Annotated in this window: 48 protein-coding genes and 1 tRNA gene (1 of these 49 cut by a window edge); 14 read left to right on the plus strand and 35 right to left on the minus strand. The window is 38.7% G+C overall.

Annotated elements, in window-relative coordinates:
* Positions 1-90: 90 nt before the first annotated feature.
* The 18 genes from F909_RS13670 to F909_RS13580 all read right to left on the minus strand — a co-directional run bounded on the left by F909_RS13670 (position 91) and on the right by F909_RS13580 (position 26,042).
* Positions 91-2,241, minus strand: a complete 2,151-nt coding sequence (locus F909_RS13670) for a DEAD/DEAH box helicase family protein (protein ID WP_005147503.1) — start codon at positions 2,239-2,241, stop codon at positions 91-93.
* Between the two features lie 13 nt (positions 2,242-2,254).
* Positions 2,255-4,159, minus strand: coding sequence for a site-specific DNA-methyltransferase (locus F909_RS13665; RefSeq protein ID WP_005147504.1), 1,905 nt, complete (start codon positions 4,157-4,159; stop codon positions 2,255-2,257).
* Between the two features lie 24 nt (positions 4,160-4,183).
* On the minus strand, positions 4,184-6,898 hold the full coding sequence (locus tag F909_RS13660; RefSeq protein WP_005147506.1) for an ATP-binding domain-containing protein: 2,715 nt from the start codon (positions 6,896-6,898) through the stop codon (positions 4,184-4,186).
* A gap of 10 nt (positions 6,899-6,908) precedes the next feature.
* A complete protein-coding gene (locus F909_RS13655; protein WP_005147508.1) occupies positions 6,909-7,595 on the minus strand; it encodes a DUF4391 domain-containing protein in 687 nt (228 codons plus the stop codon).
* 2 nt (positions 7,596-7,597) lie between these two features.
* Complete coding sequence (locus tag F909_RS13650; RefSeq protein WP_005147511.1) at positions 7,598-10,873, minus strand: helicase-related protein; 3,276 nt, start codon at positions 10,871-10,873, stop codon at positions 7,598-7,600.
* A gap of 94 nt (positions 10,874-10,967) precedes the next feature.
* Complete coding sequence (locus F909_RS13645; RefSeq protein ID WP_005147512.1) at positions 10,968-11,996, minus strand: competence protein CoiA family protein; 1,029 nt, start codon at positions 11,994-11,996, stop codon at positions 10,968-10,970.
* 179 nt (positions 11,997-12,175) lie between these two features.
* Positions 12,176-14,005 (minus strand): GmrSD restriction endonuclease domain-containing protein, encoded by a 1,830-nt coding sequence (locus tag F909_RS13640; protein ID WP_005147513.1) that lies wholly within the window; start codon positions 14,003-14,005, stop codon positions 12,176-12,178.
* 93 nt (positions 14,006-14,098) lie between these two features.
* Entirely contained in the window at positions 14,099-14,335 is a 237-nt protein-coding gene (locus F909_RS13635; protein WP_005147514.1) for a helix-turn-helix transcriptional regulator, read from the minus strand.
* 96 nt (positions 14,336-14,431) lie between these two features.
* Positions 14,432-15,334 (minus strand): recombination directionality factor, encoded by a 903-nt coding sequence (locus F909_RS13630; protein WP_005147520.1) that lies wholly within the window; start codon positions 15,332-15,334, stop codon positions 14,432-14,434.
* 149 nt (positions 15,335-15,483) lie between these two features.
* Complete coding sequence (locus F909_RS13625) at positions 15,484-16,611, minus strand: YqaJ viral recombinase family nuclease (RefSeq protein ID WP_005147524.1); 1,128 nt, start codon at positions 16,609-16,611, stop codon at positions 15,484-15,486.
* 175 nt (positions 16,612-16,786) lie between these two features.
* Positions 16,787-17,842, minus strand: a complete 1,056-nt coding sequence (locus tag F909_RS13620) for a DUF932 domain-containing protein (RefSeq protein WP_005147525.1) — start codon at positions 17,840-17,842, stop codon at positions 16,787-16,789.
* Positions 17,843-17,896: 54 nt separating this feature from the next.
* Positions 17,897-18,196 (minus strand): hypothetical protein, encoded by a 300-nt coding sequence (locus F909_RS13615; RefSeq protein ID WP_005147527.1) that lies wholly within the window; start codon positions 18,194-18,196, stop codon positions 17,897-17,899.
* A gap of 101 nt (positions 18,197-18,297) precedes the next feature.
* Entirely contained in the window at positions 18,298-18,675 is a 378-nt protein-coding gene (locus F909_RS13610; RefSeq protein WP_005147529.1) for a hypothetical protein, read from the minus strand.
* Positions 18,676-18,840: 165 nt separating this feature from the next.
* Positions 18,841-20,007, minus strand: a complete 1,167-nt coding sequence (locus F909_RS13605) for a hypothetical protein (RefSeq protein WP_005147530.1) — start codon at positions 20,005-20,007, stop codon at positions 18,841-18,843.
* A gap of 654 nt (positions 20,008-20,661) precedes the next feature.
* Positions 20,662-21,582: a hypothetical protein gene (locus F909_RS13600; protein WP_005147538.1), complete on the minus strand. Its 921-nt coding sequence runs from the start codon at positions 21,580-21,582 to the stop codon at positions 20,662-20,664.
* Between the two features lie 75 nt (positions 21,583-21,657).
* On the minus strand, positions 21,658-22,602 hold the full coding sequence (locus tag F909_RS13595; RefSeq protein ID WP_005147540.1) for a YagK/YfjJ domain-containing protein: 945 nt from the start codon (positions 22,600-22,602) through the stop codon (positions 21,658-21,660).
* Positions 22,603-22,743: 141 nt separating this feature from the next.
* A protein-coding gene (locus F909_RS13590; protein WP_085940844.1) for an IS3-like element ISAba22 family transposase occupies positions 22,744-23,909 on the minus strand; the annotation gives its coding sequence in 2 pieces (ribosomal slippage) (positions 22,744-23,651 and positions 23,651-23,909; 1,167 coding nt in all).
* Between the two features lie 207 nt (positions 23,910-24,116).
* Positions 24,117-26,042, minus strand: a complete 1,926-nt coding sequence (locus F909_RS13580; protein WP_005147542.1) for a hypothetical protein — start codon at positions 26,040-26,042, stop codon at positions 24,117-24,119.
* Between the two features lie 177 nt (positions 26,043-26,219).
* Here F909_RS13580 and F909_RS13575 point away from each other — a divergent pair, with 177 nt between their 5' ends.
* Entirely contained in the window at positions 26,220-26,906 is a 687-nt protein-coding gene (locus tag F909_RS13575; RefSeq protein ID WP_157407579.1) for a hypothetical protein, read from the plus strand.
* Between the two features lie 22 nt (positions 26,907-26,928).
* Positions 26,929-28,094 (plus strand): IS3-like element ISAba22 family transposase gene (locus F909_RS13565; RefSeq protein WP_085940844.1). Its coding sequence is split into 2 segments (ribosomal slippage): positions 26,929-27,187 and positions 27,187-28,094, totalling 1,167 coding nucleotides; the frame shifts between segments, so codons are not numbered across the junction.
* A gap of 239 nt (positions 28,095-28,333) precedes the next feature.
* Here the strand turns inward: F909_RS13565 and F909_RS13560 are convergent.
* A complete protein-coding gene (locus tag F909_RS13560) occupies positions 28,334-29,065 on the minus strand; it encodes a Fic family protein (RefSeq protein WP_005147546.1) in 732 nt (243 codons plus the stop codon).
* A gap of 206 nt (positions 29,066-29,271) precedes the next feature.
* Here F909_RS13560 and F909_RS13555 point away from each other — a divergent pair, with 206 nt between their 5' ends.
* Positions 29,272-29,577, plus strand: coding sequence for a hypothetical protein (locus F909_RS13555; RefSeq protein WP_001126068.1), 306 nt, complete (start codon positions 29,272-29,274; stop codon positions 29,575-29,577).
* Positions 29,574-30,824 carry a type II toxin-antitoxin system HipA family toxin gene (locus tag F909_RS13550; RefSeq protein WP_005147548.1) on the plus strand — a complete coding sequence of 417 codons (1,251 nt, stop codon included), beginning with the start codon at positions 29,574-29,576 and terminating at the stop codon, positions 30,822-30,824. The genes F909_RS13555 and F909_RS13550 overlap by 4 nt, the downstream gene beginning before the upstream one ends.
* Before the next feature lie 379 nt (positions 30,825-31,203).
* Here the strand turns inward: F909_RS13550 and F909_RS13545 are convergent, their stop codons facing one another.
* Entirely contained in the window at positions 31,204-32,004 is an 801-nt protein-coding gene (locus F909_RS13545) for an SDR family NAD(P)-dependent oxidoreductase (RefSeq protein ID WP_005147550.1), read from the minus strand.
* A gap of 145 nt (positions 32,005-32,149) precedes the next feature.
* Here F909_RS13545 and F909_RS13540 point away from each other — a divergent pair, with 145 nt between their 5' ends.
* Together F909_RS13540 and F909_RS13535 are read left to right on the plus strand one after the other, a co-directional pair.
* Positions 32,150-32,476: a gamma-glutamylcyclotransferase family protein gene (locus F909_RS13540; RefSeq protein ID WP_005147552.1), complete on the plus strand. Its 327-nt coding sequence runs from the start codon at positions 32,150-32,152 to the stop codon at positions 32,474-32,476.
* 100 nt (positions 32,477-32,576) lie between these two features.
* A tRNA-Thr gene (locus tag F909_RS13535) sits at positions 32,577-32,652 on the plus strand.
* Positions 32,653-32,661: 9 nt separating this feature from the next.
* Here the strand turns inward: F909_RS13535 and F909_RS13530 are convergent.
* From F909_RS13530 to F909_RS13515, 4 genes are all read right to left on the minus strand, one after another.
* Positions 32,662-33,084: a GFA family protein gene (locus F909_RS13530; protein WP_005147555.1), complete on the minus strand. Its 423-nt coding sequence runs from the start codon at positions 33,082-33,084 to the stop codon at positions 32,662-32,664.
* 7 nt (positions 33,085-33,091) lie between these two features.
* Positions 33,092-33,919 carry an SAM-dependent methyltransferase gene (locus F909_RS13525; RefSeq protein ID WP_005147556.1) on the minus strand — a complete coding sequence of 276 codons (828 nt, stop codon included), beginning with the start codon at positions 33,917-33,919 and terminating at the stop codon, positions 33,092-33,094.
* Positions 33,920-33,921: 2 nt separating this feature from the next.
* Complete coding sequence (locus F909_RS13520) at positions 33,922-35,220, minus strand: FAD-dependent oxidoreductase (RefSeq protein WP_005147557.1); 1,299 nt, start codon at positions 35,218-35,220, stop codon at positions 33,922-33,924.
* A gap of 432 nt (positions 35,221-35,652) precedes the next feature.
* Positions 35,653-36,519 carry a pirin family protein gene (locus F909_RS13515; protein WP_005147558.1) on the minus strand — a complete coding sequence of 289 codons (867 nt, stop codon included), beginning with the start codon at positions 36,517-36,519 and terminating at the stop codon, positions 35,653-35,655.
* Positions 36,520-36,804: 285 nt separating this feature from the next.
* Here F909_RS13515 and ycaC point away from each other — a divergent pair, with 285 nt between their 5' ends.
* Together ycaC and F909_RS13505 are read left to right on the plus strand one after the other, a co-directional pair.
* Positions 36,805-37,431: an isochorismate family cysteine hydrolase YcaC gene (ycaC, locus tag F909_RS13510; protein WP_005147560.1), complete on the plus strand. Its 627-nt coding sequence runs from the start codon at positions 36,805-36,807 to the stop codon at positions 37,429-37,431.
* Between the two features lie 50 nt (positions 37,432-37,481).
* Positions 37,482-38,429, plus strand: a complete 948-nt coding sequence (locus tag F909_RS13505) for a LysR substrate-binding domain-containing protein (RefSeq protein ID WP_416202065.1) — start codon at positions 37,482-37,484, stop codon at positions 38,427-38,429.
* A gap of 10 nt (positions 38,430-38,439) precedes the next feature.
* On the opposite strand, the gene F909_RS13500 is transcribed toward F909_RS13505, so the two are convergent.
* On the minus strand, positions 38,440-39,360 hold the full coding sequence (locus F909_RS13500) for a LysR substrate-binding domain-containing protein (RefSeq protein ID WP_005147572.1): 921 nt from the start codon (positions 39,358-39,360) through the stop codon (positions 38,440-38,442).
* Positions 39,361-39,495: 135 nt separating this feature from the next.
* Between F909_RS13500 and F909_RS13495 the strand changes: the two genes are divergently transcribed.
* Positions 39,496-40,173, plus strand: a complete 678-nt coding sequence (locus F909_RS13495) for a hydrolase (protein ID WP_005147577.1) — start codon at positions 39,496-39,498, stop codon at positions 40,171-40,173.
* A gap of 66 nt (positions 40,174-40,239) precedes the next feature.
* Here the strand turns inward: F909_RS13495 and ssb are convergent, their stop codons facing one another.
* The 3 genes from ssb to F909_RS13480 form a co-directional block, all read right to left on the minus strand.
* Complete coding sequence (ssb, locus tag F909_RS13490) at positions 40,240-40,821, minus strand: single-stranded DNA-binding protein (RefSeq protein WP_005147579.1); 582 nt, start codon at positions 40,819-40,821, stop codon at positions 40,240-40,242.
* A 51-nt stretch (positions 40,822-40,872) separates the two neighbouring features.
* Entirely contained in the window at positions 40,873-42,234 is a 1,362-nt protein-coding gene (locus F909_RS13485) for an MFS transporter (RefSeq protein WP_005147581.1), read from the minus strand.
* 157 nt (positions 42,235-42,391) lie between these two features.
* The gene (locus tag F909_RS13480) at positions 42,392-43,438 is read right to left on the minus strand and encodes a DUF475 domain-containing protein (RefSeq protein WP_416202066.1); all 1,047 of its coding nucleotides are present in this window, start codon (positions 43,436-43,438) and stop codon (positions 42,392-42,394) included.
* A 208-nt stretch (positions 43,439-43,646) separates the two neighbouring features.
* Here F909_RS13480 and tenA point away from each other — a divergent pair, with 208 nt between their 5' ends.
* Positions 43,647-44,321 (plus strand): thiaminase II, encoded by a 675-nt coding sequence (gene tenA, locus F909_RS13475; protein ID WP_005147584.1) that lies wholly within the window; start codon positions 43,647-43,649, stop codon positions 44,319-44,321.
* 150 nt (positions 44,322-44,471) lie between these two features.
* Here the strand turns inward: tenA and F909_RS13470 are convergent, their stop codons facing one another.
* The 3 genes from F909_RS13470 to F909_RS13460 form a co-directional block, all read right to left on the minus strand.
* Positions 44,472-44,825: a DUF1304 domain-containing protein gene (locus tag F909_RS13470; protein WP_005147586.1), complete on the minus strand. Its 354-nt coding sequence runs from the start codon at positions 44,823-44,825 to the stop codon at positions 44,472-44,474.
* 69 nt (positions 44,826-44,894) lie between these two features.
* Positions 44,895-45,872 (minus strand): zinc-binding dehydrogenase, encoded by a 978-nt coding sequence (locus tag F909_RS13465; protein ID WP_005147588.1) that lies wholly within the window; start codon positions 45,870-45,872, stop codon positions 44,895-44,897.
* A gap of 3 nt (positions 45,873-45,875) precedes the next feature.
* Positions 45,876-46,478 (minus strand): TetR/AcrR family transcriptional regulator, encoded by a 603-nt coding sequence (locus tag F909_RS13460; RefSeq protein WP_005147589.1) that lies wholly within the window; start codon positions 46,476-46,478, stop codon positions 45,876-45,878.
* A 244-nt stretch (positions 46,479-46,722) separates the two neighbouring features.
* Between F909_RS13460 and uvrA the strand changes: the two genes are divergently transcribed.
* Positions 46,723-49,554 carry an excinuclease ABC subunit UvrA gene (gene uvrA, locus F909_RS13455; RefSeq protein WP_005147591.1) on the plus strand — a complete coding sequence of 944 codons (2,832 nt, stop codon included), beginning with the start codon at positions 46,723-46,725 and terminating at the stop codon, positions 49,552-49,554.
* 103 nt (positions 49,555-49,657) lie between these two features.
* Here the strand turns inward: uvrA and F909_RS13450 are convergent, their stop codons facing one another.
* Positions 49,658-50,035, minus strand: coding sequence for a hypothetical protein (locus tag F909_RS13450; RefSeq protein ID WP_005147594.1), 378 nt, complete (start codon positions 50,033-50,035; stop codon positions 49,658-49,660).
* Positions 50,036-50,147: 112 nt separating this feature from the next.
* On the opposite strand from F909_RS13450, the gene F909_RS13445 reads away from it, so the two are divergent.
* Positions 50,148-51,059, plus strand: a complete 912-nt coding sequence (locus F909_RS13445; RefSeq protein WP_005147595.1) for a LysR family transcriptional regulator — start codon at positions 50,148-50,150, stop codon at positions 51,057-51,059.
* Positions 51,060-51,149: 90 nt separating this feature from the next.
* Here F909_RS13445 and F909_RS13440 read toward each other — a convergent pair whose 3' ends face one another.
* Positions 51,150-52,871, minus strand: a complete 1,722-nt coding sequence (locus tag F909_RS13440) for a GGDEF domain-containing protein (RefSeq protein WP_005147596.1) — start codon at positions 52,869-52,871, stop codon at positions 51,150-51,152.
* A 533-nt stretch (positions 52,872-53,404) separates the two neighbouring features.
* Positions 53,405-54,241 (minus strand): OXA-286 family carbapenem-hydrolyzing class D beta-lactamase OXA-293, encoded by an 837-nt coding sequence (locus tag F909_RS13435; protein WP_032877719.1) that lies wholly within the window; start codon positions 54,239-54,241, stop codon positions 53,405-53,407.
* Between the two features lie 728 nt (positions 54,242-54,969).
* Between F909_RS13435 and omp33-36 the strand changes: the two genes are divergently transcribed.
* Complete coding sequence (gene omp33-36 / locus F909_RS13430) at positions 54,970-55,869, plus strand: porin Omp33-36 (RefSeq protein WP_265596698.1); 900 nt, start codon at positions 54,970-54,972, stop codon at positions 55,867-55,869.
* A gap of 121 nt (positions 55,870-55,990) precedes the next feature.
* Here the strand turns inward: omp33-36 and F909_RS13425 are convergent, their stop codons facing one another.
* Positions 55,991-56,641 (minus strand): response regulator, encoded by a 651-nt coding sequence (locus F909_RS13425; RefSeq protein ID WP_004657203.1) that lies wholly within the window; start codon positions 56,639-56,641, stop codon positions 55,991-55,993.
* Between the two features lie 349 nt (positions 56,642-56,990).
* Between F909_RS13425 and msuE the strand changes: the two genes are divergently transcribed.
* A protein-coding gene (msuE, locus tag F909_RS13420; protein WP_005147600.1) for an FMN reductase crosses the window boundary here: on the plus strand, positions 56,991-57,671 show its 5' portion. It continues 60 nt past the right edge of the window; the window shows 681 of its 741 coding nt (coding positions 1-681); it begins with the start codon at positions 56,991-56,993; its stop codon lies off the right edge, out of view.

The following is a 57,671-nucleotide window of genomic DNA, read 5'->3' on the forward strand; positions in this document are numbered from 1 at the left end:
GGTGTAAGTCTTGTGTTTCTTGCTCATGGTAAACTCCTGATGAGTGTGTTTAGTTTACCAAGTTAAAACCTCCTGTTTTTTCAGCACACATCATTGCAACTCATCAGGGAGTGCAACCAGTTCACCATTAGCTTTGTCTTGATGATATTTAGGTGCAATATGATCATTATCATCGATATAGTCATTTCGTGTCAGATACTTATGAATCTGCTTTGCCATGACTTTCGTCACTTCAAGTTTTGAGCCATCGACAAGTGTAAATACCTTGCCTTCAAAGTACTCCGGCGTTGCTTGTGTTGGACGACTCGCCAACGTATTTACAATCTCTGTCTGTAATTTAGCAACAAAGTCTTTGTAACTTTCATTGGTTACAACAGTCAGATTATTTAAACGATGAACTTCACCTAATGCACCGAAATAGTTGGCATCCATGCGTTCGCCATTTTTATTCACCGCTAAGCGCAGACCACGTCCCACTTCTTGGCGACGTGAAATCGTATTATCTGAATGCTTCAGTGTACAAATTACAAAAACGTTTGGATTGTCCCAACCTTCACGTAAAGCAGAATGCGAAAAAATAAAACGTGTTGGTTCTTCAAATGACAATAAGCGCTCTTTATCTTTTAAAATGAGATCATAAGCATCTATATCATCCGCTTGTTGCACGGATACGCCCAATTCTTCATCTTTTACTTTCTTTAAAGCTGGATCAATTAACTTTTTCGATTTCTTATCAATCGAGAAATAACCATTATGAGTTTTATCCACATCAATAGATTTTAAGTATTCTTGATATGGATCATTTTCTATATTGAGATCCAAAAACTCATTTAAAACAAATTGATATTGTTCTTTAAAGATTTGAGTGTATTCACCATCAATAGGATTATTATCTTCATCATACTGACGGTATTTAGCCACTTCATCGATAAAGAAAAGACTCAGAACTTTAATACCTTGATTATAAAGCTGACGTTCTTTTTGAAGATGTGCACGAATCGTTTCACGAATTTGAATCGTGCGCATGACTTGTTCATCAACATGTCCAACGGCTTCACCTACATGGATTTTTTTCCCATTTTCAAAAGTAACAGAGTTATCCCGTGCATCAATATCGGTGACAACGTAACGGTCATGGTATTGCTCAGCCTGTCCAGAGATACTGTAAAGATTATCACCTTTTTTGATCTGTCGAATTAAACGCATAAATCCATTTTTTTCTGCAATCTCTAATTCAAGACGTGCAACTGGTGCAGATTTTGAGACGAGAATATCCTGTAAATACAAATATCCATACGTACCAGATAAACCTTGGACTTGGATACCTTTAACCGTAATTTTCTTTACTAGTTTTTGATTATAGGCATCTAAAGCATCTAAACGATACACCAAGTTATAGTCACGTTTATGCGTCGCAGAATAACGTAAAATAAATAATGGCTTGAAGTTTGCTAAAGATTGTAAGGTTTTTTCCGCCCCCATCTTTTGCGGTTCATCCAAAATTAGAATTGGACGGTTACGGCTAATGACATCAATCGGTCGGCGAGATTGAAATTCATCAAGCTCATCATAAATACGTCGATTATCTTTGCCAGTGGCATTAAAAGCTTGAACATTAATGACCATGACATTAATGCCCGCATTTGAGCTAAAACTTTCTAAATGATGTAGGGCTTTAGAATCATAGATAAAGAAGCGGGCTTTTTTGCCGTATTGTTCCTGAAAATGATCTGCCATCATATCAAGGCTTTTATAGACACCTTCACGAATCGCGACACTTGGCACCACAATAATAAATTTCGACCAACCGTATCTTGCATTGAGTTCAAACATGGTACGGATATAGCAATAGGTTTTACCTGTACCAGTTTCCATTTCAATATTTAAATTCAGTGGACTGTCAGTGAGGTTTTTACCTTTAGCATCATCAACCACCAAATTGGGTGATGGTTCTAAAATATTCGTCATTTGTACATTTTGAATATTTTTAAGCACCGCATTTAAGTCAATAATTTTGGCATTTTCGAAACCTACATCGGCAACAACTTTTTTAGTCTTACCACGCTGTAAATCTAATGTGTCTTCAAGCATATCGGCTTGCGCCGATGGTTTAGTAGATTTTGCTATGCCTTGGTCGATCATATAACGATGACCTTCCAGCTTAGGTTGTCCAACAAAACAATCCACAACAGCTTTAACAGCATCTTTCTGATAATCAAGTGTTTTAAAATGGATTTTCATCTATTCAATCCTCTTAAATAAACTTAACTTCAGTTTCAGGCGATAGCTGCTTAAAGCGTTCTTTGATATTGGTTTTGTCGTGATCGAGTTGAATTGCACGTTCTGCTGATACGACCCGCAATGGCTTGTCTTGGGCAATTTCGTCCACCATCTTAAAGTTAAGTTCGTCAAAACATGCCACAAGGCTATTACCTGCCACATAGAAAACTTCTTTGCCTTGAATAGTTTTACGCTCAATTGGTAATGAGAGTTCAAGCCCCCAATCCAACATGACTTGGAACAATAAGTCTTCAGAAGTACGATCTTCTTTGATATGGTCGGCTAAATCTAAAATATCGACTTGCTTATAAGCATCAGGTGTGTAATACACATCTTTCATATTCGTGGAATCAATTTTGAGAACTCGGAAGCCAATATCTAAATTTTCGATGCCTTCTGCCCCTTTATTTTCCTCAATAATTTTTGTACCCGCACGACGGATGCGTTCTTTTGAAATATCGCTAACAAATTCATAATTTAATTTTAAAGCAGTCGCATTTGACTTAAAATCATTACCAATTTTATTAATCAGCTCTTTTAGCTGAATGACGATAAATTTTCTATAATTTCCATCTAAAATATTTTGTTCAAATATTGCATGAGCGGTCGTTCCACTACCTCCAAAAAAATCCAAGACAATATCATTTTTTTTAGTAGAAAGTGATATTATTCGACTCAATAATTTAATTGGTTTTGGATTATCAAATAATACGTTACCATCAAAAAGTTCTTTTAGTTCTTGGCTTCCCTCTTGATTATGCCCTACGCTTTTATTATCCCACCAAGTCCACGGTCTTACTCCATCCGATTCACTTAAGAATTTCTTTAGTCTTGGTCGATTTTCTCCATCCCTACCAAACCAAATTCTATTATCAGCAACTAAATCTAAAAAAGTTTTCTGAGCCATGGCCCAACAACGTCCTGATGGAGGAGTCATCTTTAATCCACTTGGCGTTGTGATTTCATAAAATTGTGATTTAGGTGCACGACCAGTTTGACCTGTTATATCTACAGAAGCCCAATCTCCCCGAGGATCATTATCAGGATTTGTATAGCCTTTTAATCTCTCAGAATCAAAAGGTAGGCTATTAAAATATACTAATTCCGAATTTTTTCCATATATCATGATATAGTCATGCGCTGCACTAATATTCATTCTTGCATCAGGTGAGGTTTTCTTTTGCCATATGATTTTAGCAATGAAATTTTTCTCCCCAAAAATTTCATTACACATATTACCTAAATTATTAATTTCAGAATCATCTAAGCTGATAAATATTACACCATCGTCAGTCAATAAATTTCTAGCTAATTTTAATCGGCTATACATCATACTCAGCCAATCGGAATGGAAACGACCATTACTATCAGTATTCGCAATTAAACGGTTACCTTCTTCATCAACTTGGTTTGATTTTTCAAAAAATACTTCAGTACTTTCAGCAAAGTCATCTTCGTAAATAAAATCATTACCCGTGTTATAGGGTGGGTCAATGTAAATCATTTTGACCTTACCCAAATAATTTTCTTGCAGTAGCTTTAATGCTTCTAAATTATCACCCTCGATAAATAGGTTTTCTGTGCTATCAAAATTAACACTTTCCTCACGGCATGGACGCAAAGTTTTAGCAATTGGTGCATTGGCAGTCAGAATAGATTCTTTCTTTCCAACCCAATCAAGACGATAGCGTTCTTGCTCACCTTCAACCAAAACCTGTGAAAGTTCCTGTTTCAGCAAATCAAAATCAATGGCTTTTTTCAGCTCGCCATTTTCGATTTGTGCTTCTGTCACACAATTCGGGAATAAGGCAGCAATCTTTTCTATGTTGCTATCAACAAGGTTTAGGCTGTGCATTTTTAGTTGGTCTTGGTTTGGCATTTATACAATCTCAATCATTTAATCTTAAAAATCTAAATTTTCCATATCCCAGTTTTTACCGAAATATGGACGTAATTGTTCGAGTGCTGTCGGCAATTCATCGGTACAGGTCACTCCTAAATAATTGGCTGCTCGCGTTGCACCGACATATATGAACTTCTGATATAAATCAGGATGCTGTTGTAGCAGTTGATCTACTCCAACAAAGAAAACCGCTTCAAATTCTAAGCCCTTAATATACTCAATGCTACAAACACGTACATCCGTTGCATTGCCTACACTTTGACCTTGCAAACATGCAATGGCTTTTAAATTAAACTCATCTAAATATTCTGTGAGTTTTTTCGACATAGGTTGTACATCAGCTTCATCTTTTACCAAGACGACAATAGAAGGTAAAAGTTGCTCTTCTGCATGATTTGTATTGACTAGACGTTCAATTTCACTAATACGCAGGGTAATCCAGTGAGCAATATCATCTAAGTCTTCATGATATTCTGCTATAACAGGGGCTAAACCTGCAAAATCCGTAAACTTTGGTAATTCAGAACGTGCAGCCAAATCACTTTCATCCATTAAGTCCAAAATTGCATGTGTAAATTCATTTAATTTAGGGCTCTGACGATAAATGATATTAATACGTTCAATTTCTAACTTTTCAGAAATCCATTCAATGAGTTCTAAATCCTTGATCCCGTGTGAAGTTAAACGCTGATTAAAGTCACCACAAGCAAAAAAAGAATTGAGTAATGGATTAGTCATAGCTTGCATACATGCCAATTGTAATGCAGAAAAGTCAGTGGCTTCATCTACCATGATTTGATCTTTTAACAGAGTATCTCTTAAACTCTTTAACTCTTGGAATGCAATTTCATCAATATTTCTAATGATATAAGACTCGGTGAGTAAGTCTTTAATATTGCGAAGTATCACCAACAAAATTAAATCCAGCTCTGATTGTGAAATTTTCTTTGCATCAAACTTCTGAACTGAAAAAAAATGTTGATAATGTTCTTCTTTTCTAAACTTTTTAAATAGACTTGTTGGCTTTTTATATAAACGTTTCCAGCAATTTAGGTTATGACGTAAACCATTTTGCAAAGCAATACCACGCCCTAATTGGCTGAGTCTTTCATCAGAAGGTAATTTACCCTCTAACCACTCAAGCAACTTCGCATCTTTACTGTTTTTTTTCAGTGTTTTCTTTAGGTAACAATTACGCGCAAGCTTTTTTATAAACTTTAGATATTCAGCTAAAGCTTTGGCTTGTTGAGTATGATTGACTGATGCATCAATCTCATCATCGTCATAATCAGCTTCATCATCCTCATCTTCTTCCACATTCTTTAAGCTTTCTAAAAAGCGTGCAAGTTCTTCAAGAATATTTTCATGTTTATTAATCAGTAGGTTTTTTTCTTCCTGAATAATTTTTTCACTGATTTTTTTCTCACCTTCAATCATTTTTTTAATTTGATTTTCAAGCTCAAAAAGCTGTCTATATTTGCTCTTGACTGAATTCTCACTCGTAATAATCACACTAATTTTTTCAATAAGTTTTTCATCATTAAGACCTGAGGCCTGTTTTAAGATTTTTAGACCATTGTTTAGCTCTATATTTAAAGACAATTCAATAAAATTTTGGAAACTTGAATAGAAACGACGTGGATCATCTATATATTCTTGTTTAACAAATTCTTCATTTTGCACTAAAGCCAACCCTGAAGTATTGATGGGACTTTTGAGAATGCCTAAAGTTTTACGTGCAATATTACGAGCGCAATCAGACCAAGTAATTAAATTATCTTTAATTGCAATACCTTCATAATTAAAGGCTTTTAATAAATATTCTTTTAAAAGGTCTGAAGGGGTAAACATTAGCCAATCATTAAACCCTTTTCCATCTTTACCTAAATTTTTCAATAATTGTAATTCTGATTCTTGAAATGAACCTTCCGAAACATCTAACTTTTGCCCTAACCGCTTAATTAAAGTTGTCGTTTTTCCTGTACCTGGTGGGCCTAAAATAATGCGTTGTGAATTGATAGGCAAACGAAAAATATTATCTTGATATTCATCTAACGCAGCTTGGCTACGCAATGACATCCCTGAGCGTATGTTGCGGGTTAGTGTTTTTAATTTGCCTGATAAAGTTTGCTCATGTTCATGTAATTGTTTGAGATAAGCTTCAACATCAATCCCTTTATCTTCAAGACTCTCTAACAATTGTCGAAAAGAGTCTAAATTTACTTTTTCATCCTCTGTTAGAACTTCTACTTCTAAACAATCCCATATCTCTTCAATCATACGAGGCGTGAATTTAATTTTTCGAACTACATAGTACTCTTGTTTACCAAACTCAATGTCTGATCCACAATTTAAAGCTGCTAAACGACCTAGTGGCGCACGATAGCTAATAAAATCAATTTTTTTCTCACGCCAATCATTTAAGCCCGTAGGTGGTGCAACCTTTGAAATATACACACTGCGACAATAATTGTGATCTACATCTTCTAAGTCCACACGCATGAACACTGGTTCTTTAAATAGCTCAAGACTATCTTTTTGTACAAAATTTGAGGCATTTTCTAATATTAGAAATGCATTGTCAGTAAATGAATTTGCAGTAATCACTGAACCAGAAAAACCGGATTGCTCTAATATATCTTTTGCTTTCAGTGAGATATCAGAAACAATATCCAATGTCTGCCGAGCAATTATATTAATTTCCTGATTTGACATGTTATCCCTCTTATTTCAATAAGCTTTTTATCTGTTGCAACTGAATGTTTAGCTCAGCTATTTTCTGATTAATTTCAACCTTACGATTAAACTGTTTTTCATTTCTCAACTTGGATTTCAACTGATGAAACTGTTTTAACAAGCTTTCAAGTTGTTCGGCTTTCTGTAATTTAAGTTCAAGAGAAATAGATTCCCGATCTTGGTGCTGTTCTCCACTTGCTGCTAGTGGTAATAACTGTTCGATGAAATGTTCATATAGATCAGCCAATTTTAGGTAAAGAGGTAATTCAGCACGTTTATGATCTTCTAACCACTCAGAAGCATAATATTGACCTATCACAGCTTTGCTTTTATCTGCTTGATTCAACCGTTTATACGTTGCAACGAATTTAACTTTATCCTGATAAACCACTTCAAAAACAATAGGCGTTAAAATGAGTTTGTCGATAAAAGATAGAATTGAAATATCTAAATTTTCCACACGACTTTTCACTCGAAAAATTTGAATTTCTTTCAAGTCATCTTGATCTTCAAGGTGAATCGTAGAAGCTGACAGTTTATAAGCCCAACGAATACTCTCGACTTGATTCACAAAGAGTTGCTCAATTTTACCGTTAGCTTTACCTTGTTCGTAGAACTTGTTTTTCGGAATTATGCGGTCAACTTTGGCTTGTTGTGGAAATTGATATAGCTTCATGACTAAGTATCTTCAATCACAATAAAGCTAATTAGTTCAAAATCATTTAAGCCTGAAACAACATCAACCAATGCCGAAGTTGTCAAACCCGAAAACAGACTATCAATATCCTTTTCAACTTTTATATTTTGAATGCTATGGATCACGGTATCCAACAATGCTGAATATTGACTCATATCTCGTCCATCGTTGGTTTCTTGATTAAATTTTTCATAAGCTTCTGGTATTGGATCAACTTTTCCACGACATGCTTTCCTAGCGATATCCAATAAATATTTGGCTTGAGTGTAGTCATAAACCACTTCACCGCTTTTATTAATATAAATCAAATAGTACGGATATAAGCGATTACTTTGACTCGTATGCGACTCAGGATGTCGTGCTCTTAAAGTAAAAATGACTCCTGTATTTAAGCCTAGTTCAGGTTGTGCAGGCACAACAGTATGAAGACCATTTGGCAATCGTTTCAACTCGGGATGTTGTTCCAAATAGCCAAGCAAATCCATACGAAAGTCATTTAGACCTAAATCCGTAATTGATACACCTGTATTCGCATCTTCCAAATCCAGTACTTCATTTTGTAATTTTTGTAGTTGTTCTTTGCGATATGCCATATCGTTGGCTTGAGCACTCAGAACATTATCATCCCCTGTACTCGTCATATCGACAATGACCATCCGATTTTCAACACGTTCTCGTAGGTTGATATATTCATCTAAACTAATATCAGGCCAGTAATTCACAAGCTGAATCACATCATTGGATGAGCCAATACGATCCACTCGACCAAACCGCTGAATGATGCGGACAGGATTCCAGTGAATATCGAAATTAATCAAATAATCACAATCTTGTAAGTTTTGTCCTTCAGAAATACAGTCTGTGGCAATTAAAATATCAATTTCTCGTGCTTCATTTGGGAATATATCTTGTTTTTGTTTTGATTTTGGCGAAAACAACGTCAGTAAACCTTGCATATCGTAGGCTTTACGGCTGCCTAACATTGTTTTAATGGTTGAATTGTTTTTTGAGCCAGTAATACAAGCACTGTGTAATTGATGCTGTTCATGTAAATAGGGTGCTAGATGTTCATAAATATAATGTGCAGTATCTGCAAACGCAGTAAAAATGATCACTTTGCAGTTTGAAGGGTTAATTGGCTGTTGGACCTTCTCAATCACTTGCTGTTTTAAATGTTGTAGTTTCACATCGTGGGCTGCATCGATTACTTTAATTGAACGTAATAAACCGAGAATCAGTTGATGATCACCTTCAAGATCAACTTTCCAAGTCATGAGATCCAAATCACCTAGATGAATTTTGAGTTTTTTCCCAATTAAATCTTCACTACTTAGTCCCTCATCATTTTCATCTTCATCATATCCAAAATCAGTTGAAATACTGATTTCATCCGAAGATTGCCGTGTTTCAAAATCAGCAATTTGTGATAGGACTTTCTCAATATTATTTTTTAGTACAGTTAGTGTTAAACGAAAGGCATGGACAGAACTTTCAAGCCGTTTCAGCAAATTCACCGTCATTAAGGCTTGTAGACTTTTTTCCCGATCCTTTTGCTTAAATTTTTTCCCATCCCCTACTTGAGTATCAAATAGCTCTTCATATTTTTTTAACGCGCTTGGAAAAATGTAACTCACTGGCGCATAGACAGACATCTTAATTAATGACAGATCGGCATATATTTCATTCAGAGATACAGTATTGTGCTCAGTCGACAACGCACAGTGAAATGAAATTGGCTTTAATCGTTGGGGGAATTGCCCAATATCTTTAGTATCGTAAAAAGTTTGAATATGCTTTCTAGAACGGGCAATCGTGACACTATCTAACAACTTAAAGAAATCAAAATCCAATAAGTTTAAAATTGCTTGTGTATTACGTTGCTTCGGATCAAGTTTTGCCCATGTATTAAAACTTGCTTGCGCACGACTAAAAATTGTTGAAATATCCCTCTCGGTATCCAACTTTTGTTCAAGCAATGAAGCATTACCCTCATATGCCAATGCCAACTGATTTTTTAAATCATTAAAACGATTATTGACTGGAGTTGCGGAAAGCATCAAAACCTTAGTTTTTACACCTTGACGAATAATTTTATTCATCAATTTATCGTAACGAGTTTCTTTATCTTTATAAGTATCTCGGTTTCTAAAATTATGTGACTCATCAATTACAACAAGATCATAATTTCCCCAATTGATCTTTGCTAAATCAATCCCGAGTGTTTCACCGCTACTACGTGATAAATCAGTATGATAAAGAACATCATAGTTAAAACGATCTTTAGCAAAAATATTGGTGACTAAGTTCGCATTATAATTGGTCCAGTTAGCGCTTAATTTTTTTGGGCAAAGTACCAAAACACTTTTATTTCTTAGTTCATAATACTTAATCACAGCCAATGCAGTAAAAGTTTTACCCAATCCAACACTGTCTGCCAAGATACAGCCATTATAGCTTTCAAGCTTATTAATGATCCCTACTGCTGCATCTTTCTGAAAATTGAACAACCTATTCCATATCAAAGTATCTTGATAACCCGTTAGATCATTTGGCATCACATCTTCATTTAAATCTTCCAAAAAATCCTTGAAGATGTTGTAAAGCATTAAGAAATAAATACGTTCAGGAGGATTCTCTTGATAGACCGATTCGATATGCTGAATAATTTCACTGGTGACATCATCAACTTTTGAAGCGTCATTCCAAATTTGGTTAAATAATTGAATGTAAGTTTGTACTGTAGCAGTCTCATCAAAGCAATTTACGATATTCGAGATCGCATTACCCTTCTCAAAACCAAGTCCCATTGGAGTAAATCCTTGGATAGGCATGTATGTTAGGGAATGTTCAGGTTTTTGGATGTTGATAAATTCCTGCATTGGCGCATTGCTGTTATTGGATTTAAATTTAGCTTTGCGTCGTATCCAATCTGCACATTCTTTGGCAATCGCCTTTTGTGATAATTTATTCCTTAAATGAATTTCAAATTCTGTTCCGTACAAACTACTTTCACGATCTTGCTGAGGGATCACAAACTCACGTTTTTCTTTTTTAAGTTTGTCTGTAACGTTATCCGCAACAAAGGTTGGCGAAGTAAAAATGAATTGTAATTCTTCAATTTTTTCAAGTTCTTTCTTCAATGCAGCAAAGGCATAAATTGAAAAATAAGACGCCGCTATCTTTAGACGTGATTTGCTGTTGAGATTTTCCTCAATCTCATTACCTAATGTGTTATTAATGTTATCAATCAGTTTCATAGAGAAGGAATAATAAATATATCATTCACTATAATAACTGAAATATTTCTTCTTTCACGAAATCTATCTTACGCACGCCAAATTCTTATTTATCTTATAAATTCAATAGCCTTTCAGGTCTATACCAATCACATTCAGCCGCCTGATTCGACCCACATTTAAACTTTTTGGCTTTGCAAAAAATAGGCTGATTATTTGCGTAATCCCAATTATTCCCACTATATTTGCATAAAAAACAATTCTTTATAGGCACTCTGTTCTGAACAGCCAACGTTAGCTGGTCTAAAAATATATCACCGTGAGCATAGCCCACATATACGGTAGAGTTCACGAACTCTAAATCTGTTTCAATAATATTACTATAGATAATTTTATCCTTGTACTTCGCAAGCTTTGCTTCAATATCTGACAAATAGGAGAGCTCTAAAAAGGACTTACCTGAGTCCCAAACATAGAAACCAAAAAATTGCTTACGTAAACATTTGCACTCAGAATCCGTAATTGAGGCACTCCCCTGATTAAAGCCCAAAAACAATGCACCATGAGGTTCTAAATTTGCTTGATATATTTGATCTATATCTTCCTCAGAATCAATTCTTATTTCTATAATACGTTTTCCTGAGCTTTGTTTTTTCTCACTCAAAAAGTGTGTTACAGCAATTTCAATATAAATATTGTCTTCTGGAAAATTTGCTCTAGAAAGTAACAAATCTGGAATGAAATTTTCTTCTCTCTTCTCAACTTCAATAATTGAGAAATATTCAGTCAGATCAAACTTCTTTTCAATAAATCCAAGATCACAATTCTTACGAATACTTCTTCTGAATTTATTGCATTTCTTAGAAACATGAAAGGTAATATAAAAGGGTTCATTTTCTTCTAAGCATTTTTGGTAGACCTCAAAAAAAACCTGTTTTCCCAAACGATGTAAATATGTTTCACCATTGCACTCTTGAATACTTTTATGTGCAAAATGTGGTTGTTTTATTTTTCCATTCACTTTAGCTATTAAAATATTATCACAGCCTAAACATATGAAATCTGACTGTTGCTCTTTACCAACCAGATCAATAGCTCTGACTATTTGCCCTAATTGATCTTTAGCATATTGATAACGTGCCATAAACCTACCCTTTTATATTTATAATCCAATACTCTAAGCTCTAATTATTTCCTCTTCAATGCCCCCAAATCTTAAGAAATTCACTATTCCAACTAAAAAAATAAGCCACATAAAATCAAGTATTCTTTTATATAGATACATACAAGAAAATTGGGAGATAGCTTATCTCCCAATTTTAATTAACTAACACTCATGTCTGAGCAAGATTTACCCATTACTCTTGTAATTAACCCGAGTAAATCATTTCTTCTATTTTCAATGAAAAGTTCAAAATTATCATTTCTAATAGCATCAATGCTAATAAGATGAGATTCCAAGATTTGATTCATTGCTTCATTATTGATCATAACAGTCTTATGATTTTGTAAATCCTCTAGATATTTAGAGGGAGCCTTCCCCCCAATCATTCTATTTGCTTTATAAGATATTGGAGTTTTATTAAGTATCGAGTCATACACTTTTAGAGGTTTCTTATTTTCTTCACACCATTTCTTAGGGAAAATGTGGTGAATATCTAAAGCTACCTCTTCTACATCCAGATTTTGAATAGACTCTTTCCAAAAAAAGTCTTGAGCTCCATCTCTTAATATCAGTATATTTAGTCCTTTATAAGCAGCACTCAAACGAGATCTTAAAGTTACTAGACGTTGTGCCTGAAAAGAGGCTTCTTGAATAGTACGGACATCATGATAGTTATCTGTTAACCAACTTACAAAGTCTTCTAAGTCATTTGCAATACGAGTCTCAACTGCCCCACCGTATAGCTCGCCTAAGACACCACACCAAAACCATTGCGTTAATTTTTCATAAACTTTTGGTTCAAGCCATCTTTCATTTAGGAGGCTCAATATTGCAGCCAAGGGGACTAGTTGAGTTCTATATGGCAGATCTTTCGTGAAGAAAAAACACTCTTTCCTCAAGAACTTTGCGGCCAGTAAAAAACCATTTTCTACTTTATCAGCCCATTGCCTATATTCTTCTAATGACATTGCCAATATTGCTGAACGTTTTGCACTGACTGCTGAAACTAATTTTCCAGACTTATTTTCTTTTATATCTGTTGTTCGTTTTTGCAATGTACTCAAAAGGCTGATCGTTTGTAAAAAATCAGTAGGTTCAATCACTTTTAAAATTGATTCTTTATCAAATAAAGATTGGAAACGTCCAATAGGATTTCTCTCTGGGTGACCGTACCAATCATCTCTTAAGTTATAACCTTCGGCTGCAAAAGTTGCTGTTACTAACTCAAAAACAGATAATGGAACACCACCAGTATTTACTTTTTCAAATACCAAGCAGACTGCTTCTTTTGAGTTATCCTTATCTAGCTTAATCACTGGCACAGCATACTTTCGAAAAGCATCTAATACTTTTTTCCTAAACTGCATATATTTTGGCATATTTTCAGGAGCATTTTCAAAAAGAGACTCCTCCCACTCATCAGAGTTTAGAATTTTATTACAGGGAAAGAAAAATGCCTTGCATTCTTTTTGTGTTGAAGAAAAGTCTAATAGAATCTCATCCCCTTTTTCATTTGTTATCTTTTTTATATCGCGTCCAAAATTGGTTCTAACAATTCTATCCTCTTCTACTGATATAAAAGCCTCCTCAAGATTACCACCAAGGGCCATTTCAATATCAATATAATAGAAGCGTTTAATTAAACGCCCTTTTTCATCAAAAGTCTTTACTGGTTTATCAAGCATTAGTACTTGAGTTAAAGATGTTAATCGTTGTTGACCATCTAATATGAGCTCCTCAGGCTGAATATCTTTATTTTTTAGATCCACATTTTCTACAGGGCGTACTTGGAATTTAACATCTCCACCTGTTTCCAATAACATCACTGCACCAACTGGAAAAGAACGAGATATACTCACTAGTAAAGATTTTATATGTGAATTATCCCATACCCAGCCTCTCTGAAAATCAGGTAGCTGTAATTTACCTTGAATAACTTTTTTTAAAATATCATTCAAATATTCTTTTGAACTATCAAAATTACTCATATGCCAAACTTATTTAAATTAATTCATTTAAAATACATTATCTTATAAATTTTTCAATTAGCAAAAAAAATAAGGGAGCAAAAGCTCCCACTCTTATTCTTCTCGGCTTTTCAGCTTACTCTCAATCCACTGATGGATTTCCCAAGCTGACCAACCGATACGCATTTCAGTCAAACGTATAGGCTGAGGAAATGTCGGATCGTAATACTTTGATTTCTTGTTGATCATCTCATAGATTTTTGATTTGCTGAGAGCAGTAAATTCAACCACATGCTTGATGTTAATGATTTGATTCATCTGAAAAGTTTGACCCGTGATCGACGCATTCATGATGTTTTCTCCTAATCACTGATGCGAGCGTGTATTCGCTCAGATGATAGGTCAGTCCAGTAAAATTTTACACAGTCCTATGTTGTCCAAGCCAATCTAATTCAAAGCCTGCACCGACTGCAGCAACCCTTTCTGAATATCCTTAACATGGCTCAGGTCATTGGTTTGCTGATGTTGCTCTGTTTTAGAATCATCAGAGTAAAACTCCTCAACAATATCCAAGCCCTCCTCACCTCCCACCTCAAAACTGGCATTGCCATAACCCTGCCTTGCCACATGATCCAAAGCCTCCTGATAAAATCCTGCCGCCTTGCTTTGTTCATCGATCTCCTTAGCTGAAGTGATAGCAGCATTTAAATTCACACCATCCCTTAAAGTTAAATCCACGTAGTAAATCGGAGTCCGATAACTTTGTGTGGTGCTTTTACCTCGTAAAGTCAATTGCAATGGCAAACATGAAAGTAAGTCACCTGATGCAGCACTGTAATAACGCAATCGTGCAGCCAAAGTACGAATACTATTAAAACCTGTGGTTCTAAAGATGAATGTCCCTAGCTCATCTGATTCATCTAAGTTGACGTAGAGTCTGCCATAAGGCTTGCACAACCCGCCTTGAGCCAATGGACATAAATCAGGGGATGGGCATGGATGTTGTTTAATCCCATTTTGTCCTAGTCGCTGAGAGGTTTCGCCATTCCCTGAGCAGATTAAACGCCCTGTTTGTCGGTCAAATAGACAGTACTCTGCTCGTAGATTCAACTCAGGATCATTAAAAATCATCCGCACTGGAATACTTCTGAGCTTTTGGTTTTGATTGGGCGCTTTGACTCGAAGTGGTTCATCAAATGGATGTCTCACCCAGCCGTCTTTCCCCTGAATTTGGCTGGTAATGGTAAATTGATCGTCCTTTTCAGGGAGCCGTTTACCATTTTTCTCAACAATTTTGCCGATGCTGATACGACCTAAAACGGGTGGTGTAATTGAGAGACCTTTAATCATAGTGATGTCCTCTATATAGATGTTGTAATGTTGTTTAAATTCGGGTAAATAAATTTTGGGCATAAAAAGTCCCATACCTGTTGGGGTATGGGATCGGTTGGTTTTGGTATTGGTTGAATTTACTAGATCGATTGTGGGTAAAGGATGAGTTATCCACCATTGGGATAAATCTGAAATCTTCGTGTTCCCACTTTAGTTTGTGGAAACTGCTGGAGATACTCAGGATGCTGTTTAAGAAGCGATTTACTATCTAGACTGATTGAGTCTTGTGATTTCTTCCAAGTGACTGAACCACCTATAAATACTGCTCTTTCAGCATCTTTCATCATCATTTGAAGTTGATGTTTGAGTTCATCAAAATACTGTTGATGCTGCTCAACCTTATATCGCTCCTCTAACAATTGGTTAAATAGGTAGTTGGCTTGTTCATTTTGAGTGAGGTCTTCTACTGATAATGGAATCTGCTCAGGATAGAGTCGCTGCAAGGCTTTGGCTGCTGAATCAGAGGCATCTACACTGGGTGGAATGCCCGATTCTACACATTGCCAGAAATGTCGTTCAGCATTGATGATGTGTTGAATCACGGTTTCATTGCGCGTCACCTTAAAGATTTTAGTTTCATGTCCACACATCAACGCACAGATATGCGCTGCCTGTTTGCCTGTCACTGCCAGTTGATGTTGCACTTGGCACAGTACATACAGTGGTACACCATCCCGCCACAGTTTTGAGCCGTACTCACCTACTGTTTTACACTCTAATATTTGAACTTCGCCATTACCCACTACGGCATAGTCCAAATTGGCAAGCATAAAGTATTTATCTTCATCCGGATGTTGCAACACTGCATTGATTCGACGCACTTTGTGGTTGGTGTGCATGCTGTAGTATTCCGCCACCAACGGTTCTAGCTTTTTGCCCCAATACAAGGGTGCATAGCCCGCACTTTCGTCCTCAATATTTTGTTGCATCCGCCCTGTTTTAATCATCCACAGTTCCAGCATCGACATATAGGGATTCAGTCCACAGGCCGTTGCCGCATCGCTACTGCCTATGCCTTGTTTTCTAACTTCTAACCATTGCTGGTAATTCATTTGCTTGGTATTAGCGAGACGCTTTGCTGTCAGTGCTTTGGTCTTGCGTGGCTGCTTGTTCAGTCGGTCACGTTTGGTTCGAGTTCCCACTTCAATTCGCTCGGTAGATTGATTTAGATTCGGTGAATAAGGCTGTAGTGGTGGATTATTTAGCGTGTTTTGAATTTGAGTATTGCTATTCATTGCAACTATTCCTGTATGAGTAAAATCGTAAAAGCTGAATTTTGGGCATAAAAAAAGCCGCATCTGAGGGTGCGGCTAAAGGTGTTGCTGTGCTTGTACGGTGTTACAGTATGCTCAGGCTAATGGAAGTGACTTAAATCAAACTTAATGGATGCCATGTTTTAGAATGACTGAACTAAGCCACCATTCGAATGGCTTGTTCCAAACCTCGTTGCTTGATTGCTGCCCCTGCCCCAAACCAGGCTGAATCAAGTCGATGATCCGTACTCATCGCTCGACGTTCATGGTCTGTGAATTCAGTAATGGCGCACAGTAAACCATAAGCCGTATCCTTGGCTGAACTCAATTCTGCACCCCGTCCATGCCCGTTAAACATGGTCATCACCTTAGACATAGCACGGCCATTCGGTTCAGTTTTATTCTCAGTTTTGCTTACTGAGGTATTCCTTTGATTTGGCATAGCAGCATTTCGATAGAACTGAATAATGCTTTCGTCCTGTTCCACCGCACTCAAGTTAGTGTTGTTAAATACCGCATCAAAGTAAGCAGCAGCTTCCTGTTGCGTCACCTTACGCTGACTCAGTTGTTTCATTTCATACATGTGTTCATCCCATGAACGGACTGAGATACCGAGTTGCTGTTTGACTTTCTCGGCATCGAACTTAGTGCTGTGCGGAACTTTAACCACACCTGAATTACCTTGTTGACCACGTAGAGCAATCGCCAAAGTGTTGTTACACACCACTCGAATAGAAGTAAATTGAGCCGTGGTTGCTAAGGTTCCATCGCAGGCAGTTGCCAATAAAATGTAGCCGTTACTGACATCCTTACCCTTGAGTGCTGATGTCTGTCCAGTCTTCGCCAATGCCCAGAATTTCTTGCCGCCTTTGAGTACCCCTGCGGTTTCTAACTCAAAACCCGATTGTTCTGTTAAGTCTCGATAAAACTCCAGAATTTCCATCGGTTGGACTTCTTGAAAGCGTTGACTCACCACAGATAAAGGCTCCTGCGTGTCTGAGCGATATAAGACCCGTTGTTCCTGATACGGCAAGATCAGATTTTGCTGTTTGTGGTTTTCAGCCATATAACTGACATCGGAGGATTCAATCCTCCAATCCATACCTGCCTGCTTTGCCCAGACCTCAATCGGTTGGTTTGGAGTGAGTTGATTTCCTAAACCATGCCAAGGGGTTTGTTCTACAAATGCCATGCTTTCAACTAAATGTGCCATAGGAATAATTCCTCTATAAAAGTTAAGTTGTTTAAAAATAAAATTGAATGAAGCTTAAGCAGCCACTGCAAAGTCTTGTCCGCATTGCAAACAGTGGTAATGCTGAGCGGATTTATAATGTCGATAAAAATAATGCTGGCTGACCATAACCAGTGTTCCACCAACCACAACCCCAATCAGCCCACCGATATACGGAGGAATGCCTGCTTCTTTTGCCAGCTTGATACCAAGTGCAGCCATTGCAGGCGGTGAAAATGCATCTAGAATCTTTTCAAAATACTGTGGACCATTCGGCTGGGATTCTCTAAGAATCACCTGTTCAGAATGGCAATAAGGACAATGTACGGTGCTCATCACGAAAGTCCTGTAAGTAGCTATGGATGTTTAAAACTTTTGATTGAGACATAAAAAAACCATGCCTCTTGGGCATGGTTGATGTATATGCTTTTGGTATGTTATTTAAAACTATAGCTTGCTGAGCCTTGATCAGTCTCAATATCGACCTTCACCACAGCATCGTAGGAACATCTCAAGTAAAGTTGTAAAGATTGCCCAATCTGGAAATAGGCAGGTAGCTTGATCGGATCATTGTATCGGCCTGTATAACTACAGCGTCCATTATTTACATCAACCTTATTTAAGGTAATCGGTTCAGAGTCCAGTGAACGGAGGGTTAAAATCACATAGGTTCGGTTATATAAACCTCCTTCGCTATATTCCGTATTGAGATTGACTTCCATGCGATCGGGATTGAAGCCTGACGTACCACAGCCTGATAAGGTTAACGGTAATGTGATAACAGCAGACAGCATTAATTTTTTAAGTATATTCACAACAATATTTCCTTTATTGGACTTACCTTGATTTGATGTTGAGCAGCGCCAAACATTTGGGTGTCGTGGCTTCGTGCTCATGCTTCATAGAGGTAATATGTATTTGAAATTTCTTTATTTTAAGAAAATGCTCATGCCAAACTGTGCTTGAGCAGACCATAGCCCTTATAAAACACTGCTTTCCTGTTCAGGTTCAGATACAACTTGTTCTTGTTCCCGCTGTTTCTGATATTTCTTGATCAAATCTTCAGGTGAGAGATAGTTCTCTAATCCAAATTTGAAATTCCAAAGTGGAGACTTAAGCACATCCTTAAAAGGTGTAGCCTCTAACTTCTCAGTGATTTCAGGACTGGCTGGCAGTGCATGCATGACACTTTTTTGCTTAAACTCAAGTGGCTTAAATACAGGGGTAATATTCGCTCGCATTTCTACGGGATCACCACTTCTATTGGCTTTGCTGATTTGATTGAAGTAGAAAAATACCCCTTCAAAATTCAACTTATTGTCATGAAAGTTAAAAACATAGCCCATCTTGAGTAATGTAAGATTTTCAACTATCAGCTTGGCTAATTCAGGCTGGACTTTAAGTAGGATTTTGGAGACCACCACTGAACTACCATTTTTATCTTCTTGTTCTAAGTCTAGAGATAATTGCTCAGTATCAGGATCATAGTGATAAGCACGATTAGATAGCGCAAGGCTAATATCTTCTACACTTCGGTTCAGTGCTTTCTGTAAAAGCTCCACATCATAATCAATTGCATTATTCTCAGCGTCCTGTTGAGCCTGTTTGACTCGATTGTCATAGTCCTGCGTTTTTTCAAATTCCTGCTTGGGCTGAATGTTCGGTGACTTTAAATAGCGTGCATAGTTGATGGCTAGATTATTGGCATATTTAAAGTATTCATCGGTGCTCAAATCGAGTAATACATTATTTTCCTCTGTATCTCGATCTTTATCTCCAATCACAAAAATCTGATCTCGATTTAGATTAAGTAGGCTTTTGACTCGTTCATAATCTTTAATAAATGAAAAATCGTTGACCACATTCGGAGTTTCTGAGAAATCCAGTGATTCCCTTTGCTTGGGATAAAAGATTTTAGGATCAGGAAAAAGCACTTTTGATTCTGCTTGCTGCCAGCTTTGGTCTGGACTCAATTTGTCTTTGGCAACAATAACGGCTGATTTTTCATTGATCGCATCAAGGCTCACAGTATCTTCTTGGGTTTGGCTTTCTATGGCTTGATTGTTCTCGTGCTTATCTTTACTTGAACATGCCGCCAAGCTGACCAATAAAATACATAGAGGTAGATACTTTAGTTTCATTGTCATGGTGAATCATTCTCTTTTATTTTGAATGAACGCTCGCCATCTGTAAGGCTATTGCGCCAATTCTTGTTTGATTCTTTATTGGAGTGCTGTGTTTTATTCAGGCGTGAATATTCATAGGAAAATGAACTTTCCACGGCCGAGCAGTAAAATGATCCAAGCACACAGACAAACAGAGGATGGAAATCCTTCATTTGTTTACCCCAGATAAAATTATTGTTTTACGTATGCTGTCATTGGTCTAGTGAGGACAAAGCCGTATACAGCACTGGGGTGTAGAGAAGAATGAGAAATTAAGAATATATAGACGCATGGGCGACTCCTTTGTTTATTAAAGAAGTTCTACCAAAAATCACTGCTAAATAATGGTGGCAGAACGAATGGGGGTTAGCAGACTGGTAAACAAAGAAACCAGCACGCGCAAGCGCGTCCCCCAAACGCCTGCCATAAAGAGAATGGGGGACGAACGGGTCCACAGCAGATAAAAGTAAACTTTTAACTACTGTCTTTGTTTATAGGGTCTGCTAAAACCCACTGACGATGTAGGTCAGCATCGAAAGGATAGCCCCCACTCTGTCTGCCGTCAAGCAGACAAAGTTGAGCGAATTAATTGATGTTGATTTGATAAGCAGTGTATCCATGGATTAAAAGATATTTTTAAAAATTAAAGCCTTTGACTGGCTTAGCTAAGAATTGTTGAAATTTTCGAGGGCGTACTCTTAACCGTGTCGCCTTATCCTCTACACTGTAAAACTCATTTCGTCTCATACCTTCTAGATCATCACGAACATCTTCCATTCCCTCAAACAAGGCAAGGAAGCTATCATCTCGTTCTTCCCATGGTAAATCCAAATTTGAATCGAGCACCAAACCATTACCATAAGTTACAGTCAACCATTCCTGATTGAGTTGCTGATAAAGCATTTCTGTTTGTTTTAGCACATTGCCATTAAAGGTCAGAAAGTAAGCACATACATACTGATTCGTTTCAGGGATGCGCAATACTTTGCGATAAAGAAATAAACAACCATTTTGAATCAAAGCACTATTCTGAATCCTTTTTTCAAAAAGATTTACATGCTTAGCAACATCACAAATCGAGACTAATGGGATTTGATCCGCTTGATATGTAAAATAGCATTTGAGCGTATTGAGATGATGTTGGTGTATGGTGGTTGCGTCGTATTGTTCAACACATTTACGAATACGTTTTGCGTGCGCCTCATTGTCTGCCTTGATCGTTTCCAAGAATTGAACACTGGTATATACCACTCTTAACTTTTCTAGTATTAGTGCAATGAAAACTTTGATCTGCTCAACATCTTCACTAGGCAGGTACACAAGTTTGAGAGCACACAACGTTGCGTGATAGCAATAGACTAGAATTGAAATCCACAGATCGAATTCCAATTCTTTATAGTGCATCAATGGTTTCCAATCAGGCAACGTATCTAAAAATACCTCATGCCAATATTGCATATCTAATGCTGTCTTCTCAAAACGCGCTTGTTGATAGAACTTTTCTAGATTTTGTTCTAGACGAGTTGCATGTTGATGTTCGACTTGGTAAAAGCTCATTGCAAAAACTCCTATGCGATTTAATTGCATAGGAATGTGTTTGGCGTATTTTTTTAATTGCTTAGATTAGCTTTCCTACTTTAGTCCTCGACGATAACGAGTTCTGTACTGCCCTGTTCCGAATGTTTTTTGGCTTTCACTGAGTTTAACTCTGAGATACTGATCTAACTTTTCAGGTCTGGTTAAATACAAAGCTGTTGCAATTGCACAATGAACTGAGTGAGGATCATCTCTATACACCATACCAACTCCTATAGTGTTATTCGCTTCAAACCTCTTCAAATACTGATAATTATTTATAACGAATGCCTTACCTATTTCTTGAGTGTTATCTTGTGATTTAGTCTCTCCTCGAGTGATCTCTTGCCATTTTGCCTCAACCATTTTGCCAAGTCGAAATCCATTTTGATGATCCGCCCCTTGATACAGTAATAGTAGATGACAGTGATAACCACCCAAATCAGCCCCCTGTTCCAGTGCCCAAGCAAACCCCTCTATCCCCTTAAAACAACCATCCTTATTTGAAATACGATTACGTAATACCTCCATGTGCTGAGAAAATAACTCAAATGAAATCTGATCACGAATATCCTTATCATATTTAAGGTCAACCCTTACCACTAAAAGACGCGCATAGTGATTAAACAGATTACTAAGGTATTCTCGTAATGACTCCGTATTCTTTACTTCTTGACGACTATAGTCCTGAATTTCCTGTACCGATAAATGATAGTTACAGATGAGTGCAGCACGTATATCTTTAAGGTTTTTTGAAATTACATAATAAAAATTAATACTCTGCATCTCTGTACATAGAACATCAATCAGAGTCCAAACCTTAATAAAATCTCGTATCAAAGGACTGTAGTAATATTCTTCTCGGTAACACAATCTGAATGATTCAATAATCTCTACTAGTTCTATGACTAACGTTTCATCCCTATATCCACGATGAATAAGGGTATGAATAAGCTTCTCTATACGTAATAAGATTGCAGGTTCATTGACTGAATTAAACATGGAGTTGACTCACTAAGATAGATTCATAGTGATGGCAACTGATGTATTTTTTTATATCGAGCAGGTGTATGTAATTGACACCTGCCAAATAACATCCTCTGATATACGCTGAATTATCAGGAGACTTTCCCTTGGGAGATTCTAGGCAGCCAACTTATAAAAGTCTTCGGCCATTTGATTTGGTGTCTTAAAACCCAAACCCTTTTGAATTCTTCGATGATTATAAAATAACTCAATGTATTTTATAATATCTGCTTTGGCTTCTTCTCTAGTTTGATAGTTGTAATGATGAACTAACTCATTTTTCAATATTCCCCAAAAGCTTTCAATCGGTGCATTATCGTAACAGTCTCCGCGCTTGCTCATTGAACCTTGAAAACCATATTGCTCAAGTATATTTCGATATTCATGGCTGCAATATTGACTTCCTCTGTCTGAATGCACAATCAGTTCTTTGGTTGGTTTTTGATTGTGAATAGCCATATTTAGCGCATTACAAACAAGCTGTGTTGTCATGCGCTCATTTAAGCTATAGCCAACCACTTGCTTCGTGTAAAGGTCTTTTACCGCTGCTAAATACAGCCATCCTTCAACAGTCCATATGTACGTAATATCACTTGACCATGCTTGATTTGGTCTAGTCATTGAGAATTGTTGCTCCAGCAGGTTTTCATAGATCGCTCGATTATGGTCACTATTCGTAGTCCTTTTAAAACGCTTGTGTCGCTTACAATACAGGTGGTTCAGCGCTTTTATCTGACGTACAGCGTACATACTCATTTTTATACCCTGAGCTTGTAAGTATTTGGTTAATCGAATATAACCATAGCTCTGCCTTGTCTCCTCATGGGCTATTTTCACCAATATCGTCTGTTGATTTCGTTGAATCGTTCTTTTGCTCACGCCTCTCTTGAGCCAATCATAAAAACATGAAACTGAAACATGAAGTAATCGAGCCATTAAGGTAATTGGAAAAGAATATCTTTTTTGTTTCATATAGGCGTACCTTACTGACTTTCTTTGGCAAAGTACGCTGCTGCCTTTTTTAAAAATTCACGTTCCATTTCAGCTATTTTGAGCTGTTGTTTGAGTTTTTTATTTTCTTCGAGTAGAGCGTTTAGATCAGGTGAATACTGTTTTGTACCTGCTAAAGTTCCAGCCTTTGCTTTGGTATTCCAATTTGAAAGAGTTTGCATTGAAATGCTAAGTTGTCTAGCTGTTTCCGAGACATTGCCTTGATTGGCTTCAATTAATTTGATGGCTTCAGCTTTAAATTCTGTGGTGTAAGTCTTGTGTTTCTTGCTCATGGTAAACTCCTGATGAGTGTGTTTAGTTTACCAAGTTAAAACCTCCTGTTTTTTCAGCACACATCACTCATCTTCCATTTGAGAATTGGTTATATTCTTCTGATTCTAATAGATAATATTTAATACCCACTAAGCTTAACTCATTTTATGCAAGGTTAAGCCTACAGGTGAAATAATTTGGGCAAGGCTACCCTTAATCTGTTTGACTTATTTTGAAGCTAAAGTTGAGAGTAAATCTGAGTAGCTATGCGCTAACTTTTCATCATCAAAACGATCTTCGCTTGGCACAGCATGAGCTTCTGTTTCTGCCATACAAGAGACAGGCAGAAGTCCGAATTCTTTCAACTGCTCTAAGGTTGGAGATAATTTTGAAATTTCATCTAGCATAGGGAAATCATTTCGTAAGGGGCATATTTCCAAGTAACCAACAAAATATTGATTGGCGGTTGCTGTCCGATCCATTATAAAAAAACAAGTGCTTCCTGTTTGCCCCAATGAGCGAGGCATAATGCGAAAAGATAAATTTTCTAGTGGAATACGATGTGATACCTGATAATCAAGAAACTCTTCTTTTTTCTCGGATTCTTCTTTTGAACGATATTCAAGAAATTTAGAGAGAAATGAAATTTGATTATAGGCAATCAAGTCCATGACTTTCATTAAAAATTGTGAAATACGAGCTCGTGACATCTGCATCCACTTTGTTCTCTCTCGCCCTAAATCAAATGGCTTTGCAGTGATCTGATCTTTTTGATCCTGTGTCGTAAGAACATTATTAAATTTTAATTGAATAGCCTTCTCATCTAACTCATATGGCTCAAGATAAGCTCTAACATCTAATCTTGTTATATGATCTTCACGAATCTCAGATCGATTCTGAGCCATTAAGCCCTCACGAAGCAATCTATCCTGACTATAAATTCGGGCACACCATTGCTCAAGTACGCATTGCAATAGTCCAAACCTATCATTCCGTCCATGTGGAGTGAATCTTGCCGCATCACCCTTTTGCCCTTTGTTATTTTCTTGAATATGGACTTGCTCCTTATTATTCTCACAAAACACATCATGTTTCCCATCTATTTTTAATCCCTTTAAGACCTTATCTCGGATCGGCAGCTCATCAAGTTCAGTGTAAAATTGGAATAATTGAGAGACTTCAAAATTCTGAACATCTTGAAATACTCTTCTCTCATGCTCTGAATTCATCCAACACAGTGGATCCTTCAATAAATAGGAATTCTCTTTTTTAAGAATATTTATGGTTTTGCTGTGATCAATATTCTCCTTTTTCAGACTGGCTTCTTGAAATAAGTTAAATAAGGAAGCGATCTTCTGTACTTCAAATACATGTGGTTCAGGATATTTAAGAATATAGAAGTTCCCATAAATTGCACCCTCTCCCCAAAAAGCATGTGAAAGGTTCAATGCATATACAGGCGCTTCCAGTTGGATAAAACTATTTCCAATTGCTCCATTCGCTTGGCTACGTATCATCCCTACTTCTTTTAATTGCTTAATGGCTCTAGAAACTGCCCTATTGGTCAACCCAGTGCATAACATTATCTCTGGCATTCCACAGTCAAAAACAAAGCCAAAAGCATCACTTTTACTGAGTAGTGCAAATAGAACCAAGCAGCTTCTAAAATCAAAAAAATTATTCTGTTGTGCAATTTCAGCCTTATTCGTAACTTTAATCTCTGAGGTATTTGTGAACAAAATCTTAATAAACTGGAATAGAGGGAAATAACGCTGCATTTTTTTATATGTAGTTGTAAGCTGTTCATCCAAACTATTTGGATCATTAAAATCTGAATTCAAAGTTTGAATGACTAATTTTATATGGCGTACTCTTGCCCGTTCTCTTTGTCCAGGAAAACTCAACTCAATCAATTCAACCCTTTCTAATTCGGCAAGTACTTCCCTTAGTTTTTTATGTTGAACCCCAATTTGCTTTGCCAACTTCTCTAATGGCAAAGAAACAGAATCTATCCCAAATTGACAGATCAACTGTTTCATCACCCACAATTCATACGCAGAGATATTTTTAAGCCTCTGTCCAAAAAGTTCTAAAAATAATATTAATTTCTTCTCTTCTTCACTTAGTTGAAGCACAGATATTATTTTCTTCATATTTATATTAGATTTTCATCATAGGCTTTTCACTTACCGTACCATATTCTCAAGATAGGCACAAATTGGTGATTAAATATTTTACTTAACGTTTATTTAATATTTAAAATTATTTGAATAACGTTTATTTAATGGTAATAATTAAAGGTATTGCAAACTCCTCAAATAGGGTCGAAAGTGTCAAAAAAAAGCATGAGTCTTCAAGCCTGGCTAGAGAAGGAATTTATTCTTAAAAAAGAGTTTATTAAGCAAGAAGTAGAAAAGAGTGGAGCTTTAAAAGTTACATTTACCAAAGACAATAAGCGATTTATTATTCCTGAATTATTTGATGAAGTTGAACCTTCGAAGCAATTCCATTTGCCTGTACTAATTCCATTTCATGAAAAGTTAGGTTCTGGTATGGCCTTAGATGAAAGTACTTTTTCACTTTTAAAACGGAAATTCAGAGCATTTAAGTTTCAAAACAAGAATAAAGAAGAGGATCGTATTAAACTTCAAATCCATATCAGCAAGAAAACTCTTTCACAATTCGATAAAATTTCTAAGGATAATAATTTAAAAGACACAGTTGATTGTTTAGAATATATAACAAATAAGCATTATACTAATCAGCAGGAGCATAAGAAAGAAATTGAAAATCTAAAAACAGAATTACAATATAAAGAAGATAAAATCAGAAACCTAGAACACGATGTTTCCTCTCTACGCAAAATCATTAAGCAAGAAGAAAATGTAAAAAATAAAAGTAGAGACGACTTGGTAAACTATCTTATACGTACCTCAATCAATGCAAATTGTAAGTTGGCCGAATATGAGTCCTTGATGTGTGCTGAAAAAACAGGAGGTTTTAACTTGGTAAACTAAACACACTCATCAGGAGTTTACCATGAGCAAGAAACACAAGACTTACACCACAGAATTTAAAGCTGAAGCCATCAAATTAATTGAAGCCAATCAAGGCAATGTCTCGGAAACAGCTAGACAACTTAGCATTTCAATGCAAACTCTTTCAAATTGGAATACCAAAGCAAAGGCTGGAACTTTAGCAGGTACAAAACAGTATTCACCTGATCTAAACGCTCTACTCGAAGAAAATAAAAAACTCAAACAACAGCTCAAAATAGCTGAAATGGAACGTGAATTTTTAAAAAAGGCAGCAGCGTACTTTGCCAAAGAAAGTCAGTAAGGTACGCCTATATGAAACAAAAAAGATATTCTTTTCCAATTACCTTAATGGCTCGATTACTTCATGTTTCAGTTTCATGTTTTTATGATTGGCTCAAGAGAGGCGTGAGCAAAAGAACGATTCAACGAAATCAACAGACGATATTGGTGAAAATAGCCCATGAGGAGACAAGGCAGAGCTATGGTTATATTCGATTAACCAAATACTTACAAGCTCAGGGTATAAAAATGAGTATGTACGCTGTACGTCAGATAAAAGCGCTGAACCACCTGTATTGTAAGCGACACAAGCGTTTTAAAAGGACTACGAATAGTGACCATAATCGAGCGATCTATGAAAACCTGCTGGAGCAACAATTCTCAATGACTAGACCAAATCAAGCATGGTCAAGTGATATTACGTACATATGGACTGTTGAAGGATGGCTGTATTTAGCAGCGGTAAAAGACCTTTACACGAAGCAAGTGGTTGGCTATAGCTTAAATGAGCGCATGACAACACAGCTTGTTTGTAATGCGCTAAATATGGCTATTCACAATCAAAAACCAACCAAAGAACTGATTGTGCATTCAGACAGAGGAAGTCAATATTGCAGCCATGAATATCGAAATATACTTGAGCAATATGGTTTTCAAGGTTCAATGAGCAAGCGCGGAGACTGTTACGATAATGCACCGATTGAAAGCTTTTGGGGAATATTGAAAAATGAGTTAGTTCATCATTACAACTATCAAACTAGAGAAGAAGCCAAAGCAGATATTATAAAATACATTGAGTTATTTTATAATCATCGAAGAATTCAAAAGGGTTTGGGTTTTAAGACACCAAATCAAATGGCCGAAGACTTTTATAAGTTGGCTGCCTAGAATCTCCCAAGGGAAAGTCTCCTGATAATTCAGCGTATATCACCTTTATAAAGAATCAATCCGATCTTAATCTTGAAATAATCCCCCTCTTATCTCAAGAAGAAGCGCAGAAAATTAAAACAAAATTTGAGAAAGAACTTGGACTAACAAGGCTTAAAATATATGCGTTAAATTCGTCTGATCTAGTCGAGGGTATCGATAATTTTAAGTACTGAGTCATGTAATGGGGATAGAATTATTTAGATCCCCAAAACTATCTGATAAGGCTTAAATCCATCCAGTACAACCCCACCAATCAAATTGATGAATGGTTCTGTCTTACCATAAGCCGTCCATTGATCTAGAGCCTCATAGTAGGCCAAGCGATTTTCTACAGTAATTACACTAGGTGGATAGCCAGCTTTTAATAGTTCCAGATTCATCAGTAACCGAGATGTTTGGCCATTCCCATCAACAAAAGGATGGATACCAACGAAATCTGCATGGACTTTGGCTGCTCGCTCAACTGAATGCAATGTATGAGCTTTAGTGTTATACCAATCTATAAACTGAGCCATTTTGTGATTAAGCAAATTGTATTCTGGCAGATTGGTTGTAGCACCTGAAATTAATACGTTCTGCTGGCGATATTGCCCAGCATTCTCATCTTCAATATTTTTCATGATCAATTGATGGATGTTCCGAATTTGACACTCTGAAAAGGATTCTTGTTTTTTTCTAATATCTTCGATATACAAGATTGAATCACAATGATTGATAACTTCAAAATGCTCTTTTAATGCTTTACCTCCTACAGCAATACCCTCTAGAACAACTTTGGTCTCCAATAGGGTTAAAGTATTACCCTCAATCGCATTGGAATGGTAAGTCCAGCGTAGGATTAAATCTTCATGGAGATTTTTGACGATTGCAGGCGAAAGAGGTCGATACTGATCCAATTTAGCGTTTAAATCATCAATGGTCTCAAACATGCTTTGTCTCTACCTTTGTCATGAAATGATCGTACATAAAAACTATCACAATAAAATCCAAGGACGACAACCCTATTTATACTCAAATAAGAGTACCAGAATTAGTACAAGCTACCCTAGATTAACAGTTGACTCACAACAAAACTGGGAATATATTCCCATATATATACAAAATATAGGAATATAGTCCTAGTTTAGGAGGATTTATGCCGAAAAGAGATCTATATAAAATTTTGTTCCCCAAACAGCGTAAGGCATTGACCACTTTTGGGGAAGATCTATTACTCGCTATGAAGCGTCGTGGTTGGACTAAACAAATGATCTGCGACCGTACTGGATTTGATAATAAAACAATAAATAAAGTTTTTGCTGGAGATCCCAGCGTGGCAATCGGTACATATATCAAGGTAATGGGAGTGTTAGGTATGGAAGATAATTTTGCCAAATTAGCAGCCCATGACGAAGTGGGAATTAAACTGCAAAATATTAAATTATTAGAAGGTTCAAAATGACCCGAAATATAGTAGATGTTTATGCTTCTTGGTTACCTATTGATTCACCATTACTTACAGGGCAATTAATGTTTGCTGAGACAAGTCGTGGCGGTGTATTTAGTTTTGCTTATGATAACTCATTCTTGACGTCAGAATATCGTCTTCAACTTGATCCATTCTTAACACTCCATCGTGGTGAACTTTATAACGACCTTCCAGATAAGAATTTCCGTATATTCTTAGACTCATCCCCTGACCGTTGGGGACGAATTCTGATGCAACGCCGTGCGGCAATAGAACATCACAAAGGTTTACGCTCAAGTGCCAGACTCACGGAATTGGACTATTTACTGGGCGTGCATGATTCTTTTCGCATGGGAGGAATTCGTTTTAAAACAGCAGAGTCTGATAATTTCTTAGATGACAATGACGAGTTTGCAGCTCCTCCAATGACTTCATTACGTGAACTAGAATATGCCGCAATCCAAATAGAAAAAGATGAGAACATTGACAGTGAAGAATATTATCAGTGGCTTAAATTATTAATTTCCCCAGGTTCTTCTTTAGGTGGCGCTAGACCTAAGGCTTGTGTGACCGGTGAGCATGGACATCTCTGGATCGCCAAATTTCCTAATCAGAAAGATACATTCGATGTAGGAGCTTGGGAGTTAGTCTGTTATGAATTGGCTCGATTAGCTGGAGTAGAAATGTTTCCAAGTGAAATACGCCGATTCTCTTCAGAACATCATACTTTTCTCACTAAACGATTTGACCGCCAAGGAACTGAACGAATCCATTTCTCATCAGCAATGACTCAACTAGGGTACTACGATGGTGAACATTCAGAGGGGGCCAGTTATCTTGAAATAGCCGAGTTTCTAACCAATAACGGATCACAAACAAAAAAAGATCTAGCTCAACTATGGCGCAGGATCATCTTTAATATTGCAATATCAAATACAGATGACCATTTAAGAAATCATGGCTTTTTATTAACTGATAAAGGATGGAGGTTATCACCTGCATATGATCTTAACCCTATTGTAGGTAACCGAGGTTTACACCTTAATATTACAGATACAGCTAATGCACTTGATTACAGCTTGGCATTTGAAGTGATTGATTTTTTCCGTTTATCTCAAGAGGAAGCGACTCAGATTTATGATGAAGTATTATTGGCGGTAAAAAAATGGCCAAGCATTGCAAATCGGTTGGGCATTAGTCGTAGTGAACAGCTAATCAAACAGGAAGCTTTCAACGTATAATGGTTGTATTTAGATAGAATAGAAATTGATATACTATTAAGGACAACATAAGTTTTCAGTCTACATCACTATTAATTCAAAGACTTTACCCATGTAGTTCGACTTCGCCTACCCTCATGCAGTTGGGGGTATAACTGGGGGTAAAATACAAAACACGAAATTTAATTTTCATTAATTATCATATTCTTAAGTTTAAAAGTTAATTCCCTCTCTCGCCAGAATTTTTATTCATGTGATTGCATGAAATGAGAAAGCTTAAATCGAAGGGTTTAGGCTTTTTTATTTTAAGAAAATAATGTTTCTTCGCACCCAAATCTTTCATTAAAATAATCAATTAAACAAATAACGATATTCACATCTCAGCAAACAGCATTTTCGATTAGCTAATTGTTGCGCCACCCGTCATATTCACTACTGTTGCTGTCATTGCTCCAGCTTGATCAGATGCTAAAAATGCAGCCATTTCTGCAACTTGCTCAAGTGTTGGTAATCTCTTTAACATCGTACTTTGCGTAGCTCCTTCTAACCACTGTTCCACTGTGAGTCCCATTGCTTGGGCTTTTGCAGTAAATACCTCACGAGTATATGAACCCGCCTGAATTGCATCAGAAATTGCATGTGATCTTATACAAACAGCCCGAATATTCTTAGGTCCAAGTTCACTTGCCAACGCTTTGACAAAGGCCTCTATAGCAGCGCATCCGACAATGTGACCCAAATGTCCAGGCACAGCCATTGAAGCTGCAGGCGCAACAACACTAATGATGACTCCTGCACGATCATGCCCTCCCATAAAGGGAAGCACTGCTTTACATAGATTAAATTGTGCGCTAAGAAAGGGGGTGACCCCCAACAAAAATTCATTTAGATTCAATTCTTCAATGACTTTACCTTGGTCATGTATAAAGCCCGTCGCATTGATCACAATATCAATACCACCTGTTTTTTCTGCTAAATTAATGATTTGTTGATTCATCTGCACGTCATCAAAGACATCAACAATAAACGTATCAACACTCCCCTCAGCATTATGTATCTTCTCTCTCACCAGATCTAACTTATTTTGATTACGCGCACCCAGACAAACATGAGCGCCTTCTCGTGCTAAAACAGCTGCAATTGCTCCACCAATTGCACCACTACCACCAAAGATCACAGCAACTTTATCTTTAACGAACATGTCGACACCATCCTTTTGAGCCCATATCACTCAAGTTATTGCATAAAATTTAAGCACACACAATTTTAGGCGATCAGTTGCGTTTCTATTGGAAAATCTTGAGTTATCTCTGCTACCCTATTTCTTTTACTTTCTACCTTTCACTATGCTCAGTTTATTTGTTTACGGTACTTTAGGGCCAAACCGTCCCAACGCCCATATCATGGAAAATATTGGCGGTACATGGGCAGACGCACATGTATTTGGCACACTCAAACAACAAGGTTGGGGAGCTGAACTGGGCTTTCCAGGCATTGTGCTGGATCAAAGCGAAAATCGAGTCTCTGGCTTTGTCTTTTTCTCAGATAACCTAGAACAGCACTGGCAAGCACTGGATGAATTCGAAGGTGCAGGCTATCAACGTGTGCCCGTTAAAGCACATTTAAGCACAGGCGAAATCGTTGATTCCTTTGTTTATGCACTCAATACATAAGTCAAAATTGGCGAAAATTCGAAGATTCAATTAAATTTATCTGATTGCTCATTTTTTCGCTTGTTTTTTTAAGCAGATTCTGTAGAATTCTCGCCACGTTGCCGGCATAGCTCAGTTGGTAGAGCAACTGACTTGTAATCAGTAGGTCCACAGTTCGAATCCGTGTGCCGGCACCATTTCTCGCTTTACTCTCGTTTCTTCCCCATCATTTTTTCAAAATGCGAAATATTCGGATTTAATAAATCCCATTCATTTGCATGACTCACAAAACATTCTGCTTGCGGTTGATACAGATTTGGATCATCCAAGGTTCCTGCACGTATTGAAATCATCTCAGGTACCAGTTCTGGTAAACCAAACATTTGCGAACCACAGTTGGGGCAAAATGCACGGCGGATCGGCTTGCCAGATAATCCCAAAGATTCAAAATATTTCAGCTCACCTTCAATTTTCAATTCAGATTGATGAAAGAAGGCAATCGGCGCATAGGCGCTGCCTGTAGCTTTCTGACAGTCACGACAATGACAATTAAAACGATAACGTGGCGTAACTTCCGCCTGATAGCTCACGGCCCCACACAGGCATGAACCTTTATATTCATTTGGCATTTTGTTCTCACTTTTTTACTGCACTGATTTGAATATAACGCACTAATCCATCTTGGTAGAGTTTTCGGCACAACTTGGCAGTCATGTTTATTTTGAATTGGGCCAGATCAAAAACTGTTTTTTCAATTTTTCGTGTTTCGATATATTCAGCAAAACCATTCAATACAGGTTCAGAAAAATCCTGAATTTCAATGTCACTAAAACCATGCTGCACCAAACTCTGTGCAAGCTGCTGCTGACCCATCAAGTGTTGCCAGTTCACATCTGCACTTTTTAATAAGTAGTGATATTTCTGTTTTTGTAGATAAGTACAATTCTGCCAATTCTCTGACCACATCAGTGTGTGAAAAGCAATTCGACCTTTTGAATTCAAAACGGTAGATGCCGAATCAAGAAATGAATTCAAATGACTGTGATAGGCGGCATCTATACACAGCACCACATCAAATGAATTTAAAAGTTGCAGGGCTTTTAAATTCAAAAAAGATTCACAATGAATTTGCACTTGCGGCAATTGTTTTTGAATTCGTTTGACGCAATCAGCTTGTAGCTCAACTGCACTGAGCTGTTGAATTTGATAATGCGTCAACCAGTGTAATAGGCTTGCGCCTTGTCCACAGCCGAGATCTAAGACACGATCGGTTGCTTGAAGTTGAGTTGATCGTGCAATCTGATCCGCCAGACTTCGACAGGCCTGTGGATAATCATGATGCTGATCTTGCCAAAAACCTAAATTACTCCAAGCAAGCAATGCATCATCACCGAGCCGTTTGGCATCAATCGCATATTTATGCCCAATGACTTTTTCAATCAGTGCTTGCTTGAAGGTGGCCATGCTTAATAGCCGAGTTCAGGTGCAACGGCTACTTTCGGTTTCAATCCAACAAATGGCACAGACGCGCCTAAAATTTCAGAAATATGCATCGCAGAGGTCACTGCTGATTCTAAAATTGGCAAGCCATCACATGACCATGAACCGCAATAAAATACTTTGCGATTTAAATCTAAATGGCGTTGCTGAATTTGTTTATTCAGGGCCACCGTTTCCGAATCGACTACTGCACGGGTGAGTTTGACCTTGGAAATAATTTTCTTCGGATCGATATCAATCACAGGGCACCACGTTTGGAATACGGCATTTTTACCCACCAAGCTTGGCTCAATCGCATTAATCCACACGGTAAACTGCTGACGGGTAAATTTACGATCCATCATATAGCTCAACACGGCCCAATCTTTACGACGCTCTGGCATTACAATTGGATCGGTATGAATGACTAAATCACCTTGTTCAAAACGGAACTTTTTCAATAGGGCAATGTCTTCGGCAAATTGTGGCTGCTTCAGAAAATCTTCAATCACAGGCGTAGGTGTCGCAATCACCACACGGTCAAATAACTGACTTTCACCTTGCTCATTTTCCACCAGAACTTTTTCGCCCTGCTCTTCCACTTTTTTAACTGGAGAACCGCTATGAATTTCGATACCTTCAATCAGGCGATTGACTAGCGCAGGTGTGCCACCTTTCATACGCAATAGCGCTTCACCTTCAGTCAACTGACGGATAAATTCCAGTAAAGGTTTGGCAGGCCATTCCCCAATGGTTTTGGGATGGCACGTACAAATTGTGTACAGAACTGGCATCACCGTGCCATGCCAAAATACTTCCTCAATATGATATTGATTCATGAATTCAGCTAAGGTGATGTCTTGATTATCCGATTTAAAGAATTGGTGAACCGCTGTTTTCAGTTGCAGCATGCCTTTGACCAAACGCCAACCATATTGCTGAATCCCTTTGCGATTATTAATAATTGGGAAATTGCCGATTCGACTACGTGACGTCGTCAACCATGTATCGGTCTTATCTTCAAACAACCAACTGCAAGCCATAAAGGTACGGACAGGAAAGGTTTCAATGCCCAAGTAGCTTGCCAAGCTGAGCGTGTTTTGCCAAAGCTTTGGATTCATTACACGTAATGGAGCATCAATAATACCACCATCAAAATCAATACTATGACTATCCATGCCTCGTCCAGCGAGTGCTTCGAATATAGTCACCTTATGCCCTGCATCATGTAGGATTCTGGCTGAGGCAAGTCCTGCCATTCCACTGCCAATAATTGCAATATCCAAAATTATGTCCCATCAGTTGATGATTTTTCTTGATTATGACCGATAGTTAAGCGAAACGCGGTATTAAAAAATACCAGATTCAAGGCTTCTGCCAGAGTTTTGTCGTAATATCGTTGTTGGATTCTTGTTACATTTTATCACAAATTGCATTTCTATCTTAACATGATGAAAAAATTAAATTTATTACACTTTAGGACACAAAAACATACAGAACATTCTATATTTTTTCATTTTCAACGCTTTATAGTCTTTGCAAAGCCCAATATTAGTGCTATTTTTATTAAACAATAACGAGAACAAAGTCACATAACAAGCTGAATAATTATAAGTGACATAATATTAAAAAAATCAATAGAGGACCCTTACAGCGAAAGCCTATCACTCTAAAGGAGTGATAGGCTTTCTTATATAAGCACCTGATTTAATTTAAAATTAAGCTTCCATTGAACCAAATTTACCACTATTGAAATCACGAACTGCTTCTACGATTTCCGCTTTGCTATTCATGACAAAAGGCCCATAACCTTCAATCGGTTCATTCAGGGGCTGACCTGTCAAAACCAAGAATTTACTGTCCTGTTCGGCCTTCATACTAAAGTCAATTTCTTCGCGACTCAGCACCACTAGACTCGGTGCTTCAATGCGTTGACTTTCATTTAAGGTAACCTGACCGGCGAGCAGCACCAATAAAGTGGTATGGCCTTCAGTGACATAGAAGGTATGTTGCTGATCTTTAACAAGACTGCCATCCCACACATTGACTGGACTAAAAGTGGTTGCTGCACCCGCAGTATCTTGATATTGACCTGCAATTACACGCATTTCACTGCCTACATCATCCAAGGCAATATGTTGAATTTGATCTGCTTCAATCGCTTGATATTTCGCTGGCGTCATTTTTGACTGCGCTGGCAAATTCACCCACAACTGCACCATTTCAAATAAACCACCTTGATGAGCGAACTCAGGTGAATGGAACTCTTGATGCAGGATACCGCCACCCGCAGTCATCCATTGCACATCACCCGCTTTGATGGTGCCACCACCACCACTTGAATCTTTATGTGTCACTTCACCTTTATAGGCAATGGTTACTGTTTCAAAACCACGATGTGGATGCGACCCCACACCATGCTGCGCTGTGGTTGGATCAAAGCGATAAGGTGCCGCATAGTCCAACAGTAAAAAAGGACTGATGCTTTGGCCTAAACGGTCATAAGAAAACAAGTTATAAACTGGGAAACCATCACCCACCCAGTGCATGTGTTTGTTTTGATACACACCAAGAATTTTTTTCATTCGGTTTCTCCTATAGGTTAGAAGTTCTGTTCATGAGGTCAATTTTACGCCTCCGTGAATCTTGCTTATAGCCACAGATTAGCAACACATTATTCTATCTATAGGACAATTAAATTAATAAAACTAGATACTGCTCATGATGCTATCAATCATCCCATTTTTGATATTGTTTATCTCATTTTTCGCCCTTCATCTACCTTTAAAATTTATCTAGCATAATTCCAAGCACTAGCTAAAAGAGCTGCTCTTTTTAAATTCTTTTTACAAAAACATGAGGATACAACCATGACTAAAGATTATATTCGCCTAGATAAAGACAATGCTGCCGTGCTGTTGGTCGATCACCAAACAGGCCTGCTTTCTTTGGTTCGAGATATCGATCCAGATAAATTCAAAAATAATGTATTAGCACTTGCTGATGCAGCTAAATATTTCAATCTGCCAACAATTTTAACCACCAGCTTTGAAAATGGCCCCAATGGTCCACTCGTCCCAGAACTGAAAGACATGTTTCCTGATGCGCCTTATATTGCCCGTCCTGGTCAAATCAATGCATGGGACAATGAAGATTTTGTCAAAGCCATTAAAGCCACAGGGAAAAAACAATTAATTATTGCCGGCGTGGTCACAGAAGTATGTGTGGCATTTCCTGCACTGTCAGCATTGGCAGAAGGTTTTGAAGTATTCGTGATTACCGATGCTTCGGGAACATTTAATGCGCTCACCCGCGATGCTGCGTGGGATCGTATGTCACAGGCAGGTGCACAATTGATGACTTGGTTTGGAATGGCATGTGAATTACATCGCGACTGGCGTAATGATATTGAAGGCCTGGGTGCATTATTCTCCAACCATATTCCTGACTATCGCAACTTAATGAATAGTTACGCACAAAATACTGCTCAAAAATAAAGCTTTCGAAGAAAAGATTAGGATAGTTAATGCTATTCTAATCTTTCAATATTTATTGGATTCGACTTGCTTTGATCAATTCATTTGATGACTTTCATTATTTCTATCTAGTGGTGAAACATGGCGGATTCAGTGCAGCCAGTGAAGCTGAAAATATCAGTAAATCCAAACTCAGTCGTCGTATCATTGAACTTGAACATAAATTTAATGTCAGCCTGATTCAACGAACAACCCGTCATTTTAAGGTCACTGAATTAGGTCAAGAGTTCTATGAAGAATGCTGCAAAGTGATTGCACAGGTAGAATGTGCGGAAAATATCTTGCTCAAACAAAAGAATGAACCGCAAGGCATCGTTAAAATCAGCTGCCCACCTTTGATGATGCATTTCCAAATTCGGAAATTACTGAATCAGTTTTTGAAAAGCTATCCAAAAGTTGAAATCTCTTTAGAACTCACCAGCCGTCGCGTTGATGTCTTGCATGACGATATCGATATCGCGATTCGAACCAGTTTTGAGCCAAATCAGGACTCTAGTCTCATCGTCCGTGATGTAATTCGCACCGAGCATTGTTTAGTGGCAGCTCCGGAATTATTAGAAGGCAAAACCATTCAGCATTATTCAGAGTTACAGCACTACCCGAGCGTGGCTTTGGGCATTCAAAAACATCAATATTATTGGCATTTATGTCATGTCAACCGCGATGAAAGCGTGGATGTGCCTTATCAACCCCGAGTTAAAAGCAATGATTTAGCTGGCGTGTATTATGCCGTCAGCGATGGTCTTGGGATTGCTGACCTCCCCTATCTCACCGTGCAAGCCGATATTGCAAAAGGCAAGCTGATTCATCTACTGCCTGAATGGAAATCCAATCGGGGTACGGTTCAATTGGTCTATGCTTCTCGTAAAGGTCAACGTTTGGTGGTCGAAAAGCTGATTGAAACGCTCATGGAGGGTCTACGTGAATTGGCAAAAACTGACAGTGGCTATTCTTTATAGTGCAGTTTTTTTAATAGAGCACTGCGTTCTGTTGCTTCAATTCAGCAAATTTTTTCACCAAAAAATCGATCAATAACTTCATCGATGGGAGTAATCCTCGCCTTGAGGTATAAACCAAATGGATCAGTTCCGCTTTGGGCTGCCATTCTGGTAAAACGTGAATCAAGCGCCCCTGTTTAATATCTTCTGCCACCATTAACTCTGGTAATTTAGCCACACCCAAACCCTGTAGCGTGGCCTCTCTTAATGCAGTCAAATCAGTGGTGGTCAAGCGAGGATGGCACTGAACTTTGAGTTCTTGCTGATCATGAGAAAATAACTGCCAATAATATTCAGGTGCAAAGGACTCCATCATCAAAATCGGGAATTGGGTCAATTGCTGTGGCTCAGTAATTGAATAGAACTGATGCAATAAATCTGGACTGGCAACAATAAACTGACGCGCCAAAGCCAGTTCTCGCACAATTAATTCACTATCTGTCAAAGGCAAAGGGCGAATCCGTATCGCCAAATCAAAACGTTCATTGATCAAATCCACACGGCGATTGGTTGCTTCGACATGCAGGTTAATTTTAGGGTAAAGCTGCAAAAACTCGTTCAGCATCGGGCTAATATTGATATGCAACAAATTGGTCGGACAAGACAGTTTAATCAATCCCCGTGGTTCGGCAGTTAAGAATTCAATCGCTTCTTCAGCCGCCTCGGCTTCAATCAACATGGCTTTGCAGTGCTGATAATAGATTTTACCCACTTCAGTAATCGACACCTGTCGGGTGGTTCGATTCACTAATTTAACCCCAAGCCGCTCCTCTAATTCGGCAATACGGCGACTCAATAGAGACTTGGTCACCATCAATTCTTGGCTGGCTGCTGAAAAGCCACCACAATCGATTACTTTCACGAAGAAATATAAGTCATTTAAATCTTTCATGTTTATTTTCTCGACTTAAGTACGAGGATTAATTGTTCTTTTAGTATGACAATATATCCTATCATAGGTATTTTTCACCCATTGTCCTATCTATATCATCAATTATACCAACGATAACATGATGAGGATACAACAATGACAATGCCAGCAAATTTCAATGGTCAAGCACCAGTCATCGATGTCAATGATGCCGTAATGCTGTTGATTGACCACCAAAGCGGCTTATTCCAAACCGTCGGCGATATGCCAATGCCTGAGTTACGTCAGCGTGCTGCGGCACTTGCCAAAATCGCAAGTTTAGCCAACATTCCAGTAATTACCACAGCATCTGTACCACAAGGTCCAAATGGTCCTTTGATCCCAGAGATTCATGCCAATGCACCACATGCACAATATGTCGCACGTAAAGGCGAAATCAATGCATGGCATAACGAGGACTTTGTCAAAGCAGTCAAAGCAACTGGTCGCAATACATTGATTATTGCTGGCACCATTACTAGCGTATGTATGGCCTTCCCTGCAATCAGTGCAGTTGCTGATGGCTATAAAGTCTTTGCAGTGGTTGATGCTTCTGGTACGTATAGCAAAATGGCAGAAGAAATTACCTTGGCACGTGTGGTACAAGCAGGCGTAGTGCCAATGGATACCGCAGCAGTCGCTTCTGAAATTCAGCGCACTTGGAACCGAGACGATGCACTGGAATGGGCACAGGTTTATACGCAAATTTTCCCTGCGTATCAGCTTCTGATTGAAAGTTATAGCAAAGCTCAAGAAGTCGTGACCAATCATGAGACCTTAGATTCTGCACGCTAAAAAGCACCGCCAACAAAAAAGGCATAAAACTCAGTTTTATGCCTTTTTTATATTTACGAATCGGATCTAGAACGGTAAATCATCGTCTAAATCAGCAGGTGCTGCAGCAGCGGGTTGCGGTGCTGCTTTTGGTGAGTTAAAACCATTACCTGCTTGAGGGCTACCCGCATAATTGCCTTGATTGCCACCGCCTTGACCATAACCATTTTGGTTGTTGTTATTGTTATAGCCTGTATTTTGGTAACCACCACCTTGGTTATTATTGTTGTTAAAACGTGGTTGATTAAAGTCACCACCGCTCTGCTCGCCTTGTTGACGGCTATCGAGCATTTGCATTTGATCACCACGGATTTCAGTGCTGTAACGCTCTTGACCATTTTGGTCTGTCCATTGACGGGTACGCAATGAACCTTCGATATACACTTTTGAACCTTTACGCAGATATTGTTGAGCAATTTCACCTAAACGGTTGTGCAACACGATACGGTGCCATTCTGTTTGCTCTTTACGCTCACCTGTACTTTTGTCCATCCACGATTCACTGGTCGCAATCGAGAATTGAGTCAACGATCCACCATTTGGAAAGGTTTTAGTTTCTGGATCTTTACCTAAAGTACCTACTAAAATAACTTTATTCACACCACGCATTAGCTGTCTTCATCCTATATATTTCTATGTTTTACTTTATAAGAGTTATGATTAAATGGCTACCTCTTTGCCTATCAAGTGCGTTAAATCTTGTCGCCCAGCATCATCAATGCACTGTTTGTCGACTTTAATATAGGCAACTTGCTGTTCAGGCATCACCACGACTTCTTCAATACCACGAATCGCCAACAGTTTTGAAGTCCATTCATCTGTTTGTATGGCCTGAGGTAAAGGCAACACAATGGAAGATAAATATCTTGGCTGCGCCAGACCAAAACTAATCAGCAGCCATATTATAGCAATCCCCGTTAACACACTCCACCCGAGCGCAGTATTCTGTAACATCAAAAGCTGACCACCCAAAGTGCCGCCAAAGAATGCCCCTAAAAACTGACTGCTGGCATTGACACCCATTGCAGTCGCTTTGGACTGAATCGGTGCTGCTTTTGACAGCCAAGAAGGTAATAAAGCTTCCATGACATTAAAGGCAATAAAGAATAATCCAAGTCCAGCGAGCAACACATACTTAGATTCGTAACCAAAAATCAGGATCAATAAACCACCGATAATCCCAGCAATTGCGGTAAGAAAAATGCCACGCATCTTGCGATATTTTTCCGCGATGATGATGCTTGGAAAAGCAAAGAACAGGCTGATCACTAATAGCGGTAAATAGACTAAACCATGCTTCGCCAATGGGATTTGTGCATATTCAATCAACTGCGAAGGCACATAGATAAACATCGCTGTCAGCAATAAATGCAATGCAAACACTGAAACATGCAGGCGATTCAGCTCCCCCATTTGGATGACTTGTTTCAGCTGATTCAGATAGCCCTGCTGATAGTTGCGATGATGTCGCGTCACTTTAGGAACCAACAACAACATTAAAATCGCTGCCAAGCCCATAATGGTGGTGACAAAGAACAGGCCTGAAATACCGACTAAACTGGTGAGCCACGGCCCTAAGCTAAAAGCGATAACGAAGGATAAACCAATACTCATGCCCATCGCTGCCATGGCTTTGGTTCGCTGTTCTTCACGGGTCACATCGGCCAGTAAAGCCATCACTACGGCTGAAACAGCACCTGCACCGGCAATCGCACGACCAATAATCACACCATAAATCGTGTCAGATAAACCTGCGATTGCACCACCAATTGCAAACAGCAATAAGCCTAGCACCACGAGGGGTTTACGGCTAAAACGATCGGCCAATAAGCTAAATGGAATCTGTAAAATTGCCTGGGTTAAGCCATATACTCCGACCGCAAGACCAATTAAGGCTGGCGTGGCGTAATGATAGGATTGTCCTGCCACTGAAAAGACAGGAATAATCATGAACAAGCCCAACATGCGTAAGGCAAAAATGCTACTTAAGGCAAAAGTTGAACGGCGTTCTAAAGCATTCATTGTTGATAAGACACTATAACTGGCTCAGCGAATTATAAGCCATTCGCCTACAAAGGTTGTAAGTAGATTATGAAAAACACAATCTTTCTGCGGAGAAAAAATAAAGGAGCCATATTCGCTCCTATATTTATCATATCGAATCAAGCTGAAAGCAAACTTAAGAGGCTTGCTGTTCCCGCTTGCTATATTGGATTGAGGCGATGACTGCCCAAACAATAAAGGCTACACCGATTAAACCGGTCACGATTTCAGGTACATGCAAGCCCGTACCACTTGCGATCATGATGAATGCCAGAGCACCAATCGCATAATGCGCGCCATGTTCCAAGAAGATGTATGCATCTAAGGTGCCTTTCTCAACCAAATAAATGGTCATTGAACGAACGAAGATCGCACCAATTGCCAGACCGAGCATGATAATCACCACATCACTGGTAATTGCAAATGCACCGATCACACCATCAAAACTGAACGATGCATCAAGTACTTCAAGGTAAAGGAAACCACCAAACCCTGCTTTGACGACACCTGTCGCTGCGCCATTTGAGTCATGAGTCACTGCATTGCCATTCTCATCAATTTCAGGTTCACCACCCAACAAATGACTCAGTACTTGTACACCAATATACACTACGATGCCCCAGATACCGGCCATGGTCACTGCCAAACGAGCCGATTCTTCCACATTTGCAGCCATGATAAGCATCGCAATCAAGGCAAGGAAAACAGACATTGCAGGTACGCTAGCCAAATGCGCTAATTTTGCTTCTAACCATTTAAACCAATGGGTTTCTTTACCATCATCAAAAAAGAAGTTCAGGAATACCAGCAACAAGAACGTTCCACCAAATGCTGCAATTTCAGCATGATGTGCCATTAGGCGTTCTGAATAGGTCTTTGGATCATTCAATGCCAATTTAGCCACTTCAATCATCCCCATATCCGCAGTCACAGCCACGATGACGACAGGGAAAATTAAACGCATACCAAATACGGCAATCAGGATACCCACCGTTAAGAAGATCATCTTCCAGAAATGATCCCAACCACGCAGTACCGATGCATTCACAACCGCATTATCAAATGATAAAGAAACTTCCATCACTGCCAAAATTGCAGTGATTGTTAATGCCTTAAGCATCGTCGAAACACCTGCTTCTGGGCCGTGCGTATAGCCCCAGTAGGCAGATAGTGCTAAACACACTACCGTAAAGAAAATTGAGAACCGGAAATGCTTCATGAGCAACCTTTTATTCAAATTGTCGGGGGGATAAAAATGTGTCTATTGTAGGCGAGTTTGAGTTGAAATAGACAAAAGATTGTTGCACTTATTTTGAAGAAAAAATTATCGCGACAAGACTCTGCTATAGTGCTGACAGATTTTTTTAGGCTTGCTTTAATAGGTTCAATCCATGACGTTTTCTCAAGATGTTTGGCAACGTAATCAAGACTTATATCAAAAAATATTAGCACTCCCGTTTAATCAAGAACTTGCAGCAGGTTCATTAGACCGTGAAGCCTTTTGTCACTATGTCATTCAAGATGCACATTACTTATTGGCTTATGGTCGTGCTCTCGCTGTTGCTGCGGCAAAAGCCTATGAAGCGGATGATGTCATTCAATTTTCTGAAGCGGCTAAAATTGCGATTATTGTGGAACGCAGTTTACACAGTGACTTTATGCAGGAATTTGACATCAGCAAAACCGAGTTTGAAAGTACCCCGCTGACCCTTGCTTGCCATCATTACACTTCTTTTCTCACTGCAACAGCATGGTCAGAAAGCTATCCTGTGATTCTGGCGGCACTCCTGCCATGTTTTTGGATTTATGCTGAAGTGGGTAAAGATATCGTCAGTCAGTCGGTTGAAAATAACCCTTACCAAGCCTGGATCGATACCTATGCAGGTGAAGAATTTAATACAGCAGTGCGTAATGTGATTGCGACGGTTGATAAAGTGGCTGCACGTTGTGATGAAGATACTTTGGCGAAAATGCATGCGGCCTATACCATGGGGGCAAAACTGGAATGGTTATTCTGGGACAGTGCCTACCAACAACGTCAATGGTTAGGTCTGGATCAGGCTTAAATCCCTTCCTGCACTTTTCTCAAGACATAAAAAAGCCCCAATTAAGGGGCTTAGTCGTATATCGTATCGTCCGATATACTGTATGAGGCTCATCTCAAACTGAGTCCATTAAAGCATAAATCAGATCACATGCCTACTTTTATTGCCAGATTAAAAAACATTCACCACGATTAAAGCAATCAATGCAGGTACAGCCTGAATATAGATAATCTTTTTACTCGCGGTGAGACCACCGTAAATCCCTGCAATCAAGACACAAGCCAAAAAGAAATTGGCAATCGCGATTGCATACGTAACGGGTGCCAGTAATGACCAAAATAAACCTGCGGCAAGAAAGCCATTATATAGTCCCTGATTTTGTGCCAACACTTTGGTGAGCTGTGCCTTTTCAAGACTATTGCCAAAGGCTTTTAAGCCATAAGGTTTGTCCCAAAGAAACATTTCCAGCACCAAAATATAGACATGTAATAATGCGATTAGCCCGATGAGTAATTGTCCAAGCATCTGATTTTTCCTTTTTATGATGACGACTTTGGAAGAGACCAGCCTCTCGGCTGGTGGTAAATGTTTAGATTATGGCTGTAACAAGACCTTACCCTGACGTGCACCTTGTGTTGCTTTAAGCGCAGCAGTCTTAATCTCGTCAAAACTGAATACTCCTTCAACTGGCAAAATCAGTTTCTTCTGAGTCGCCAATGTAATCAGTTCCACGAACAAAGCCTTTTTACGTTCCGCTGGCATTTCTTTATTCACGACACTGGCCCAGAAACCTTTTACGGTCGCCTGTTTAAAAATCAGGTCACCCGATGAGATCTGCATGGTTTCGCCTGTCATGCTGCCAAATGAAACCAATAGGCTATTTTCACTGAGTAGATTCAACATTTCACCACTGGCACTGCCACCAATTGAATCTACTCCTGCAATTAGCGCTTGATCTGCATGGATGGCTTTGACTTGCTGTTTCCAATCTGGCTGATCCGTCGCCACGATGTGCTGGATACCCAATGCCTGCATTTCTGCAATCGCATCAGTACGGCGAACTAAATTAATGACTTGTAGTCCACGAGCTTGGGCAATCATCGCAACGGTTTTACCCACTGCACCATTGGCCGTATTTTGAATCAACCATTGGCCTGCTTGTAGATTAACAAAATCAAGTAGCATCAAGGCACTGATTGGCATGCCGATCAGTTGAGCTGCCGTTTCATTGTCGATTGCATCATTTAACGGAATGATGCTTTGTGCAGGGGCAATAAAATATTCTGCCCAACTGCCATGTACGCCAGCAACCGCAACACGCTGTCCCAGTTTACTTTCATCGACACCTTCGCCGACGGCATCGACAATGCCTACCGCTTCACTGCCACCAATGGCTGGGAGTGTTGGCTTATAGCCATAACTGCCACGTACGGTGCAAACATCATGGTTATGCATAGGAGACATGATGGTTTTAATGCGAACTTCACCTGCTTTAGGTTCAGGCTGTGGCATTTCTGCCAGCTGCAATACCTCTACAGGTTCACCAAAACTTTGATGGATAATACTTTGCATGGTTTATTCCTTAATCGGCTGTAACAGCTGCTGTGTGGTTTCTAAAGCTAAATGTAGCGGCGCTTTGTCTTGAGCTAGCTTGGTCATCAGGGCCGCACCCAACCACAATTGATACATGACTTGGGCTGTTTTGAGTGGGTCAAGATGCACAGGGATTGAGCCTTGCTGTTGCCCTTCTTGTAATAACAAGGCCACGCGTTGCGTCAATCGATGTACCCCGAGATTGAGAATTTCACGCATGTCCTCGGATAAGTCCGCAACCTCCGCCGCCAGTTTCACAATCAGACAATTTTCCGCCCAACTGCCATAAACTGGGTCCTCAATCCATGCTTGCCATAAAGCCATCAGACGCGCATAGGCACTTTGTTCGGTATGCTGCCAAAGCTGCTCTACGCGGACCTTATAATCCGCCATATATTGTTCGAGCAAAGCGCAGCCAAATGCTTCTTTAGAAGCAAAATAATGGTAGAACGACCCTTTCGGGACATCACAGGCTTTGAGAATCTCTTGCAAACCAACACCGACAAACCCCTTACGCAACACCAATTCAAAGCTGGTATCGAGGATATGTTGTCGAGTGGTTTCACTTTTATTTGATCGTTTCATGCTCACACTATAAATCAATATTAGACCAGTCGTCTAGTAAATTATGTATTTTAATTCGTGATCAATTTTTACATGGCAATCTGTGGCATTGAATGCTAAAAATACTAGGCGCATCGCGTGAGATAAATGTGAACCAGTTCATTAACCGTCACAATTTGTCGTTTTAATTATTTTTATACCACTTGAACGATTTTAAATCGCTATCATATACATGTTTTCATATTCAGCTTATTGAGATGTATTTATGAGTCAAAGTCATATCCGTATTCGAGGCGCACGTACTCATAATTTAAAAAATGTGTCACTCGATATCCCACGTGACAAGTTTGTGGTGATTACGGGACTTTCTGGCTCAGGAAAATCATCCTTGGCCTTTGATACCTTGTATGCCGAAGGCCAGCGCCGTTATGTCGAATCACTGTCGGCTTATGCGCGCCAATTCCTGTCACAAATGGAAAAACCGGAAGTTGATTCGATTGAAGGCTTATCGCCTGCAATTGCGATTGAACAAAAATCAACAAGCCACAACCCACGTTCAACCGTCGGTACCATTACTGAAATTTATGACTATTTGCGTTTACTCTACGCACGCGTCGGTACGCCCTATTGTCCTGAGCACGATCTACCGATGGTGGCACAAACCATCTCAGAAATGGTCGATGCAGTAAAAGGACTTGAAGAAGGCACAGCCTTGATGTTGCTTGCGCCTGTGGTGCGTGAACGTAAAGGTGAATACACCCAATTATTTGAACAGTTACAAGGTCAAGGTTTTGTTCGTGCCCGTGTCGATGGTGAAATCATTGATATCGATACACCACCTGAGCTGGATAAAAAGAAAAAACATACCATTGAAGTGGTCGTCGATCGCTTTAAAGTGCGTGATGATCTCGGCAACCGTATTGCAGAATCATTTGAAACTGCATTACGTTTAGGCGGTGATATTGCAGTTTTATCATGGATGAATGGCGAACATCCTGAACGCGTGTTCTCGGCAAAACATTCTTGCCCTGAGTGTGACCGTGCCGTGGCTGAACTTGAACCCCGTCTGTTCTCATTCAACAACCCATTTGGTGCCTGCCCGGTTTGTGATGGTCTGGGCACGCGCAGCCATTTCAGTTCAGATAAACTGATTCCAAATCCTGAGGTTTCGATCAGCCAAGGTGCGATTCGTGGTTGGGATAGACAACGTCCGTATTACTACACCATGCTGCAAAAAGTCGCGGATCATTTCAATATCGATCTCGATCAGCCATGGAATACACTGGATAAAGACACGCAGAAAAAATTCTTGCAAGGCACAGGCAAAGAGAAAATCGACCTCAGCTATATTGATGAGCGTGGTCGTAAGCACAGTCGTGTGCAAGCTTTTGAAGGGATTTTGCCGCATTTAGAACGTCGCTATCGTGAGACTGAATCAAATTATGTGCGTGATGATCTGGCGCAATACCTGTCGAATGCAGCGTGTGATGCTTGCGGTGGTTCACGTTTGAATGAAATTTCTCGTCATGTTCGTGTCAAAGACAAAACCATTGCCCAAATCACCAAAATGTCGATTGGTGATGCTGAAAACTATTATCAAGACCTGAATCTTGAAGGCGCTAAAGGTGAAATCGCCGATAAAATCTTTAAAGAGATTCGTGAACGTTTACACTTTCTGGTCAGTGTTGGCCTGAACTATCTGAGTCTGGCACGTTCAGCTGAAACCCTTTCTGGCGGTGAAGCGCAACGTATCCGTCTGGCTTCACAGATTGGTGCAGGCTTAATGGGCGTGATGTATGTACTGGATGAACCCTCGATTGGTCTACATCAACGTGATAATGACCGCTTGTTACAAACCCTGATTCGCTTACGTGATTTGGGTAATACTGTACTCGTGGTTGAGCATGATGAAGATGCCATCCGTGCTGCTGACCATATTATTGATATCGGACCAGGCGCGGGTATTCATGGCGGTGCTGTGATTGCCGAAGGAACATATGAAGAATTAGCAAATCATGCTGACTCACTCACAGGTCAATATCTGTCAGGCAAATTGAAGATTGAAGTGCCGAAACAGCGCACCCAATCTCCTCGTCCAGATGAAGTCATCAAATTGTCTGGGGCAAGCGGACATAACTTACAGAACGTTGATCTGACGATTCCATTAGGTATCATGACCTGTGTGACTGGGGTATCTGGTTCAGGTAAATCAACCCTGATTAACCGTACTTTATTGCCTTTGGCTGCGACTCAACTGAATGGCGCAACCACACTGACTGCTGAAAAGTTTGACTCGATTGATGGCTTACAGCATTTAGATAAAGTAGTTGATATTGATCAGAGCCCTATTGGTCGTACACCACGTTCGAATCCTGCAACTTATACAGGTTTATTCACACCAATTCGTGAGCTATTTGCACAAACACCTGAAGCCAAAGCGCGTGGTTACAGCGCAGGCCGTTTCTCGTTTAACGTGAAAGGTGGACGCTGTGAAGCGTGTGAAGGCGATGGCATGATTAAGGTCGCGATGCACTTCCTGCCAGATATGTATGTGCCTTGTGATGCTTGTCATGGCAAGCGTTATAACCGTGAAACTTTAGAAGTCGGTTATAAAGGCAAAAACATTTCTGATGTCTTGGAAATGACGGTGGAAGATGCCGCTGAGTTCTTTAGTGCTATTCCTGTGATTCATCGTCGTTTAGATACTTTAACTCAAGTCGGGCTTGGCTATATTCGTTTAGGACAAGCAGCAACAACGCTTTCTGGCGGCGAAGCGCAACGAGTGAAACTGGCACGTGAGTTGGCAAAACGCGATACAGGTCGAACTTTATATATCTTGGATGAACCGACCACAGGTCTGCATTTCCATGATATTGCCAAGTTACTCGATATTTTGTATGAGCTACGCAATAAAGGGAATACCATTGTAGTGATTGAGCATAATCTTGATGTGATTAAAACCGCTGACTGGGTGATCGACTTAGGTCCTGAGGGTGGTTCGGGTGGTGGTCAAATCATTGCTGAAGGAACCCCTGAGCAAGTGGTGAAATCTAAAATTTCACATACAGCGAAGTTCTTAAAACCGTTGTTGAAATAAAAGATCACGTTCTAAACGAACTAATTAACATTGCATCAAATGACTCTATCTGTATGAGCCTTAAAGAAACCGAGTCAAACTCGGTTTCCTCTTTAGCTTGATTTTATGCAGGCGTGTCCTGAAGTTTATGTACAATTCCTGAATGAGGAAAAACAACATCATCCGATTGATAAATATGAAATTCAAAATCAGCAACCGCTTTCAGACGATCAAATTTAGCCTCAAAAACCTTATCCCCAAAGAATTTTTTGACATCATCTTTGGATGAAATCGCTTCAATATTGACAACCGTTTTGCCATCAAGGCTTTTAGCTAAATTGCTCCATAAAAATCCCTCTTTAAACGATGCATAATGCACAATTTCCTGAATAATTTTAAAAGCTTGCTCCTGTTTCTCTGGGTGAGCATGTATAACATTCACCACAAAAACAGTAGGTGTAGGTTCTGATTGGAACTGGGTAGATGTAAGAATATGACTCATTTTTCTAACCTTATTCAAAATTAAGTAAAGAACAAAGTTTAGATTCACTTGGAATATTGAAAAATAGGTTAAGATTCTAAAGAATGCGGAAAAATATTCCAGAATAAAAATTATGGATCGTTTTAGTTCTTTAAATGTCTTTATTCAAGTTGCTGAGTTCCGAAGCTTTACGCTGGTGGGACAAAAACTAGGTTTGTCTGCATCTGCTATTGGAAAAATTATTGCGAAACTTGAAAAGAAATTAAATGTCCGGTTGTTCCACCGCTCTACACGAAGCATTCAACTTACACCTGAAGGCGCGCTCTTCCTTAAACGATGCCGTCAAATATTGGCCGAAGTTGAAGAAGCAGAATTGGAATTATCACAGATTAATCATGTACCTCAAGGACGGCTTAGGGTCAGTTTACCTTTAGTTGGAATGTTAATGATGCCAACCCTCACTCAGTTCATACAAGCGTGGCCAGCCATCAATTTAGATCTTGATTTTTCCGATCATCTCGTTGATGTAATCGAGGAAGGGTTTGATGTTGTGATTCGTACAGGTGCATTGACTGACTCACGCTTAATGGCAAAGGTATTAGGCACTTATCACTATCAAATGGTGGGCTCACCTGCTTATTTTGTTGAGCATGGTATACCACAGGCTTTAGATGAGCTCGCAACAAGACATTGCTTACGACATCGTTATCCAAGTACAGGTAAAATCGAGGCTTGGCCCTTACAAGAACACGGTAAACCCTACATCATAAATTTACCTGTCTCCACTGTGGCCAATAACATTGAATCTATTATTTACATGGTTGAGCAAGGGTTAGGCATTGCTTGTTTGCCTGATTTTGCCATTAAGGATCAGATACAATCTGGTCGGCTTATCAGTATCATGCATGACAAGATCATCCATGCTGGGCATTTCAACATTGTGTGGCCATCAAATCGCTACCTTTCGCCCAAAACCAGAGTATTTATTGACTTTATGCAGCAATATTTATTTCCTGATTGCCAAAAACACGACTCATTTAATTAAATAAAAATATTTAGTTAGTGCGTTTTTAACTAAACATGCCGTCATAAAAGGTCATTCTTAATTGCTTAGATTTATTCAATCACGGGCAATTTAATATTCCACTACATTCTTCCCTTTTGCCTTAGCTTTGAGCAACGACTGATCCGCTTTTTCTAACAGTTCTAACCAACTATTTGCACCAATCGCCACACCGATACTCACCGAAACCTGAATCGACTCAGACACGTTCGAAAGCACAATCTTTTGATTTAAAATTCCCGAACGGATACCTTCTGCCACCACTTTTGCAGCCCCCATTTGAATATCTTCAATCACCACCAAAAACTCGTCACCGCCATAACGTACGATTAAATCAGATGTTCTAACGTTGAGCCTCAACTGATCTGCAATCATGGTAATCACCTGATCACCCACGATATGCCCATATTGATCATTTACAAACTTAAAATTATCAATATCAATTGCAATCACACACGTCTGTGACAACGACTCAGGCTTAGATTCAAGAATCTGAATATATTCATCCAAGGCCAAACGATTGGCAACACCAGTCAATACATCAGAATTTGCAATCTGCTTCAACTGCAACTCCATCGCATCGCGCTGCTTCAACATTCCTTTTAATTTATCAATCGCTTCAAACAGTGAGACAAACTCTTCCTTATTATTTTTACCTGAAGGGAATTCATCCGAGGTTTCTGATAAACGTAAAATCATATCACGAGCATGAATCAGAGGGCTAAATACCTTGCGCTTGGCATAAATCATGGTGAAAATTGCAATCAATAAAGACAGGCTAGAGATAATTAAAGTAAAGATGAACTGTCGCTTTGCGAATTTATTTTCATTCACTGCAACCCGAATACTGTAATCCAGAATATAGTTTTGCAAGTCCATTACTGGAGTAAATTTCCCCACCATTCGTTCTGTCAATTGTGTCCCAGACAGAAAGTACGCTTTATTATTTTTACTTTCATCCAATAGACGTGCAATGATCGGTAATCCTTTATCTAAAAATTCCGTTTTAACGCGACGATATAAGTCTACATATTCGAGTGTCTTCGACTGTTCAGGCTGGATCGTATCAATCAACTCCCAAAGATAGATCGCTTGATGCTGTGTTTGTAACGATCTTGCCCGATTTTCATCTGAAATTTTTTCACCAAAGGTCACAGGTGCCATGATATTAGACGCAACTCGCCCTGCTTGATCACGCATATCGGTGAGCACCAAAATCGAGGTAAAGTAATTCGACATCTTGCTGTTCTTACTATTCGAACGCACCAATAACCAAGTTAAAAACTCGCGGCTTTCATCCCAAACACTAAACATCGATAAAATCGCATGATCATATTGCTTGGAGGTTCGCTCAGCATGCGGCGTACTGGCATATGCATCAACAATGGCTCGAGCTGCAGCTAATTTAACTTTTAAATCTGTTTCCAACTCATAAGCGATTAGCCTAAAACCATGTTGTTTTAAAACTTCAATAGTATTATCAATTTCAGTATCAACAATCTTTCGATACTCGAATAATTCTTTTTGATTTTCCAATAATACATCTGGCTGACTTGACATCACTTTATTGGAAGGTGCCCGTTCTCTGGAGATTTTATTGGCTGTTTTGACTAATGTACGGAGGCAGGTAATTTCAGTGAGTGTTTGTTCTGATTTTATATACTCTTGATAACTATTAATAATTAAAGGAATAGAGAGATAAAAAATCGAAAATATAATGACTATCATGCAAAAAAAGAGGCGACGGCTAATCTGCTCAGAACGTAATTTTGAGCTTTTTAATTTACGCCCCATTCACACACCTTGCTCGTTTCAAAAATAGTCTCGATTGCTTTTTAAACAGATAATAATTTTACCTGAATTCTAAATAACACTACCACGATTAAGCCGAGTTTTTTGCTTACATTAATTTCAATGACTTATATTCAGTGAACTTTCACCTAATAAATAACAAGGGTCTTTATTTATTGAGAATCATTATTAATTAAGTCCAAACAGATGATTAATTACAATTTATTTTTAACTCTTAAATATATTCAATAAAAATCATAAAGATAAAATAATATCAGAGAATATTTAACTTCAATTTCAGTGTTAAAAACATATATTTTTAGTTAGATTGGGTTGATTAATCATCGAAAAAAACTATTCAAAGAATAAAAATTATCAATTTCACAAATTACTTTCTAAAGCACATAATTTAATCACAGCAAGATTTTAGAGTTTAAAAACAGAAACCCTCAGGATGTTTTCTCCCCAAATTGTAAACATCCTTTTCTACCCAGCTTTCCCCAAAGCTGGGTCTTTTTTGAGATTTTAGAAAGAATCTAATTCACCAATAAATCAAGTTGCTGCAAAGCTTGATAAACAATCGCCTTACGTGTCTCTGCATGCTCAGGTTGACTCATTTCCATATTTAATGAAAATGCGGTGATCTTGCCATTTGCTTGTTCTATCCAACCCGTCCACCATCCAACTTGCGGACTAACATCCATACCCCAACCACTTTTAGCGTATATCTTGGCCCCCTGAACTTCATCAAGCAATAACATGCCTTTCACTTGTTGCTGAGTTGACTGATCAAATGGCAGCTTTTGCTTCGCCAATGCGTAGGCAAAGCGTACTTCTTCCACAGGAGTAATTTTTAATGGGCCAACTAACCAGAAATTATCGACCTGTGTCCCAACATTGTTATTGCCATAACCCACTCGCTTAATTTCTTGGGTCATCAGTTCTAGGCCAATACGTCGTGCCAGCTCTTGATACACAGGCACAGCTGATGCCTGCATCGCCTCCGCTAGTGTGAGGTCTTTTTCCCAACTACTGAATGCGCGTTTCCGTCCATCCCATTTAAAGATTTCATTTGGCGTGGTTTTATGATGCTGTATGCCAATTAACGCATTCAGCATTTTAAAAGTTGAGGCTGGGATATAACGATGCTCTGCGCGACTGGTGTCATTGCCATATTTTTGAATTTTCTTTCCATCATAAATGACCAAAACACCGCTAGTTTGAGCATTTTGGAATAAGCTCGCAATCTGCTGCTGTTCACTTTTCTGTGTCATTATTTGCTGCTTTTGTTGACTAAAGCTCTGGCAAGCCATCAAGGGTAATCCCAGCACCAATGAAATGGATAAAGTGAGAATTTTTAGTTTCGCCGACATGAGAATAAAAGTGGAAAAGTAAAATAAACAGCCACTATAAGTCTTTTATTACATGTCTTCTGTAGTGTTATTTCATCTAAAACCGAGAAAAAAGATAAAAAAAAGCTCGACCTTGGGGAAAGCCGAGCTAGTAAAACAGTGATGTTAAAAACATCAAAATACTTCAAAGAAAATGTTACGAGACACTTAAATGCAAATTAGATATCTCTTGCTTTGTATTATGTGAATTAATTCTCACAAAGTAAAGTTGATTAAATAGATCGGGTTTATTATTACAATCGTTTTTGCTAATTGATCATTAAAAGTGCGATTTTTACATGATTTTTAGTTTATATTGACTGAGAATGAATACCATAATTTTGCAAAGTCTATCGCAGAAAAATTACATAATATTATTTTAACTCACACTTTTGGACTCGTATTTATGACAAAAATAAGAACTCAATAAACGAAAAAAACGATTAATATAATTGAATAAACCAATTAAAATGTTTAGCAATGCTATTCTTCTAAGCCCCCTTATCTCATTAAAAAATAAACATATCTATTTGTTAGATATATACTTTATAAAACGTTGACATGATTTTTTTCAAGTGTTCGTTTTTCATACACTACCTGTTCAGCTTTTGTTCGTTTATCGGAAGCCCAAATTTATTACATTGACTTCATACTTTGTTACAATACAATGGCTCCAACTTTACTCTTTAATTGTTTTAAAGCTGGAAATCATTATGAAAAAACTCGGTTTAGCCACTGCTTTAGTTTTAGCCATGACCGGTGCTCACGCATACCAAGTAGAAGTTCAAGGTCAATCTGAATTTGTAGACACAACTGCAAATGACAAAGACTTCACTGGTGCTGCTCAAGGTACTTACTACTTCAAAAATGTAGACTCTTCTAAAGGTCCATTAGCTGAAGCTGCATTCTTAAACCAAGCATCTAATGTTTCTGTAGCTTATAGCTTTGCAGAATTAAGCGGTGACGAAATTGCAACTGTTAAGAACAACTCTTTCGGTGCAAAAGGTGAAGCTTACCTTCCAACTCCTTACTTACCTGTGTATACAAGTGCTGCATACAGCCACTCACAGACTAAGTCTGAAGGTAAAAAAGACAATGGTGACCGTTTCGCATTAGAAGTCGGTACTATGCTTACTCCTAACTTCTTGGTTGCTGTTGGTTATACTAACATTGCTGATCAATTTGCTTTAGATGCAAACAGCGTACTTTCAAATGGTATCGCTAAATCAGTAGCTCAAGCTAAAATCATTGGTCAAGACCAAGATGCGATCACTGCACGTACTAAATACGTAGGTAACATCGATGGTACAAACATGGCTGTAGGCTTCGAAGCTGGTCTTGTTTACGGTGATAACCAAGCATACGAATTAAAAACTGACGTATATGTAACTCCTAAGTTAAGCGTTGGCGCTTCTTATGCTGAAGCAAATTACAGCTCAAACCCAGCAAATAAAGACAACTTCTCTGCAATCAATTCTGCTTGGGGTGCGAACGTAAACTACTTCATCACTCCAGCGATTGCTGTAGGCGCAACTTATGTTAACGCAAATGCGAAACATGAAAGCACTGATACGCAAACTGTTGGCTTAAACGCGAAGTTCCGTTTCTAATATTGGATTGATGTTCTACATAGAACACTAAATTCATAATAAAAAACCAGTTCTTATGAACTGGTTTTTTATTTTCTAAATCTAAATAAAGCAAGAAATTGGATTTCTTACTTTAAATCTCTTACATCTTTTTATCTTCAATATTTAAAGCACTAATCGCCAACACCGCTTGGGTTCGATTTTGTACACCTAGCTTACGGAAAATCGCGGTGACATGTGCTTTGATGGTAGCTTCGGAAACTTCTAATTCATAAGCAATTTGTTTATTCAATAAACCTTCTGCCACCATCATCAAGACACGGAACTGTTGTGGGGTCAGTGATTGTAAACGTTCAGCTAAAGCCGTTTCATCTGCCGCACGAGGATCAAAGCCTGCATGGGTTGGTAAGTTTGGCGGTAACCAAATTTCACCTTCTAATACATGCTTAATCGCTTCCCCAATATGACTTGGATGGGAAGATTTCGGAATATAGCCCATTGCACCATGCGCAATCGCACGCTGAATAATTGAAACTTCTTCGTGTGCCGAAACCACAATAATGGGAATCGCAGGATATTGGGCCCTGACATAGACTAGGGCGGAGAAACCAGAAGCACCTGGTAGATTTAAATCCAAGAGGACCAAATCAGGTTCTGCACCATGTTCTAAACGTGCATAAAATTCATCTACATCTGCAGTCTCTTGGATCTGCGCCTGAGGCAAACTATAACGAACCGCTTGAATCAAAGCATGTCTAAATAAAGGATGGTCGTCTACAATTAAAATATTCATAAGCGCTTAAGCTATCTGCAAGTACGTCACTGTACGATGTTTATTTAAATTCAATCCGCTTAAGCCTATTTTCAATTCAAGGCTAGGTCAAGCACAAGACATGATTTATTTCCTTTTCCCGCAAAATAAATCAAATATTGATATAACTCCATTAAAATTTTCTGTGAATAAAATAGATTCAAAAATCTTGAATAGAAACAGAAAATTAACTGCCTAAACTTTGATATTTATTGTGATTTACAGATATATCTTTAAAAAAGATAAGCTTGCAGCATTTCCTTATTTTACAGCTTGGCATGCGGTGTAGATAAATAAATAGCAATTTGAAATGATCTTTTAGGCCGTTATTATGTCCAATCACAATAGTATCTCAACTCCCCTTAATATTGTTGCAGTATCTGGTGGCTTAAATAGCCCATCAAAAACAGAAAGTTTAGTCCAGGCGATTCTGGATGAGCTTTCAGAAGCAATTAATATTAAAGTACACTTCGTCAAACTCAGTGAAATCGGGCCTCTATTGGGGGGTGCGATTTATCGTAATCAACTGCCACAACGCGTACAAGATGATTTGGCTGCTGTTGAAGCCGCAGATGCATTGATTGTTGGAACACCTGTTTATCGTGCTTCATTTACAGGCTTATTTAAGCATTTCTTCGACTTTGTTGAACAAACTGCTTTGGTTGACGTACCTGTCTTACTCGCCGCTTCAGGTGGTAGTGATCGCCATGCTTTGGTTCTCGAACATCAGTTACGCCCACTATTCAGCTTTTTCCAAGCACAGACTTTACCAATTGGCGTCTACGCAACAGATCGTGATTTCACGCCTGAATATACGGTTAAAAGCGAGCAATTGTCTGATCGCGTCACCTTGGCTGTAGCGCGTGCCTTACCAATTCTGGAATGGGCACCTGCCAAAGGTCAACGTGCAGCAGCCATCAAAAACAAAACCGAGCAGGCCAATCAAAATCTTGGCATAAACAAACAGATTGAACAAGCTGAAGTATTACCATCAGCAGCGGTGCCCAACCTA

The sequence above is a fragment of the Acinetobacter sp. ANC 3929 genome, from assembly GCF_000369405.1.
In the GTDB taxonomy this organism is placed as follows: domain Bacteria; phylum Pseudomonadota; class Gammaproteobacteria; order Pseudomonadales; family Moraxellaceae; genus Acinetobacter.

Excerpts from the sequence above, each read along its gene's own strand:
- F909_RS13440 (WP_005147596.1), bottom strand. The coding sequence starts at position 52,871 with ATGGGGCGTAAATTAAAAAGCTCAAAATTACGTTCTGAGCAGATTAGC.
- F909_RS13660 (WP_005147506.1), bottom strand. The coding sequence starts at position 6,898 with ATGTCAAATCAGGAAATTAATATAATTGCTCGGCAGACATTGGATATT.
- F909_RS13425 (WP_004657203.1), bottom strand. The coding sequence starts at position 56,641 with ATGAATATTTTAATTGTAGACGACCATCCTTTATTTAGACATGCTTTG.
- F909_RS13615 (WP_005147527.1), bottom strand. The coding sequence starts at position 18,196 with ATGAGCACCGTACATTGTCCTTATTGCCATTCTGAACAGGTGATTCTT.
- F909_RS13500 (WP_005147572.1), bottom strand. The coding sequence starts at position 39,360 with ATGAAAGATTTAAATGACTTATATTTCTTCGTGAAAGTAATCGATTGT.
- F909_RS13620 (WP_005147525.1), bottom strand. The coding sequence starts at position 17,842 with ATGGCACATTTAGTTGAAAGCATGGCATTTGTAGAACAAACCCCTTGG.
- F909_RS13485 (WP_005147581.1), bottom strand. The coding sequence starts at position 42,234 with ATGAATGCTTTAGAACGCCGTTCAACTTTTGCCTTAAGTAGCATTTTT.
- F909_RS13645 (WP_005147512.1), bottom strand. The coding sequence starts at position 11,996 with ATGGCACGTTATCAATATGCTAAAGATCAATTAGGGCAAATAGTCAGA.
- F909_RS13435 (WP_032877719.1), bottom strand. The coding sequence starts at position 54,241 with ATGTCGGCGAAACTAAAAATTCTCACTTTATCCATTTCATTGGTGCTG.
- ycaC (WP_005147560.1), top strand. The coding sequence starts at position 36,805 with ATGACTAAAGATTATATTCGCCTAGATAAAGACAATGCTGCCGTGCTG.
- F909_RS13665 (WP_005147504.1), bottom strand. The coding sequence starts at position 4,159 with ATGCCAAACCAAGACCAACTAAAAATGCACAGCCTAAACCTTGTTGAT.
- F909_RS13555 (WP_001126068.1), top strand. The coding sequence starts at position 29,272 with ATGCCGAAAAGAGATCTATATAAAATTTTGTTCCCCAAACAGCGTAAG.
- F909_RS13465 (WP_005147588.1), bottom strand. The coding sequence starts at position 45,872 with ATGCAAAGTATTATCCATCAAAGTTTTGGTGAACCTGTAGAGGTATTG.
- F909_RS13635 (WP_005147514.1), bottom strand. The coding sequence starts at position 14,335 with ATGAATGCGTCGATCACGGGTCAAACTTTTCAGATGAATCAAATCATT.
- F909_RS13470 (WP_005147586.1), bottom strand. The coding sequence starts at position 44,825 with ATGCTTGGACAATTACTCATCGGGCTAATCGCATTATTACATGTCTAT.
- F909_RS13640 (WP_005147513.1), bottom strand. The coding sequence starts at position 14,005 with ATGAGTAATTTTGATAGTTCAAAAGAATATTTGAATGATATTTTAAAA.
- ssb (WP_005147579.1), bottom strand. The coding sequence starts at position 40,821 with ATGCGTGGTGTGAATAAAGTTATTTTAGTAGGTACTTTAGGTAAAGAT.
- F909_RS13515 (WP_005147558.1), bottom strand. The coding sequence starts at position 36,519 with ATGAAAAAAATTCTTGGTGTGTATCAAAACAAACACATGCACTGGGTG.
- F909_RS13670 (WP_005147503.1), bottom strand. The coding sequence starts at position 2,241 with ATGAAAATCCATTTTAAAACACTTGATTATCAGAAAGATGCTGTTAAA.
- F909_RS13605 (WP_005147530.1), bottom strand. The coding sequence starts at position 20,007 with ATGACAATGAAACTAAAGTATCTACCTCTATGTATTTTATTGGTCAGC.
- F909_RS13445 (WP_005147595.1), top strand. The coding sequence starts at position 50,148 with ATGGATCGTTTTAGTTCTTTAAATGTCTTTATTCAAGTTGCTGAGTTC.
- tenA (WP_005147584.1), top strand. The coding sequence starts at position 43,647 with ATGACGTTTTCTCAAGATGTTTGGCAACGTAATCAAGACTTATATCAA.
- F909_RS13495 (WP_005147577.1), top strand. The coding sequence starts at position 39,496 with ATGACAATGCCAGCAAATTTCAATGGTCAAGCACCAGTCATCGATGTC.
- F909_RS13540 (WP_005147552.1), top strand. The coding sequence starts at position 32,150 with ATGCTCAGTTTATTTGTTTACGGTACTTTAGGGCCAAACCGTCCCAAC.
- F909_RS13560 (WP_005147546.1), bottom strand. The coding sequence starts at position 29,065 with ATGTTTGAGACCATTGATGATTTAAACGCTAAATTGGATCAGTATCGA.
- F909_RS13595 (WP_005147540.1), bottom strand. The coding sequence starts at position 22,602 with ATGTTTAATTCAGTCAATGAACCTGCAATCTTATTACGTATAGAGAAG.
- F909_RS13650 (WP_005147511.1), bottom strand. The coding sequence starts at position 10,873 with ATGAAACTGATTGATAACATTAATAACACATTAGGTAATGAGATTGAG.
- F909_RS13460 (WP_005147589.1), bottom strand. The coding sequence starts at position 46,478 with ATGAAACGATCAAATAAAAGTGAAACCACTCGACAACATATCCTCGAT.
- F909_RS13450 (WP_005147594.1), bottom strand. The coding sequence starts at position 50,035 with ATGAGTCATATTCTTACATCTACCCAGTTCCAATCAGAACCTACACCT.
- F909_RS13655 (WP_005147508.1), bottom strand. The coding sequence starts at position 7,595 with ATGAAGCTATATCAATTTCCACAACAAGCCAAAGTTGACCGCATAATT.
- uvrA (WP_005147591.1), top strand. The coding sequence starts at position 46,723 with ATGAGTCAAAGTCATATCCGTATTCGAGGCGCACGTACTCATAATTTA.
- F909_RS13530 (WP_005147555.1), bottom strand. The coding sequence starts at position 33,084 with ATGCCAAATGAATATAAAGGTTCATGCCTGTGTGGGGCCGTGAGCTAT.
- F909_RS13580 (WP_005147542.1), bottom strand. The coding sequence starts at position 26,042 with ATGAAGAAAATAATATCTGTGCTTCAACTAAGTGAAGAAGAGAAGAAA.
- F909_RS13545 (WP_005147550.1), bottom strand. The coding sequence starts at position 32,004 with ATGTTCGTTAAAGATAAAGTTGCTGTGATCTTTGGTGGTAGTGGTGCA.
- F909_RS13625 (WP_005147524.1), bottom strand. The coding sequence starts at position 16,611 with ATGAATAGCAATACTCAAATTCAAAACACGCTAAATAATCCACCACTA.
- F909_RS13600 (WP_005147538.1), bottom strand. The coding sequence starts at position 21,582 with ATGAGCTTTTACCAAGTCGAACATCAACATGCAACTCGTCTAGAACAA.
- F909_RS13550 (WP_005147548.1), top strand. The coding sequence starts at position 29,574 with ATGACCCGAAATATAGTAGATGTTTATGCTTCTTGGTTACCTATTGAT.
- F909_RS13630 (WP_005147520.1), bottom strand. The coding sequence starts at position 15,334 with ATGATTAAAGGTCTCTCAATTACACCACCCGTTTTAGGTCGTATCAGC.
- F909_RS13525 (WP_005147556.1), bottom strand. The coding sequence starts at position 33,919 with ATGGCCACCTTCAAGCAAGCACTGATTGAAAAAGTCATTGGGCATAAA.